55 protein-coding genes and 2 pseudogenes are annotated in these 55,638 nt (G+C 63.2%); 12 read left to right on the top strand and 45 right to left on the bottom strand.

Features of this window, described 5'->3' with window-relative positions; translation table 11 throughout:
• Positions 1–35: 35 nt before the first annotated feature.
• From ACDELDRAFT_RS03190 to ACDELDRAFT_RS03175, 4 genes and pseudogenes are all read left to right on the top strand, one after another.
• Positions 36–877 (top strand): annotated as a pseudogene (locus tag ACDELDRAFT_RS03190) (MFS transporter).
• Positions 874–2,307, top strand: a complete 1,434-nt coding sequence (locus ACDELDRAFT_RS03185) for an MmgE/PrpD family protein (protein ID WP_005793358.1) — start codon at positions 874–876, stop codon at positions 2,305–2,307. Before ACDELDRAFT_RS03190 ends, ACDELDRAFT_RS03185 begins: the two are co-directional and overlap by 4 nt.
• Before the next feature lie 2 nt (positions 2,308–2,309).
• The gene (locus ACDELDRAFT_RS03180; RefSeq protein ID WP_005793356.1) at positions 2,310–2,864 is read left to right on the top strand and encodes a nuclear transport factor 2 family protein; all 555 of its coding nucleotides are present in this window, start codon (positions 2,310–2,312) and stop codon (positions 2,862–2,864) included.
• Positions 2,865–2,875: 11 nt separating this feature from the next.
• On the top strand, positions 2,876–3,385 hold the full coding sequence (locus tag ACDELDRAFT_RS03175; protein WP_005793354.1) for a nuclear transport factor 2 family protein: 510 nt from the start codon (positions 2,876–2,878) through the stop codon (positions 3,383–3,385).
• 307 nt (positions 3,386–3,692) lie between these two features.
• On the opposite strand, the gene ACDELDRAFT_RS03170 is transcribed toward ACDELDRAFT_RS03175, so the two are convergent.
• Together ACDELDRAFT_RS03170 and ACDELDRAFT_RS03165 are read right to left on the bottom strand one after the other, a co-directional pair.
• The gene (locus ACDELDRAFT_RS03170; protein WP_005793353.1) at positions 3,693–4,667 is read right to left on the bottom strand and encodes a Bug family tripartite tricarboxylate transporter substrate binding protein; all 975 of its coding nucleotides are present in this window, start codon (positions 4,665–4,667) and stop codon (positions 3,693–3,695) included.
• Positions 4,668–4,851: 184 nt separating this feature from the next.
• On the bottom strand, positions 4,852–5,811 hold the full coding sequence (locus tag ACDELDRAFT_RS03165; protein ID WP_005793352.1) for a Bug family tripartite tricarboxylate transporter substrate binding protein: 960 nt from the start codon (positions 5,809–5,811) through the stop codon (positions 4,852–4,854).
• A 584-nt stretch (positions 5,812–6,395) separates the two neighbouring features.
• Here ACDELDRAFT_RS03165 and ACDELDRAFT_RS03160 point away from each other — a divergent pair.
• Positions 6,396–7,466, top strand: coding sequence for a porin (locus ACDELDRAFT_RS03160; protein ID WP_005793350.1), 1,071 nt, complete (start codon positions 6,396–6,398; stop codon positions 7,464–7,466).
• 425 nt (positions 7,467–7,891) lie between these two features.
• Here the strand turns inward: ACDELDRAFT_RS03160 and ACDELDRAFT_RS03155 are convergent, their stop codons facing one another.
• On the bottom strand, positions 7,892–8,674 hold the full coding sequence (locus ACDELDRAFT_RS03155; RefSeq protein ID WP_005793348.1) for an SDR family NAD(P)-dependent oxidoreductase: 783 nt from the start codon (positions 8,672–8,674) through the stop codon (positions 7,892–7,894).
• Positions 8,675–8,888: 214 nt separating this feature from the next.
• Here ACDELDRAFT_RS03155 and ACDELDRAFT_RS03150 point away from each other — a divergent pair, with 214 nt between their 5' ends.
• Together ACDELDRAFT_RS03150 and ACDELDRAFT_RS03145 are read left to right on the top strand one after the other, a co-directional pair.
• Positions 8,889–9,719 (top strand): Bug family tripartite tricarboxylate transporter substrate binding protein, encoded by an 831-nt coding sequence (locus ACDELDRAFT_RS03150; RefSeq protein WP_232504705.1) that lies wholly within the window; start codon positions 8,889–8,891, stop codon positions 9,717–9,719.
• A gap of 69 nt (positions 9,720–9,788) precedes the next feature.
• Positions 9,789–10,766, top strand: coding sequence for a tripartite tricarboxylate transporter substrate-binding protein (locus tag ACDELDRAFT_RS03145; RefSeq protein WP_005793346.1), 978 nt, complete (start codon positions 9,789–9,791; stop codon positions 10,764–10,766).
• A gap of 154 nt (positions 10,767–10,920) precedes the next feature.
• Here the strand turns inward: ACDELDRAFT_RS03145 and ACDELDRAFT_RS03140 are convergent, their stop codons facing one another.
• From ACDELDRAFT_RS03140 to ACDELDRAFT_RS03130, 3 genes are all read right to left on the bottom strand, one after another.
• The gene (locus tag ACDELDRAFT_RS03140; RefSeq protein WP_005793344.1) at positions 10,921–11,685 is read right to left on the bottom strand and encodes a GntR family transcriptional regulator; all 765 of its coding nucleotides are present in this window, start codon (positions 11,683–11,685) and stop codon (positions 10,921–10,923) included.
• A 99-nt stretch (positions 11,686–11,784) separates the two neighbouring features.
• On the bottom strand, positions 11,785–12,318 hold the full coding sequence (locus tag ACDELDRAFT_RS03135) for a nuclear transport factor 2 family protein (protein WP_040327899.1): 534 nt from the start codon (positions 12,316–12,318) through the stop codon (positions 11,785–11,787).
• A 126-nt stretch (positions 12,319–12,444) separates the two neighbouring features.
• Complete coding sequence (locus tag ACDELDRAFT_RS03130; RefSeq protein WP_005793340.1) at positions 12,445–13,392, bottom strand: Bug family tripartite tricarboxylate transporter substrate binding protein; 948 nt, start codon at positions 13,390–13,392, stop codon at positions 12,445–12,447.
• A 142-nt stretch (positions 13,393–13,534) separates the two neighbouring features.
• Here ACDELDRAFT_RS03130 and ACDELDRAFT_RS03125 point away from each other — a divergent pair, with 142 nt between their 5' ends.
• Positions 13,535–14,941, top strand: coding sequence for an MmgE/PrpD family protein (locus tag ACDELDRAFT_RS03125; protein WP_100084393.1), 1,407 nt, complete (start codon positions 13,535–13,537; stop codon positions 14,939–14,941).
• 68 nt (positions 14,942–15,009) lie between these two features.
• Here the strand turns inward: ACDELDRAFT_RS03125 and ACDELDRAFT_RS03120 are convergent, their stop codons facing one another.
• The 17 genes from ACDELDRAFT_RS03120 to ACDELDRAFT_RS03040 form a co-directional block, all read right to left on the bottom strand.
• Complete coding sequence (locus ACDELDRAFT_RS03120) at positions 15,010–15,774, bottom strand: SDR family NAD(P)-dependent oxidoreductase (RefSeq protein ID WP_005793336.1); 765 nt, start codon at positions 15,772–15,774, stop codon at positions 15,010–15,012.
• A gap of 8 nt (positions 15,775–15,782) precedes the next feature.
• Complete coding sequence (locus ACDELDRAFT_RS03115; protein ID WP_005793334.1) at positions 15,783–16,424, bottom strand: Bug family tripartite tricarboxylate transporter substrate binding protein; 642 nt, start codon at positions 16,422–16,424, stop codon at positions 15,783–15,785.
• Positions 16,425–16,486: 62 nt separating this feature from the next.
• The gene (locus ACDELDRAFT_RS25965; RefSeq protein ID WP_005793332.1) at positions 16,487–16,867 is read right to left on the bottom strand and encodes a Bug family tripartite tricarboxylate transporter substrate binding protein; all 381 of its coding nucleotides are present in this window, start codon (positions 16,865–16,867) and stop codon (positions 16,487–16,489) included.
• A 45-nt stretch (positions 16,868–16,912) separates the two neighbouring features.
• Positions 16,913–18,073: a CaiB/BaiF CoA transferase family protein gene (locus ACDELDRAFT_RS03105; RefSeq protein WP_005793330.1), complete on the bottom strand. Its 1,161-nt coding sequence runs from the start codon at positions 18,071–18,073 to the stop codon at positions 16,913–16,915.
• Positions 18,074–18,087: 14 nt separating this feature from the next.
• Positions 18,088–18,846 carry an SDR family oxidoreductase gene (locus ACDELDRAFT_RS03100; RefSeq protein ID WP_005793328.1) on the bottom strand — a complete coding sequence of 253 codons (759 nt, stop codon included), beginning with the start codon at positions 18,844–18,846 and terminating at the stop codon, positions 18,088–18,090.
• A gap of 4 nt (positions 18,847–18,850) precedes the next feature.
• Positions 18,851–20,041 carry a CaiB/BaiF CoA transferase family protein gene (locus ACDELDRAFT_RS03095; protein WP_005793327.1) on the bottom strand — a complete coding sequence of 397 codons (1,191 nt, stop codon included), beginning with the start codon at positions 20,039–20,041 and terminating at the stop codon, positions 18,851–18,853.
• Positions 20,042–20,117: 76 nt separating this feature from the next.
• Positions 20,118–21,431 (bottom strand): MFS transporter, encoded by a 1,314-nt coding sequence (locus ACDELDRAFT_RS03090; protein ID WP_100084391.1) that lies wholly within the window; start codon positions 21,429–21,431, stop codon positions 20,118–20,120.
• Positions 21,432–21,506: 75 nt separating this feature from the next.
• Positions 21,507–23,159, bottom strand: a complete 1,653-nt coding sequence (locus ACDELDRAFT_RS03085; RefSeq protein WP_005793325.1) for an acyl-CoA dehydrogenase family protein — start codon at positions 23,157–23,159, stop codon at positions 21,507–21,509.
• A gap of 19 nt (positions 23,160–23,178) precedes the next feature.
• Positions 23,179–24,396 carry a CoA transferase gene (locus ACDELDRAFT_RS03080; protein ID WP_005793324.1) on the bottom strand — a complete coding sequence of 406 codons (1,218 nt, stop codon included), beginning with the start codon at positions 24,394–24,396 and terminating at the stop codon, positions 23,179–23,181.
• 54 nt (positions 24,397–24,450) lie between these two features.
• Positions 24,451–25,236 (bottom strand): enoyl-CoA hydratase/isomerase family protein, encoded by a 786-nt coding sequence (locus tag ACDELDRAFT_RS03075; protein ID WP_005793322.1) that lies wholly within the window; start codon positions 25,234–25,236, stop codon positions 24,451–24,453.
• A gap of 12 nt (positions 25,237–25,248) precedes the next feature.
• Entirely contained in the window at positions 25,249–26,460 is a 1,212-nt protein-coding gene (locus ACDELDRAFT_RS03070) for an acetyl-CoA C-acetyltransferase (protein WP_005793321.1), read from the bottom strand.
• 11 nt (positions 26,461–26,471) lie between these two features.
• Positions 26,472–27,635, bottom strand: coding sequence for an acyl-CoA dehydrogenase family protein (locus ACDELDRAFT_RS03065; RefSeq protein ID WP_005793320.1), 1,164 nt, complete (start codon positions 27,633–27,635; stop codon positions 26,472–26,474).
• A 41-nt stretch (positions 27,636–27,676) separates the two neighbouring features.
• Positions 27,677–29,551, bottom strand: a complete 1,875-nt coding sequence (locus ACDELDRAFT_RS03060) for an AMP-binding protein (RefSeq protein WP_198403207.1) — start codon at positions 29,549–29,551, stop codon at positions 27,677–27,679.
• A gap of 92 nt (positions 29,552–29,643) precedes the next feature.
• On the bottom strand, positions 29,644–30,207 hold the full coding sequence (locus tag ACDELDRAFT_RS03055) for a MaoC family dehydratase (RefSeq protein ID WP_332375630.1): 564 nt from the start codon (positions 30,205–30,207) through the stop codon (positions 29,644–29,646).
• Positions 30,197–31,084 carry an HpcH/HpaI aldolase/citrate lyase family protein gene (locus ACDELDRAFT_RS03050; RefSeq protein WP_269763810.1) on the bottom strand — a complete coding sequence of 296 codons (888 nt, stop codon included), beginning with the start codon at positions 31,082–31,084 and terminating at the stop codon, positions 30,197–30,199. The genes ACDELDRAFT_RS03055 and ACDELDRAFT_RS03050 overlap by 11 nt, the downstream gene beginning before the upstream one ends.
• Positions 31,085–31,188: 104 nt before the next feature.
• Positions 31,189–31,878 carry a GntR family transcriptional regulator gene (locus ACDELDRAFT_RS03045; RefSeq protein WP_005793315.1) on the bottom strand — a complete coding sequence of 230 codons (690 nt, stop codon included), beginning with the start codon at positions 31,876–31,878 and terminating at the stop codon, positions 31,189–31,191.
• A 5-nt stretch (positions 31,879–31,883) separates the two neighbouring features.
• Positions 31,884–32,750 (bottom strand): SDR family oxidoreductase, encoded by an 867-nt coding sequence (locus tag ACDELDRAFT_RS03040; RefSeq protein WP_198403205.1) that lies wholly within the window; start codon positions 32,748–32,750, stop codon positions 31,884–31,886.
• Between the two features lie 272 nt (positions 32,751–33,022).
• Between ACDELDRAFT_RS03040 and ACDELDRAFT_RS03035 the strand changes: the two genes are divergently transcribed.
• Both ACDELDRAFT_RS03035 and ACDELDRAFT_RS03030 read left to right on the top strand, forming a co-directional pair.
• Entirely contained in the window at positions 33,023–33,772 is a 750-nt protein-coding gene (locus tag ACDELDRAFT_RS03035; RefSeq protein ID WP_005793312.1) for an electron transfer flavoprotein subunit beta/FixA family protein, read from the top strand.
• 26 nt (positions 33,773–33,798) lie between these two features.
• Positions 33,799–34,731: an electron transfer flavoprotein subunit alpha/FixB family protein gene (locus ACDELDRAFT_RS03030; protein ID WP_005793310.1), complete on the top strand. Its 933-nt coding sequence runs from the start codon at positions 33,799–33,801 to the stop codon at positions 34,729–34,731.
• Between the two features lie 135 nt (positions 34,732–34,866).
• Here ACDELDRAFT_RS03030 and ACDELDRAFT_RS03025 read toward each other — a convergent pair whose 3' ends face one another.
• Positions 34,867–35,475 carry a DUF2889 domain-containing protein gene (locus tag ACDELDRAFT_RS03025; RefSeq protein ID WP_005793309.1) on the bottom strand — a complete coding sequence of 203 codons (609 nt, stop codon included), beginning with the start codon at positions 35,473–35,475 and terminating at the stop codon, positions 34,867–34,869.
• 70 nt (positions 35,476–35,545) lie between these two features.
• Between ACDELDRAFT_RS03025 and ACDELDRAFT_RS03020 the strand changes: the two genes are divergently transcribed.
• Positions 35,546–36,337 carry an enoyl-CoA hydratase-related protein gene (locus ACDELDRAFT_RS03020; RefSeq protein WP_005793307.1) on the top strand — a complete coding sequence of 264 codons (792 nt, stop codon included), beginning with the start codon at positions 35,546–35,548 and terminating at the stop codon, positions 36,335–36,337.
• A 201-nt stretch (positions 36,338–36,538) separates the two neighbouring features.
• Here ACDELDRAFT_RS03020 and ACDELDRAFT_RS23870 read toward each other — a convergent pair.
• The 21 genes and pseudogenes from ACDELDRAFT_RS23870 to ACDELDRAFT_RS02915 all read right to left on the bottom strand — a co-directional run.
• Positions 36,539–36,957: pseudogene (locus ACDELDRAFT_RS23870) on the bottom strand (transposase); the annotation flags it as partial.
• Between the two features lie 136 nt (positions 36,958–37,093).
• Positions 37,094–37,510, bottom strand: coding sequence for an SMP-30/gluconolactonase/LRE family protein (locus tag ACDELDRAFT_RS03010; RefSeq protein WP_005793304.1), 417 nt, complete (start codon positions 37,508–37,510; stop codon positions 37,094–37,096).
• Positions 37,511–37,579: 69 nt separating this feature from the next.
• Positions 37,580–38,308, bottom strand: coding sequence for a dihydrofolate reductase family protein (locus ACDELDRAFT_RS03005; protein WP_005793303.1), 729 nt, complete (start codon positions 38,306–38,308; stop codon positions 37,580–37,582).
• A gap of 86 nt (positions 38,309–38,394) precedes the next feature.
• Positions 38,395–39,237, bottom strand: a complete 843-nt coding sequence (locus ACDELDRAFT_RS03000; RefSeq protein WP_005793301.1) for an SDR family NAD(P)-dependent oxidoreductase — start codon at positions 39,235–39,237, stop codon at positions 38,395–38,397.
• 78 nt (positions 39,238–39,315) lie between these two features.
• Entirely contained in the window at positions 39,316–40,077 is a 762-nt protein-coding gene (locus tag ACDELDRAFT_RS02995; RefSeq protein ID WP_005793298.1) for an SDR family NAD(P)-dependent oxidoreductase, read from the bottom strand.
• Between the two features lie 50 nt (positions 40,078–40,127).
• Positions 40,128–40,982 (bottom strand): oxidoreductase, encoded by an 855-nt coding sequence (locus tag ACDELDRAFT_RS02990; protein WP_005793296.1) that lies wholly within the window; start codon positions 40,980–40,982, stop codon positions 40,128–40,130.
• A gap of 34 nt (positions 40,983–41,016) precedes the next feature.
• Positions 41,017–41,808: an SDR family NAD(P)-dependent oxidoreductase gene (locus ACDELDRAFT_RS02985; RefSeq protein ID WP_198403204.1), complete on the bottom strand. Its 792-nt coding sequence runs from the start codon at positions 41,806–41,808 to the stop codon at positions 41,017–41,019.
• A gap of 13 nt (positions 41,809–41,821) precedes the next feature.
• The gene (locus ACDELDRAFT_RS02980) at positions 41,822–42,316 is read right to left on the bottom strand and encodes a cyclophilin-like fold protein (RefSeq protein ID WP_005793292.1); all 495 of its coding nucleotides are present in this window, start codon (positions 42,314–42,316) and stop codon (positions 41,822–41,824) included.
• A complete protein-coding gene (locus ACDELDRAFT_RS02975; RefSeq protein ID WP_232504704.1) occupies positions 42,300–43,484 on the bottom strand; it encodes a multidrug effflux MFS transporter in 1,185 nt (394 codons plus the stop codon). Before ACDELDRAFT_RS02975 ends, ACDELDRAFT_RS02980 begins: the two co-directional genes overlap by 17 nt.
• Before the next feature lie 156 nt (positions 43,485–43,640).
• Entirely contained in the window at positions 43,641–45,227 is a 1,587-nt protein-coding gene (locus tag ACDELDRAFT_RS02970; protein WP_081470070.1) for a carboxylesterase/lipase family protein, read from the bottom strand.
• 138 nt (positions 45,228–45,365) lie between these two features.
• Entirely contained in the window at positions 45,366–46,259 is an 894-nt protein-coding gene (locus ACDELDRAFT_RS02965; protein WP_005793287.1) for an aldo/keto reductase, read from the bottom strand.
• Between the two features lie 19 nt (positions 46,260–46,278).
• Positions 46,279–47,016, bottom strand: coding sequence for an SDR family oxidoreductase (locus tag ACDELDRAFT_RS02960; protein WP_005793285.1), 738 nt, complete (start codon positions 47,014–47,016; stop codon positions 46,279–46,281).
• A gap of 28 nt (positions 47,017–47,044) precedes the next feature.
• Complete coding sequence (locus ACDELDRAFT_RS02955) at positions 47,045–48,028, bottom strand: aldo/keto reductase (RefSeq protein ID WP_005793282.1); 984 nt, start codon at positions 48,026–48,028, stop codon at positions 47,045–47,047.
• Between the two features lie 14 nt (positions 48,029–48,042).
• On the bottom strand, positions 48,043–48,438 hold the full coding sequence (locus tag ACDELDRAFT_RS02950; RefSeq protein ID WP_005793280.1) for a (R)-mandelonitrile lyase: 396 nt from the start codon (positions 48,436–48,438) through the stop codon (positions 48,043–48,045).
• Between the two features lie 67 nt (positions 48,439–48,505).
• Complete coding sequence (locus tag ACDELDRAFT_RS02945; RefSeq protein WP_005793278.1) at positions 48,506–49,303, bottom strand: carboxymuconolactone decarboxylase family protein; 798 nt, start codon at positions 49,301–49,303, stop codon at positions 48,506–48,508.
• Positions 49,281–49,748 (bottom strand): (R)-mandelonitrile lyase, encoded by a 468-nt coding sequence (locus ACDELDRAFT_RS02940; RefSeq protein ID WP_005793276.1) that lies wholly within the window; start codon positions 49,746–49,748, stop codon positions 49,281–49,283. The genes ACDELDRAFT_RS02945 and ACDELDRAFT_RS02940 overlap by 23 nt, the downstream gene beginning before the upstream one ends.
• Before the next feature lie 28 nt (positions 49,749–49,776).
• Positions 49,777–50,514 (bottom strand): RibD family protein, encoded by a 738-nt coding sequence (locus ACDELDRAFT_RS02935; protein WP_005793274.1) that lies wholly within the window; start codon positions 50,512–50,514, stop codon positions 49,777–49,779.
• Positions 50,515–50,796: 282 nt separating this feature from the next.
• Positions 50,797–52,146, bottom strand: coding sequence for a replication-associated recombination protein A (locus ACDELDRAFT_RS02930; protein ID WP_005793272.1), 1,350 nt, complete (start codon positions 52,144–52,146; stop codon positions 50,797–50,799).
• Between the two features lie 22 nt (positions 52,147–52,168).
• Positions 52,169–53,098, bottom strand: a complete 930-nt coding sequence (locus tag ACDELDRAFT_RS02925) for a LysR family transcriptional regulator (RefSeq protein ID WP_005793270.1) — start codon at positions 53,096–53,098, stop codon at positions 52,169–52,171.
• 3 nt (positions 53,099–53,101) lie between these two features.
• Positions 53,102–54,013, bottom strand: a complete 912-nt coding sequence (locus ACDELDRAFT_RS02920) for a LysR family transcriptional regulator (RefSeq protein ID WP_005793268.1) — start codon at positions 54,011–54,013, stop codon at positions 53,102–53,104.
• A gap of 502 nt (positions 54,014–54,515) precedes the next feature.
• Complete coding sequence (locus ACDELDRAFT_RS02915) at positions 54,516–54,824, bottom strand: DUF4148 domain-containing protein (protein ID WP_005793267.1); 309 nt, start codon at positions 54,822–54,824, stop codon at positions 54,516–54,518.
• 321 nt (positions 54,825–55,145) lie between these two features.
• Between ACDELDRAFT_RS02915 and ACDELDRAFT_RS02905 the strand changes: the two genes are divergently transcribed.
• The coding region (locus tag ACDELDRAFT_RS02905) for a Crp/Fnr family transcriptional regulator (protein ID WP_005793265.1) at positions 55,146–55,638 on the top strand (493 nt) is incomplete at its 3' end.

The raw sequence follows: 55,638 nt of genomic DNA, 5'->3' as shown, positions 1-55,638 counted from the left end.
TTCTGGCGCGCTACTCGAGCTTTACCGTCTGCGGCATGGTGTTGGGGCCCCTGCTGGGTGGCCTGATGGCCGAGTTCCTCAGCTGGCGCGGCGCCTTCATGGTGCTCGCCCCCTCCTTGCGGCGATCTGCCTGGCACTGCTGCTGCGCCCGCGGACGGCGACGGGGCACGCCACCGGACCCGAGGCCACTGCGGTCCGCGGTCCTGCCGGTAGCCCACCGCCCGATGCCCCGCCGCAGACACGGCGCCCCGCTTACCGGCAGCAACTGAAGGCGCTGCTGTCCGATCGCTGGTCGCTCGCGGTCATGGCCGCCAGCTTCCTGGAGGCGGTGCTGGCCATCGGCAGCCTGGCCTTCGTGCCCACGGTGCTGCATGCGCAACTCGGGCTTTCCCTTCTCGCGGGCGGAGCGATCACCGCGCTGTTCGGCGCCGGCGGCTTCGCGTTCAGCCGCAGCGCGGTGCGCATGCTGCGGTGCCTGCGGGCACCGAACATGCCCCGCGTCGCGGGCCTGATCCTGGCCCTGGCCTATGCGTTGCTGGCACTGATGCCGCACTGGAGCTTCGCGGTCCTGGGCTGCCTGCTGGCAGGTTTCGGCTTCTTCACCCTGCACAACACGCTGCAGGTGCAGGCCACCCAGTTGAGTGCGGACGCCACCGGACTGGCGGTGTCGCTGTTTTCCGCCTGCAACTTCACCGGCCAGAGCCTGGGCGTGGCCCTGGGCGCCACCCTCCTGGCCTGGGTGGGGCATGGCTGGATTTTCAGTTTCGCCAGCCTGGGGCTGCTGCTGCTTGGGCTCGGACTCGCCCGCGGCTTGCACGCGCGGCTGGCCACCCCTTCCCACCCAAACGTGTCGCATGAAAGGAATCCCGCGCCATGACATCTTTGATTGAACAACTGGCGGCCTTCGCCACCCAGACCTCCTACAGCAGCCTGCCACCCCAGGTAGTGGCGGAATGCAAGCGCGACATCCTTGACGCCATCGGCTGCGCCTTGGCGGCCAAGGATCAGCCCAAGGCCAAGCAGGGCATCGCTTGCGGCGCGAGCATCGGCGGTACCGACGGCCCGGCCTCGGTGATCGGCACCGGCCGGCGCTCCTCCATCTTCGGCGCGGCCTTCGCCAACGGCGAGATGATCAACACCCTCGACGCGGACTCGGTGATGCCCCCCGGCCATGTCAGCCCCTATGTGCTGCCAGGCGCCCTCGCGGTCGCCGAATCGCGGGGCCGCAGCGGCCAGGATCTGATCGCCGCGGTGGCGGTGTCGCACGAGATGTCTGTGCGCTTCGGCCTGATCATGGACCAGACCCGTGACCACCAGGATGGCAAGGCGACCACGGCCCCGGTGCTGGGCTACAGCGCCGCCATCTTCGGCGCCACCGCCTCGGCGGCCAAGCTCCATGGCCAGCAGGCTTCCGAGATCGCCAACTCGCTGGGCATCGCGGCGGCCATCAGCCCGGTCAACGCGCACGGCGCCTGGCTGCGCCACTCGCCGCCTTCGACTATCAAGTACCTGATGGCCGGCGCACTGGCCCAATCGGCGCTGACCGCGGCGGAGATGGGCGGCCTGGGCCACCGCGGCGACCTGCAACTGCTCAACGACGTGGAGTTCGGCTACCCGCGGTTCATCGGCACCCGCCGCTGGCAGTCCGAGGGCCTGGTCCAGGGCCTGGGCAGCGACTGGATGTTCCCGAGCCGGCTGCTGTTCAAGCCCTATCCGCACTGCCGCGTGATGCATGCGCCGCTGGACATCCTGATCGACCTGGTGCAGCGGCATGACATCAAGGTGGACGAGATCGAGTCGATCACCTCGTGGGGCGAAGCCTGGGCCTATGTGCTGCCCAGCTTTACCTTCCGCGACATCCACATGGTGCAGGACGCGCAGTTCAACTTCGCCCATGGCCTGGCGGTGGCGGCCCACCGCATCGCCCCCGGCCCGCGCTGGCAGGACCCGCAGGTGGTGTTCGATCCCTCGGTGATGGCGCTGCGCGAGAAGGTGCGCCTGGAGATCCACCCGGACGCGGTCGGCGCGATGGCGCACAACGCCTCGAGCCGCCCCTCGCGGGTGACGATCCGCGCCCGCGGCCAGGAATTCGTCGGCGAGCGGCAGTTCCCCAAGGGCACGCCCTCGCCCGACCCCGCCACCTACATGAGCGACGCGGAGTTGGCGGACAAGTTCCGCCGCTTCACCGAAGGTCTGGTCACGCCCGCCACCGCGGATCGGGCGATCGACACGCTGCTGAACCTTGAAAAGGTGCCCGACTTCGCCGCCGTGATGCGGTCCCTGGTGTGGGCGAATCCGGAGAAGTGACAATGAACTTCGACACCGCGACGCAGCAGCGCCTGCTCCGGATGCTGGATGAACGCGACATCCATGAGGTGCTGACGCGCTACTGCCGCGGCGTGGACCGGTGCGACACCGATCTGATCGCCAGTTGCTACCACGAGGACGCGGTAGATGACCACGGCACCTGGAACGCTTACGGGCGGGACGCGGCGGCCACGATCGTGGAGCGGGTGCGGCCCGGTCCGGACACTGCCATGCATTTTCTGGGCAATGTCCGCATCGAGGTCGAGAGCGATGCGGCATTCGCCGAGTCCTACATCCTGGCTTACCGTTCCTTCCAGCGCGCGGGCCGCGCCTACACCCGGGTGCGGGCGCTGCGTTTCGTCGACCGCTTCACCCGCCGCCAGGGCCAGTGGCGCATCGCCGAGCGCGTGGTGGCCGATGACTGGAACCGGGTCGACGAGGTGGTGGAGGCGATGCGCGAGGCCGACCAATTCCGCCATGGCTCCAAGGACCGGGACGACCCGGTCTACGCCATCCGGCGTGGGCGGCTGGCGCGAGAACCCGGGCGCGGCGCCTGAGCGGGACACGGATGGCAGACCCTTCCAGAACCCTGCAGGCACTGGCGGATCGGGCGGCGATCCACGACGTCGCCATGCGCTACTTCCATGCGGCCGATACCGGCAACAAGGCGCTGGTGCGCAGCTGTTTCACCGAAGACGTGAGGGCGCATTACCACGGGCGCGCCGCCGTCCAGGGCGCGGACGCGCTGGTGGCGCAGATCGCGCTGTTCAACCACTTCGAATCGGGCGCCTGCAAGATCGCCAGCCATTTCGTGGGCAACCTCCACTTCGAGCAGCTCGATGCCGACACCGCGCGCACCGAGACCCATGCGATCGCCTTCCTGGTGAACCCTTCGGCAAGCGGGGATCAGGTGGCGGCGCGCAGCCTGCGTTACCTGGACCGGTGGGTGTGCCGGCAGGGCGAGTGGAAGATCGACACCCGGCTGCACACGCTGGACTGGAGCGCCCAGGTTTCCGCCAACTTCGCTACCACGCTGGCCCAGCGGGTGAACGCCCTACCGGCGGGGTTCGCGGGGTAGTGACCATCCCGCCGCTCTCTTGACGTCGGCGCGGCAAGTGGTCAGTCAGGCCCTCAGTGGGAAGGTTTGCCTGCGGTATTGCCGCCATCCACCGACAGAACGGCCCCCGTGATGAAGCTCGCGTCACATTAAATGCGCCCTCAGGGCAGCACATATTTCGGGTTGCTGCTCAATCTGCGCTTTGGGATGACTTCACCCACCCGCTGAATGCCGCACCTCCAGAGCCTTCACGGGCCGCCATCCTCGGCTCGGCAATCAAGGCGAACCGGCTCAAGTAATCGCGATGCTGCACGCCTCGAATTGGCTATCACTCGGCAACGAAATTTTTTTCCGCTGCTAGCTTCCGGAAGGTTGCGAAGGACTCCTTGATTCGCGGTGCAATCTGCTCCGGCGCGAGCGTTACGGGCTCGCCTCCATCTGAGGCCATCATCTCGCGCAGTTTGTCACTGCGCGCGATCTCGTTGATTTCACGATTAAGGCGATTGACGACCGGAGACGGCGTGCCGGTTGGGGCAAACACGCCAAGCCAAAGGTCCAAGGAAAATCCTGGAGCCACCGAAGCCATGGTTGGCACCCCCGAAAAGGCAGTGTTTGGCGCCAGCGAAGTAATGCCAATCAGCCGGGCTCGGCCAGTTTTGACGCCCGGTGCCACGGTCGTATGGGTGGCGATGACCATATCAATCACGCCTCCAGCCATATCCATGACCGCTAAAGACGCGCCGCGATAGGGTACATGCTTGATCCGGATCTTGGCCGCATCGTCGAATTGCTCCTGGGCAATGTGGGCGATAGAACCTATGCCCGTCGTGCCATGGGTCAGGGTGTCCGGCGTCGCTCGGGCTGCCGCCACGAGCTCCGCCGGAGTACGGATGCCACTTTTCGTCGATACGGCCACCACCAGGGGGTTCTGTTCCAGTATTGCTACCGGCACAAGGTCTTTCACCACATCCAGGGGGGGCTCCTTCATGGAGGCGCCTGTCGAAACCAGCGACGTTGAGTTGACCAGCAGCATGGAGCCATCCTTGGGTCCTTTGGCCACAGCCGCCGAGCCCAGCATAGTGGATGCTCCAGGCTTGTTCTCGACAATGACGCTGCTGCCCGTACGCTCACCCAATTGCACGGCAACTGCGCGGGCATAAGCATCCGTACTAGAGCCGGGTGTTGCGGGAACAATGATGCGAATCATCGCCGGCAACGACGTCTGCTGCGCCATGGCTACAGGCAGCGTCAGGATCAATACCGATGCCCCAACGAGGACTTCAAGCAATCTGCGTGTCTTCATTACAGTTCATCTCCTTCGGTAGTTATTACTTGGCGCGCCAGCACATCCTCTATGGCCGGGCGACAGGATGGCGTCGAAGCGAGCCATGCTGGGCAGGGCTGCATCAATGGGAGGAAGAAATGAATGTGCGTGATAGTGGGTGAAGGTGGCTTGGTACGCCGGTTTGCTGATCACCCCAAGCAGTTCATTGAGGCTCTATTCCGGCCTTCTTGGTCACGTCGCGCCACAGTTCGATCTCATCCATCTGCAGCTTGGTCATGGCCTCTCCGCACACCTGCATGGCACTCAAGCCACGCTTTTCCAGATTCGACTTCGCGATGGGACTCTTCATTGCCTTCGCCATGATGTCGCGCAGTTGATGAACAACATCGGGAGCCGTCTTGGCCGAGACATAGACACCGAACCATGGGTGAATCTTGTAGGCCGGCACGCCAATCTCCGTGGCGGAAGGCGTATTGGGCAAGGCGCGAATCCGATCCGATCCCGCAACAGCCAAAGGACGCAACCTGCCGTTCTGGTAGAAGGGAGAGGCCGATATATCGTCAATGAAGAACAAATCAACCTGGCCGCTCGCCACGTCGGCCAGGCCATTGGATGAGGCCTTGTAGGGGACGCTGGTGAACTTCACGCCGGCCGCCTGCTGAAACAGTTCACCAGCCAAGCGGGTGGAAGCCGAGGAATAGGCAAAGGTCAGCTTGCCCGGCTGTGCCTTTGCCGCAGCAATGAGTTCCGCCGCCGTCTTGATCGGGTTGACGCCAGTGATGTTGATCACATTGCTCGTGCTTCCAACGGTGCAGATCGGCGCAAAGTCCTTGATTGGATCGAACTGCATGGACTTCTTCATGACCGGATCGAGCACGGGAATAGAGCTGCTGGTGAACATGATGGTGTGGCCATCCGCCCTGGCATTGAGCACCGCCATGGCACCGATAGCACCCTCCGCGCCCGCACGGTTATCAACGATTACCGGTTGGCTGATCACGCTGCCAAGCGCCTGAGCGAAGTCTCGGGCATGCAGGTCAACCGCCGTTGCAGCGCCGAATGGGACGATCATTGTTACGGGTCTATCCGGAAATGCCCGAGCCGCGCCCACGCCGGATAGGAAAAGGGCAGCGATCGCCCAGACGCGCAACCTGCTGGTCATAGGTATGTCTCCAAATTTCGCGGGGCTCTCTCGCCAGCACTCCGCAAGGAAGGGTGAGGCCTCTGGCAAGACCATCTTGTGGTTCTCGTAAATTATGCATCATGCATAATTTGCAGTCGAAATAAAAGTTGCCTATCGCTACCAGGGAAAACACCGAGATCGCTGCGTGTTGCCGCCTAACTCTCCTGTGTACCGCCACTACAGATACAACCTCCAAAGCAGCGTCAACCCGCGCACAGGTTGATGACCTCATCCCGGTTTGACGGCAGCACCGCCATACAGCAACCAAAACAAGGGATAACCCTAGTATTTGATAAATAATGCATTGTACATAATGCATGTTGCGCCAATCATCGATGGAAGCGTAAGGAAACACGGGTCGGCACCCCTACGTCGTCCATGTGAGCTGCCAAGAGGTCGTGCTTCAAGCAACCGAGATCAAGGGCAACAGATGCCATCCGCAATTCACGGAGGTACAGGCATGCCTTGTTTACCGACCAGCCCATCGAGAAAAAGTGCAACACGAAGAAATCTGCACCTGGCATGCAGAAGACATTTACACATCACTGAGGAGACCTAGTTTCATGAGGAAAATCGCTACTTTGGCCATTGCCACCATGGCGGGCTGCGCCGTTTACCCCGCAATGGCGCAGAGCAACGTCACGCTCTACGGCATCATTGATACGGGCGTCGCCCGCATCGATAACGTGAACGGCTCCAATGTGAACCTGCTGCGCAGCGGGAACTTGTTGACCTCGCGTTTCGGATTTCGGGGCACAGAAGACCTTGGCGGCGGATTGAAGGCCATTTTCAACTTGGAAGCAGGCCTCAGTTCCGATACAGGAGCGACCAACACTCCATTCTTCAACCGCCAGTCCTGGGTAGGTTTGGGTTCAGACAATTTGGGCGAGCTGAAGATGGGCCGCATGCTGCCCACCATCAACGACGTGTTCGTCGCCTCCCTGAATGCATCATGGCTCGGCAATTCGACATCGGCCCTGGATGGTGCAGGCGTTGGCGCCGGCTCTTCTGCGGCCCGCTTCAACAATATGATCGGCGGCACGCGCGTGGACAACGCCATCAAATACCAGACGCCCAGCATGTCCGGCTTCAAGATCCATGCTATGACGGCTTTCGGCGAAGTCGCCGGTGCCTCCTCGGCCGGTCGCATCCTGTCGCTGGGCGGCAGCTATGCCAGCAAGAACATAGAGGCGGGCTTGGTGTACCACGAACGCAATTGCGCCGAGGCAGGGGGCTGCGCAGCAGGCAAGGACAAGGATAAAATCCTCGGCGTGGGCGGTGCCTATCTCGTCAACGGCGCTCGCTATGGCGCCTTCTATACGCGGCAAAAGAATGCACTCAATGTGCGCGGCAATGATGCCGATGTGCTTTCTTTGCTGGCTCGCGTCCCACTGAACGGCACATCATGGGTGCTTGGCGGCGGATTCCAATACCTGAACGATAAGACCGCCTTGAATCAGGATGTGCGCCAATTCAACTTGGCAGCCAATTACTTACTTAGCAAACGCACTCAACTGTATGCGCTCTATTCACATCAAACCGTCAAGAATGGTGGAAAGGCCGGCATGTATAGCACGACATCGAGTACCGACAAGCAAAATCAGTTCGGTGTTGGCATAACTCATACCTTCTAGTGCAGTGTTTGATGCTTGATGCTTGATGCTTGATGCTTGATGCTTGATGCTTGATGCTTGATGGAACAAAGATAACAGATAGATTTTTGGTCTGGGCAAGGCGCAAACCGCAGCGATAGCCTTAGCTATCGCGAGGCTGAGCCCGAACGCGAACAGCCCTGCGGGCTGTTCGTGCCTGGCCAAGGGACGAGCCTCTGGCTCGGCGCGGCCAGCAAGGCTTGCAACGCCGCCCAGGCCGAAAAGACGCGATTTTATTTTTCAGATAGCGTCAAACACTGCACTAGCCTGAATCGCTAACCTATTTACTCCAAGGATTAGGGCATGTGAAAACATGCCCATTTTTTTTATTCCACTCGCCAGGCTTGGATAACCAAATCTCAGGCCTGCCGATATCCTGCAGACACTGGCCGGACTGAAGCCCCGACTCAAAGGGGAGACAGAGAAGACCCCGATGACATCGCGAGCTGGCCTCCATCGACATTCATGATGAGCCCGCTCACGGCAGAAGCGCCGGAAGATGCCAGAAACACAATGGCCTCGGCCTGCTCTGCGGGCTGGGCCGCATATCCGAGAGGAATACGGCGCTCGCGCTCCACGAACATCTGAGGATTGCCCACCTGATCCTTCTTCGATAGATCGGTCCACGTCATCCCAGGGCAAAGCGCGTTCACCCGGATACCGTATCGCCCCCAGTCGATGGCGAGCGCCTTGGTCAGCCCCACCACGCCATGCTTGGATGCGACGTAGGCCGCTGCGTTGGGAATCGCAACCAGACCAGCCAGCGAAGCCACGTTGACGATGGCTCCGCCGCGGTGCGGGATCATGGCCATGGTGGCGACGGCCTGCGACCAATGGAAGACAGCATCCAGGTTCACGGCCATGCCGCGCCGCCAGGCAGCCGACGATAATTCCTCCGTTTTTGTGCGCACCATGATGCCGGCGTTATTCACCAGCACATCGATACGCCCATGCGCGGCCTTGACTCCTGCCACCGCGTTGCGCACAGCCGATTCATCTCCCGCATCGGCTGCCAGGCCCTCTGCCGATCCGCCATCCTGGCGCAGTTGCTCGACCGCGATATCGACAGCGCCTTGCTCGAGGTCGTTCACGACCACATGAGCCCCTTCACGTGCAAACAACTGAGCCGCAGCCAGCCCGATCCCTCGCGCCGCGCCCGTGACGATCACCACTTGTCCTTCAAATTTCATCTGGACCACCTTTCTTTAAAATATATAATGCATCATACATAAATAATTTCAGGAGACAAGACAGATGTCTATGCCGTTTCGGATGCGCCTGCACTTGAGCTTGGCTGCACTTCTCGCTGCAAGCCCTCTTGCGGCCAATGCTTCAGATCCCACTTCCACCAACAGGCCACTGCGTCTGCTGGTCGGCTATGCGCCCGCCAGTGGTGCGGATGTGGTGGCCCGATTGCTGGCCAATCAGTTGCAGCACAGCTTCAAGGGAGGCGTCATCGTGGAAAACAAGCCCGGCGCCGGAGGCGTGCTTGCAGCGCAGGAGGTCATGCGCTCGCCCCCGGACGGTCACACATTGATGCTCGCGGCAATGCCTCAGATGGCCATCCTGCCAGCCATCAACAAGGTTCCCTACAGTGTCGAGAAGGACTTTGTTCCAGTATCACAAGTTGTGGGCACCGACCTCGTGCTGGTGACCAATCCACAGCGTGTTCCATCAGGCTCCATGCAGGAGTTCGCAGCCTGGGCCAAGAAGCAATCGCGCCTGTTTTTTGGCACACCCGGGCCAGGCACCGTGGGGCACTTTGGCGCCTATTTGCTCGCCGATGCAGTTGGCACTCAGGTGGAGCCTGTGCATTTCCGCTCCACGGGGGATCAAGTCGCCGCACTGCTTTCTGGCGACATCCAGGCACAGTTCTTCTCTTATGCAGCCGCTGCTTCGCTGGTGAAGGCAGGGAAGGTCAAGGCGCTGATAACCACGAGTCCGACCCGCTCCGCCATGTTCCCGGACACCCCCACCTCAACGGAAGTGGGCTATCCCGGCCTGCTTTTCACCTCGTGGTACGGAGTTTTCGCGCCAGCCGGTACGCCGCCGCAGGTGATCGACAAACTGAACGCCGAAATCGTCAAGGCCACACAGGATCCCGACACACGGTCCAAGCTGGAAGGCGCCGGACTGCGGGTGACCGGCACCAGCCGCGCAGCATTCACGCAACTGCTCAACGAAGACATTAAGCGTTGGGGTGAGGTGGTCCGGTCCACCGGCTTCAAGCAGTAGCGCTATTTGCAACCTTCCTCCCTCCCCAGTCTTTCACTAGCCCTAGTATTTTTCGGAGACAGCCAGCCCATGTTCAAACTTCTTTCCACCGTTGTCGCAACCATAGGAGCGCTCGCCACTGCCTCGCTGGCCCATGCCCAGGTCCATGGCCAATCCCCTATGCCGCCCATGATCCGCATCGTGGTTCCCTTCTCCCCAGGGGCTGGCACTGACATCCTGGCACGTCGCCTGGCCAACGCTCTTGGGCCCCGTCTGAACACGACCGTGATCGTCGAGAACCGACCCGGCGCGTCCGGAATGATCGGAACGAGCACCGTGGTCAAAGGCCCCAAGGATGGCTCTCAGCTTGTTTTCGGATCGGTCAGCCTCGTCAGCGCCGCCGCGCTCATGGGCAATGCATCCTTCAACCTGCTCACCGACCTGACGCCCGTGGCGGTCACAGGCGAAGGGCCGCTGCTTGTCGCTGTGCCAGTCAGTTCCAGCATCACGTCTCCGCAAGACCTGGTGGCTGCGGCACGAGCCAAGCCCGACGCACTTTCGCACGGCACGGGTGGTATCGGCACCATCGCCCATGTGGCAGCGGAAATGCTGAATAACCAAGCCAAGATACAGATCAGGCATATCCCATACAAGGGCGCGGCACCAGCAGTCACAGACACGATCGGGGGCGTGCTGGACGTGATATTTGCGGCAAGGACTTCCATCGCCGGCCAGCTCCGCGCAGGTCAACTGCGTGCAATCGCGGTTGCCTCGGCTACTCCCAGTGCCGCCTTCCCAAACCTTCCAACCATGGCCTCGGCTGTGCCCGGTTACTCGGCGACGCTCTACAACGTACTGCTCGCCCCTGCAGGCACTCCTGCTGCGTTGATCAAACGCATCAACAAGGAAGTCAATGAGATTTCTGCCTCCAAAGAGATGCAAGAACTCCTGGAAGCTGATGGCTTTACCGCCGTCAATGAAACGCCCGAGCAGTCCGCCAAGCGAATCCGGGACAGCTATACCGTCTTCAAGCGCGTAGGTGCAGAACAAAACATCGTTCTGCAGTGAGCTCTCTATCGCACCAGTCGCTGCCAAATCACGTCGGCACTGGTGCTTGCCATGGAGATCCGGCGATACCGGGGCCTGGTCAACAAAAGCTGGGTTGCCCAGGCCATCCCACAGATAACCGTGAAACGCCCGGTAGCGGGCGGCCTTCGGTGCATCAGGCTCGTACCTTGCGTCGCTTCACGGCCGGCCGCTCCTCAACCTGCGGCTCTTGCTGAATTTCTGACAAATCCGCCGCAGCTTCCCACGCACCGGCGCGCTCGAGGGAATCGATCAGTTTCTCCGCACCACTCATGATGTGGCGGAACATCAGTGAACGGACCGCATCGCCATCCTTCATCCGCATGGCATCCAGAATGATCGGATGATATTTCAGCGTATCCGCAACCTGTCCTTCAATCTCGGCGTAAAACCTGATGGGCAGTTGCTTGGTCAGATTACCCATCAAGAGCGCCAAGCGAGGCGATTTCGCCATCAGGTTGATGAAGCGGTGAAACTCGTAGCCGAGTTGAATATGGTCTGGATCACCTAATTTGAATGCATTCTCGTGCTGGGCATCCAGTTCTTGGAGCTTTTCCAGATCCTCCTCGGACATCCTCAAGGTCGCCCGGGCGGCCAGTTCCGCGCCCACAATGGCCTGGGCCCAGAAAATATCACGCAGATCCTCTTTATTGAAGCTGTTGACCACGAACCCTCGGCGTGGCAACAATCGCACAAATGACTCACTCTGCAGTAGCAACAAGCCTTCCCTGACAGGCGTTGTACTGATATCCAGTTCCGTGGAGATAGCGTCAATGCGCAGAAAGTCACCAGGTTTCAGTTGGCCGGAGATGATTTTCTCACGCAGATACGACGCGACTGTGCCGGACAACTGCTGCTGTTGCGCTCCGTCTGTTGGACGGGAGTGACTTTCGAATGTCATGAGAGGCTCTCGGATATGATATTATCGATTATATCGCATGTCTCCTCAGCTTGTTTGCGGACCGCGCGCTCCCTCTGAGCGCCCGCGGCGTGAGGGTTCTCAGTCGCGGCCGAAGATTTCGGCGCGCGCAATGCTCAGCGGATCCTGGGCGTCGCGCCGGCCCCAGTTGGACGCATCCGATCCGGGCAACACGTTGACGACAGCCTGCAGCCGCAGGTCAACGACCGTGCGACGGTAGGCCACCCGCCATTCGCTATCTCGGCGCTCGAAGCGATCTACGTAGCGGCCCCACGAGAGCACGTACAGTCCGGAGCCCTGCCCGCCCTGCCTCACCTCGCCGCCCTTAGGTGGTCGGGCCGCAACATAGTAGGTCTCGGCCAACGCGAGGTCAGGGTTAGCGAACTCGATGAGCGAATTGCCGAGGAAATGCTGCATCGGCGCCTCGTCGGTGAAGCGTTCCTGCAGCCATTGAATGAAGCCGTCGACGCCGCCTTTGTAGGGTCCGTGGTCGTCGTACCCATCCGCATGGAACACGGTTCGGAGCAACGCGAACTGCCCTCTGTCGATGGCGCGCGCGTAGCGACCCATCACGTCTCGGATCGCGATCCGGTCACGAGTTCCATCATCATTCATTTCGTAGCCTTGCTCTTCACCCCTTCACGCTGCAAGCTTCATTGACAATGTTTAATACATTGTGCGTTATTTGACCTTCAAAGAAACCACTTTCATGGCCAATGGCCGCAAGTAGCCCGCGCATCGTCACTGCGGCTCGATGCCGGCCTTGCTGAGCACCTTGCGCGTCAGCTTCACGTCCTCCGCCAAGTGCTTGGCCTGCGCGTCGCCGCACAACGGGAGCACTTGCAAATCGCGCTTATCCATGTTCCCTGCCGTCGCGGGCGAACTGACTGCGCGTCCAAAGGCTTCGCGCATCTGTGCCAGGATCGCCGGCGGCGTCTTGGCGGACGCGTAGAAACCGAACCACGGATGGATGTTGTAGCCCGGCACACCCGCCTCGCTTGCGGCAGGGACGTCGGCAATGGCCTTATAGCGCTGAGCTCCCGCAACCGTGAGAGGCCGGATCTTGCCGCCCTGGTAATAGGACATGGCAGAGACGTGATCGATGAAGATCAGGTCGACTTGGCCACCTGCCACTTCGGTCAGCGCCGTCACACTGGATCGGTAGGGCACGGCCGTCAGCTTGACGCCAGCGGCCTGCTGGAACAACTCGCCGGCCAACCGCTGAGCGGCGCTGGCATACCCAAAGGTGATCTTGCCCGGCTGCGCCTTGGCCGCGGAAACGACGTCGGCGGTCGTCTTGAACTGGCTTGATCCGGTAACGTTCATCACGTTGCTGGTGCTCGCAAAGGCGCAGATCGGTACGAAGTCCTTCAGGGCGTCATAAGGCTGGCTCTTCTTCATCAGGGGATCCAGCACCGTGAGTGAATTGCTGGTGAACATGACCGTGTGTCCGTCCGCCGCGGCATTGAGCACTGCCATGGCGCCGATCTGCCCTTCGGCACCCACCTTGTTGTCGACTACGACGGGTTGTTTGACGATGCCGGAGAGGACCTGGGCGAATTCGCGCGCGTTCACGTCAGTGGTGGTTCCTGGACTGAACGGCACCTGAATGGTGATCACTCGGTCGGGGAATGCATGGCTGACACTCGCGACAGCGAGCAGCACGCAGGCGGATGCCTTCTTGAACATGGGTGCCTCCAGTGGAATGGGTGACGGCATGCGCTGGTTGCACATGTCGCTTGATAATAAATGCATTATGTATTATCGTTTATCAAAGTCAATTCACTGTCACCCGGATGTCCCTCTCCGCATGTCCATGCGCAATGCCGCAATGAAGTCCGAACCCTCCACAAAAGACAACGCGGAACTGGAAGCCGCCGTCGCCCGCTTCCTAGTCGCCTTCGCGTTCGAGGACATTGATGGGAGCTCCCTTCCAGCCGTCAAGACACTGCTGAAGGATCAGCTCGCCCTCCAGATCGGCTCGGCGAACCTGCCCTGGTCGCGAGAGGTGCGCCGCTTCCTGCGCAAGCCGCGGCCCGGTGCCTCTACCATGGTCGGCGAAGCCGCCACGGTCGACGCGGCAGATGCCGGCTACATCAACGCAACCTACGGCCACGGCTTCGAATATGACGATGTCGCGGGCAACGGCCATCCAGGCTGCTGTGTGGTCCCCACCGCGCTCGCGGTGGGTGAGGAACTCGGCGCGACGCTGGGCCAGGTGGTGGAAGCAATGGTTGCCGGCTACGAGGTCTACGTCCGCGTCGGCCGCCTGGTCTCTCCCGATCTGGTGAACCAGGGCTGGCATCCGCATGCCGTGCTCGCGAACTTCGGCGCCGCAGCAGTGGCCGCTAAGCTGCACCAACTCGATGCTGAGCGTGTGCAGCATGCCCTCGCGATCGCCCTGAGCCACGCCTCGGGCACCACGGAATACACCTCCAGCGGTGGCTCCATCAAGCGGGTGCACGCAGGCATCGCGGTGCGCAACGGCATCGAGTCCGTGGAACTCGCCCGTGCCGGCATCACCGGCCCCTTGCGCTATCTCGGCGGCGATAAGGGATTCTTTCGCACCTTCATTCGTCGCGCAGGCGAGTCCGACGCTGCCGACGTCTTCAGGCAGGTACAACCGCTGCGCGTCCGCGATACATGGTTCAAGGCCTACTGCTGCTGCGGCGCCCACCATGCCTACATCGATGCGATGACGAGCATGCAAGGACGCGCCGCCGACATCGTTGGCGTGGACGCCAACATCCAGGCCATGACAGCGAACCTGGCCGGCAACACCCATGCACACCAGCATGGGCCGCGCAATATCGAGGAGCTGCAGTTCGGGTTGCCCTTGCAGATGGCGCTGGCGGCCCTGGGCAAAGGCAACGGCTTCGCCACGCACCGCGCCTTCCTGGAGGGCTGTCTACCGCTGTCCGAGGACTCCGACGTGGTGCAGTTCGCGCGCCGCATCCGGCTGCAGCGCTCGCCGGATCTGGACGAGCGCTATCCGCGCAACTTCGTCGCCGATGTGGTCATCCACTACCAGGACGGCACGCGCGAGCACATCTTCCGCGACCGCGCCAAGGGCATGCCGACTGCCCCTTTCACACCCGAGGAGCACCAGGCCAAGCTCGAGGAGCTGACCCATGAGGTAATCGGGCAGCAGCAGGCGCGCAGGCTGTTCGAGCTGATCGACCGACTGGACCCCGCCACGCCCATCGGCGAGCTCACCGCACTGCTTCGACGCCGTTGATCAGGCAGGCCGCTTGCAATCGCAATCCGATCGCGCAAATTGCCCGTACGCAATGGGGGTGGCCAGCCTCAATGCGACGGTTTGCCCGCGGTGTTTCCCCCGTCCACCGGAAGGATCGCCCCCGTGACGAAGCTGGCCTCGTTCGACAGCAGGAAGGCCACCACCGCTGCCACCTCTTCCGGTTCACCGACGCGCCGCAAAGGATACGCCGCCTCGATGCGCTCGACGTTCTCCGGATCTGCCAGCGTGTTAGTGATCATCGGCGTGCGAATGAGTCCCGGGCATACGGCGTTCACCCGAATGCCCGCCGGGCCGAGTTCAAGCGCCATGGCCTGCGTGATGCCGGAGACGCCCATCTTCGCCGCCACGTAGGCCAGCCGGTTGGGCACCGCCCTGATTCCCGCAGTCGAGGAGATGTTCACGATGGCCCCAGGAGCGTTTGCCTTCATCAAAGCGCGGGCGAATGCTTGGCAGATATTGAAAGTGCCATCCAGATTGATCGAAATCACGCGGTGCCACTCTTCCGGCGTCCAGTCCATCAGCGTGCCGATTCCGCGCACCCCGGCGCAATTCACCAGTCCCCACAGGTGAGGAGCCCGTTCGGCCACGCTGGACACCACAGCTGCGACTTGCGCGTGGTTGGCAATATCGACTTCGACAACCTGAACCCGAGAGGGATCGGCAAGACGTTGAACGGCCTTCTCGAGATCGTCGATGCGGATGTCCATGGCCACCACGGTGGCACCTTCGTCGTAGAGCCGCTGCAGGCACGCCGCCCCCATGCCGCTGCCCGCGCCCGTGACAAGCACGGTCTTTCCATCAAATTTGTACACGTGAACTCCTATTGCTTCTCGATCCCGGCTTCCTTGACGACCTGACCCATGCGCCGGATGTCCTGGTGCATGTGCTTTCCGAGCTCATCGCCACACACAGAGAACCCCTGCAAACCGATCTTTTCCAGCAGGGCAGACATGGCGGGCGTCTTCATCGATTGCTTCAAAGCGCCGGCCAACTCGGCGACGGTGGCAGCCGGCGTCTTAGCCGATACATAAACGGCGAACCAGGGCTCGATCGCATAGCCTGGAACACCGACCTCGCTGGCGGAAGGCACTTGGGGCAGGCTCTTGAGGCGCTGCGTGCCTGCGACGACCATCGGCTTGACCTTGCCGGTGTCGTAGAAGGATTTCGCCGAGGTCTGATCGATGAAGAACAGGTCGACCTGCCCACTGGCCACATCGGTCAGTCCGGCCACGGTGGCCCGATAGGGAACACCTGTCAGTTTGATGCCCGCAGACTGCTGGAACAGCTCGCCCGCCAGTCGGGTGGTGGCGCTCGAATAGCCGAAGGTGAACTTGCCGGGCTGCTTCTTCGCGTCGGCAAGGAATTCCGCGACCGTCTTGTGTGGGAGCGACGTGGAGAAGTTGAGGATGTTGTCAATCTTAGCAACACCACACACCGGCGTGAAGTCCCAGAGGAAGCCCAACCCCCTCCCGTTCTACACTGGCAGCCATCAACAACTGATCGACTCGCTTCGCCTCGCCGATCTCACGCCGCTCCAGGCTCAAACCTCATTTGGAAAAGACTGTCCTTGACCGGGTCATACGGCATCGTCTTCTTCACGAACGGGTCGAGCACCGAGATCGAGAAGCTAGAGAACATGATCGTGTGTCCGTCGGGCTCCGAGTTCAGGACGGCCTGGGCGCCGATACTGCCTTCGGCGCCGGTGCGGTTGTCAACCACCACGGGCTGCTTCATCACCACCGCCAACGACTGGCTGAGTTCGCGGGCCAGCAAATCCGTGACCGTACCAGCACTGAAGGGCACGATGACCTTGATCGGCTTGGTCGGGTAGGCGTTAGCGGCTGTGGCAATTACGACGAGCAGTCCCGCGAGCAGCTTATTCAAATGAAAGAGTGTCATCGCCATCCATTTCCATGAAATGATGCCATCCAAAATATCTCGCGCCGAAGCTCAAATTGCGCCGGACCCCTGCAGCAGCGCGACATCTTCGGGGCCGAAGCCCCAGTCTTTCAGCACTTCCATCGTGTGCTCCCCTGCTTGAGGCGGTGGCCCCTGCACCGCCGGCCGGCTGCGACTGAAGCGCGGGGCCGGCGCCGGCTGCACCACCCCGGAGCATTCGACGAAGTTGCCGCGGGCCACCTGGTGGGGGTGGTGCGGCGCCTCGGCCAATGACAGGACCGGGGAGAAGCATGTCTCGGTGCCCTCGAAGACTGCACACCACTCGTCGCGCGTACGGCTGCGGAAAACGCGTGCGAAGGCCTCCTTCATCTTCGGCCATCCATCGCGGTCATGCTGTCCGCCGAAATCTTCCTCGCGCAGACCGAGCAGCCGCAAGGTGTTGCGAAAGAAGCTGGCCTCGGTACAGCCAACCGCCACGTAACGGCCATCCTTGGTCTCGTACACGTCGTACCAGGGAGCGCCGGAATCGAGCCGGTTCGAGCCACGTTCATCCTTCCAGTAGCCCGCGGCGAACAGGCCGTAGACCATGGCCATCAGCGAGGTGGAACCGTCCACCATCGCGGCATCCACCACCTGGCCACGCCCGGAAGATTTCGCCTCGTGCAAGGCGCACATGATGCCGAAGGCCAGGTACATGGCGCCGCCGCCGAAGTCGCCGATCAGATTCAGCGGGATTTCCGGCGGCCCGCCCTTTCGCCCGATGGCATGCAGCACGCCGCTGAGTGCGATGTAGTTGATGTCGTGGCCGGCCTCGCGCGCCAGCGGCCCGGTCTGGCCCCAGCCCGTCATGCGGCCGTAGATCAGCCTGGGATTGAGTTCCAGGCAGACCTCGGGGCCCAGCCCGAGCCGCTCCATCACACCGGGGCGGAAGCCTTCGATCAGCACATCGGCGCCGCGCAACATGCGCTTGACGGCGTCCACCGCCTCGGGCTTCTTCAGGTCCAGGGCGAGCGAACGCCGGCCCCGGAACATCACGTCAAAGCGCCGGTCCACCGGCAGGCCGCTCTCCGACGCGTGCTTGCGGTCGATGCGGACCACCTCCGCACCCATGTCCGCCAGCAGCATGGCGCAGAAGGGGCCGGGTCCGACACCACCCACCTCCACCACCTTCAGCCCGGCCAGCGGGCCCTTTGCCGTATTCCTGTTTGTCATTCTGTCTTCCTTTGTTAACACAGTGCCAGGGTCTGGCCCCCGTCGAGCTGGATCGTTTCCCCGGTGATGAAACCGGCATACTCCGAAACCAGGAACGCCACCGTTGCCGCTAGTTCCTCCGGCTTCCCGGCGCGCTTCAGGGGAACGGCCTGGATGCGCTGCTCCAGGTTGTGGAAGGTAGAGAACGTGGGCGTGATGACCGTCGCGGGCGCGACCGCGTTCACCGTGACGCCCTGGGCGGCGACTTCCATCGCCAGGTGCTTCAAGGCGGCCTGCACGCCGGCGCGGTAGATGGTCGAGATCGCGTGGCGCGGCATCGGCTGCTTGACGGATGCGGAAGTGATCGCGACGACGCGCCCGCAGCCGCCCGCAGCGACAAGCGGCGTCAGCTTGCGCAGCACAAGCAGAGCGCCGTGCAGTTGCTGCTGGTAGCCCTGCTCCCAGCGGGCGTCATCGTTCTCCTGCAGGAAATCGCGCATCGGGCTCGGCGGGCGCGGCGTGTTCAGCACCAGGATCTGCGCACCGCCCTTTTCGGCGGCCTGGACTGCGAGGCGATCGATGTCCTCGGCGCGGGTGATATCACCCGCGCACGCATCGGCGCGCACGCCATGCGCGCGCTGCAGCCGCGCGCAAGCGTCGGTCAGTCTCGCCGCATCCCGGGCGAACAGCAGTAGCTCTGCGCCTTCTGCGGCGAGGCGCTCGCAGACGGCATAGCCGAGGCCCTGGCTGCCGCCGATGACGATGGCACGCCGGCCGGCGATTCCGAGATCCATGGCGCTAGGCCCGCGCAGGGGCGATCAGGATGTCGCCGGAGGCAGCCATTCCCTCCAGGTCACTCTCGGAACAAACCTCGCGCAACACCTCGCGTGTGTGCTCGCCCACATGCGCCGGTTGGTCGCTGCGCGGTGGCCGCATGCCGTCGAATCGCCACGGCGGCCGCACCATCGGCAGCTCGCCCACGCTCGGGCCTGTCAACTCCAGCCAGCGCGTCTGCTCATGCGCAACCACCTCGTGCATCGTGAGCACCGGTGCGAAAGGAACGTCCGCCTCCGTCAGCAGCTTCTCCCACTCGCCGCGGGGACGCTTGGCGAATGCCGCCTCCATGATGCGCACCATCTCCTCGTAATGTTCGGGCACGCGCCGGTCGTCGTAAGTGCGAAAGCGCGCATCGTCGATCAGGTCTTCGCGGCCGATGACGCGGGCCAGCGCCGCCCAGAACTTCTGCGACACCGAAAGATGCATCGTGATGCCGCCGCCGTCCGCCGTTTCGAGACAGAAGTTCTGCGCCTGCGGGTGGCGCGAATTGCGCACCGGATCCTCGCCGGTCTCGAAGGCCTGGGTCACGGCATCGATCGTGAGCGTAGACATGGCCTCGAGCAGCGAGGTCTCCATCAGCGCACCGGTACGGTCCGGACTGCGTTCGCGGCCCAGCAGCGCCGCCAGGATGCCCATGGCGCTGCTGATGCCGGTGATCAGGTCGGCGATGCAGGTGCCGGTGAGGCGCAGGTGATGGGCATCGTTCATGATCGAGTAGATGCCGCCGATGCTCTGGCCGATGGTGTCATAGGCGGGACGGTTCACCCACGGCCCGCCGCTGCCGAAGCCCGAGATCGAGGCGTACACGAGTCCGGGGTTGAGTGCGCGGCAGACGTCTTCGCCCAGGCCGAGCGCGGCCATCTTGCCCGGCCGCATGTTCTGGATCAGCACATCAAAGCGCGGAACCAGGGACTTCACCAGGTCCACGCCGGTCTTGGACTTGAGGTCGATGGCAACGCTCTTCTTGCCGCTGTTGTACTGGATGAAGTAGGCGCTGCGGTTGTCCTCGCCGCGGCGGAACGGCTCGCCTTCGGGCGGCTCGACCTTCACAACTTCGGCGCCAAGCGACGCAAGAATCACTCCGGCATAGGGCGCCGAAATGTAGGCGCCGATTTCGAGGACCCGGATGCCGGCAAGGGGCTGGGCTTTCATGAACTGTTGTCTCCTGATGGCAAGGCTTAGGTTTAACGAAATCCAAATAATGCATTGTGCATTATTAATACATGTACTAGCTAAGTCTGGTATATGCCGTTTCACGCAGCTTGACGGCGGTGGCGGTCGACACCAGCGCGGCCGCGATCACATAAAGCGTGGGCGATAGCGGCGAGCCGGTCACGCCGATGAGCCACGTGGACAGGAAGGGCGCGAAGCCTCCAAGGATCGCCGTCGCAAGCCCGAAACTGATGGAGACGCCCGTTGTGCGTTGAGAGGTCGGGAACAGTTCGGACATGGCTGCCGGCCCCACACCTGCGAACATGCCAACCAGCACTCCGGCGGCAATAGACACGAGAAACACCTGTGCCAGTGACGGTGCACTCAGCAGCAGCATGAACGCCGGATAAGGCGTCACGATGCAGAGCACCGACGCGATCAACATCAGTGGCCGGCGGCCGATCAGATCGGAAAGCAAGCCCCAGGCCGGGATGCTGACCATCATCGCCGCGAGCCCTGCCGTGCTGGCCCACAATGCATGCGCCGCCGAGACATGGGCGTGCTTGGGCAGGAAGCTCGGCAGGTAGATGAGAAACACGTAGTACGACACCACCCAGGCCCCGGTCAGGCTGATCGTCTTCGCGCCGAGCAGCCAGGGCGATGCGGCGGCCGTCCGCGCATCGGACTGCAGGGCAGCTCCCTCGTAGACCGGCGATTCCTCGACCTTGCGGCGAAGGAATATGCCGAGCGGCGCAATCACCAGGCCGCCGACGAGAAACGGAACACGCCAGCCCCATGCCTCGAGATCCGCCGGCGACAGCGTGTTGGAGAGCAAGGCGGCACTGCCCGAGCCCAGCAGCGTACCGAAGACGACACTGCACTGCTGCAAGCTGCTGTAGAGCGCGCGCCGCCGCGGCGGAGCCCATTCGAACAGGAAGGCGACCGCGTTGCCCAATTCGCCGCCCGCGGAAAAGCCCTGCAGCACGCGGCCGACCACCAGCAGGATGGGCGCGACGATACCGATGGTCGCGTAACTCGGCGTGAGGCCGACGATCAGCGTACCGACACCCATCAGCGGCATCGCAATCATCAGCGCCAGTTTGCGGCCGTGCCGGTCGCCCAGCCGACCGAACACAATGGCACCCAGCGGCCGCGCGACGAAACCCACGCCGAACACGGCAAACGAGCTCAGCAGTGTCACGGTCTCATTTCCGGGCGGGAAGAAGTGCCGTCCAATCAGGGCAGCCAGAAATGCGTAGGCGGCGAAATCGAACCACTCGAGCGCATTGCCGAGTACCGTCGCCACCACCGCGCGCACGCGCGGTGTTGATGCGGCGTTCGACAGAGCCTGCTGTGTGGTGCCCTGTGAAGGAAGGTGGGTCGAGGTCAAGATGGGGCGCTCGCTGGTTGAGAAAGTCAAGTCGAGAGGAAGCAATGCGAGGGCTTTGCCACTAGTGCCGCGACACTAGCGCGAACCCGCCAGCAAGCCACGCCCGATCACTTGCGCCTGGATCTCGGCCGCACCCTCGAAGATGTTCAGGATGCGCGCGTCGCACAGCACGCGGCTGATCTCGAACTCCAGCGCGTAGCCGTTGCCGCCATGGATCTGCAAGCCGTTGTCGGCGTTGCTCCAGGCCACGCGGGCGGCCAGCAGCTTGGCCATGCCGGCTTCGACATCGCAGCGGATGCCCCGGTCTTTCTCCTCGGCCGCAAAGTGCGATAGCTCGCGCACCAGCACGGTCTCGGCGATCATCAGGGCCAGCTTGTCGGCCACCCGCGGAAACTCGATGATCGGCGCGCCGAACTGCTTGCGGTCGTTCGCATAGCGCCACGCGAGGTCGAAGGCGCGCCAGGCCACGCCCACCGCGCGCGCGGCCGTCTGGATTCGTGCCCCTTCGAAGGTCTGCATCAGCTGCCGGAAGCCCTGCCCGCGCACACCGCCGAGCAGGCCCTCGGCCCCGACCTCGAAGCCGTCGAAGGCGAGGTCGTATTCCTTCATGCCCCGGTAGCCCAGCACCGGAATCTCGCCGCCGCTCATCCCGCTCGCGGGAAACGGCTGTGCCTTGGTGCCGCGCGGCTTAGGCGCGAGGAACATGCTCAGCCCGTTGTGGTCGGTGGAGCCGGGCTCGGTACGCGTGAGCAGCGTCATCAGGTCGCTGCGGGAGGCATGCGTGATCCAGGTCTTGTTGCCGTCGATGCGCCAGCCGCCGCCCGTCACCTGCGTGGCGCGCGTGCGCAGCGCGCCGAGGTCGGAACCCGTGTCGGGTTCGGTGAACACGGCTGTCGGGAGCACCTCGCCGGAGGCGATCTTCGGCAGCCACTCGCTCTTCTGCGCCGCGGTGCCGCCGCAGCCGATGAGTTCGGCGGCGATCTCCGAGCGCGTACCCAGCGAGCCGGCCGCGATCCAGGCGCGGCTGAGCTCCTCGGTCACGATGCACATGGCGCGCTTGCCCAGCCCCATGCCGCCGTAGTCGCCCGAGATGCTCACGCCGAACACCCCCAACTCGCTGAGCTGCCCGACCACGTCGTCGGGAATCAGTTCGTCCGCCAGGTGCCAGGCATGGGCCTTCGGCGTGATCTCCTTGTCGGCGAAGCGCCGGAACTGGTCGCGGATCACGTCGAGGTCTTCGTCGAAGGCCGTCTCCGTCACGCCGCCGCCGGACCGGAAATGATCGACCAATGCGCGCCGAGTCTCCGGTGCCGCGGCCCGCGATATCAGCCAGCGTGCACTGGCCTGGCCGGCGAGCGCCTCGGCGGCACGCTCCAGCCCCAGCTCCACCGGGCGGAATATCTCGCTCTGCGACATCGGGATGCCATGGGTGAGTTGGGCCAGGTACTCGCCGACGCCGATCGTCAGCACCAGTTCCTCGCCGGCATTCAACTGGCCGCGCGCGGCGAGGCGCTCGCTCCAGCTTGCGGCGCAGGCGATGGCCTCGACGGTGGTTGCGATCCAGGCCAGGCCGTGCAACGCGCGCTGGTGCTGCTGCAGCAGTGCCGCTTCGGCGCGGCCGCTCGGTGCGCAGCGCTGCGAGACGACCCGCTTGGCCTCGCCGAGGAACTCCCGGGCGGCGCCGGCGGCGCCTTGCAGGTGCTTGGTCAGATTGGGGGCTTCACTCATGGTGTTTGCTTTCTTTGGATCAGGCCGTCGCGACGATTCCCGCGTCATGAAGCTGGCCGATGCGCGCGGAGGACAGGGAAAGGACTTCGGCCAGCACTTGGTCGGTGTGCTCGCCAAGGCGAGGCGCACGTACCGCGCCGTGGCGCTCGGCGCCGTGGAAGGTGGCGGCCGCGCCGGGCGCGGGGTAGCGCAGTCCGCTCGGATGCTCGAGCATGGAGAATAGGGACGCATCGAGCGACAGACGGGGGTCGTGCTCGAGTGCGGTACCCAGGGTCTGGTACGTACTCCAGAGCACCCCCTGCGTCTCGAACCGGCTGCGCAGCGCATCCAGGGACAGCGCGCCGATGGCCCGCTCGAACAGCGGAAACAGGGCATCGCGATGAACGAAGCGCTGCCCTTCATCGGCAACAAACGAGACAGCCAGGGAGGATTCGAGGGCCGCGATAGGCTCCTGCAGCCCCAGCGCCGTCACCAGTCCGGTCCACTGCCGGCCGGTGATGGCGACCACCATGACCCTTTGCCCATCGGCGGTCGTGAAGTCTCGGCCAAAGGCGCCAAACAGCGCGTTGCCGTAGCGCGGTCTGTCGCCTTGCGTCAGGACCTCGGCAATCTGGCCCATGTTCCCCAGCGATGCCAGAGCCACATCGGACAGCGCCACCGTCACTTCCTGCCCCTGTCCCGTGCGGCAGCGATGCCGCTCCGCCGCCAGCATGGCAAATGCAGCGTAGGCCCCCGTGAGCAGATCCCAGGCCGGCAGAACATGGTTGACGGGCGTGTCGCCGTTTTCCTGGGAGCCCGTCATGCAGGGCACACCCAGCGCCGCATTCACCGTGTAGTCCACGGCGGGCGCACCATCGCCCCAGCCCAATACCCGGACCGTCACCAGGTCGGAACGCCGCGCACTCAAGGCTTCATGGCTCATGAAGCCTTTCTGCGGGTAGTTGGTGACCAGCAGACCGGCATCGGGCCCCGGCGCGGTGATCAAGGCCGTCGCCAGCTCACGTCCTTCGGGACGCGACAGGTCGATGGCGACCGAGCGCTTGCCCTTGTTCAGGCCTTCCCAGTACAGGCTCTGGCCGCCTGGAGCCACCGGCCAGCGTGCGAAATCCATCCCGCCGCCGATGGGATCGATGCGAATCACTTCGGCGCCAAGCTGCTGCAAATACAGCGCACATGATGGTGCGGCGATGAAGGACGCACACTCGACAACGCGCAGTCCATTCAGGATCGGGTACATCTTGGTTGCCTCTTGCTTAATAGGTTCGGTTGCACGGCGCCGTCGCTGTCGGCGTCAGACGAACTTGGGCGGGCGGCGCTCGCGGTGCGACTGCACGCCCTCCTTCACCTCCGCCCCCCCGAAGCCGAGGAATTCCAGCGCCAGCGACGCGTCGAAGAGCGGCATCTGCTGGCGGTACCAGCTGTTGAGCGAGTACTTGGTCAGGCCGATCGCCTCCTGCGCTCCATTGGCGATGTCGCGCGCCGTCTCGCGCGCGGTCTCTAGCAGCTTGTCGTCGTCGACGCACAGTGACACAAGACCGATGCGCTCGGCCTCCTCGCCCGACATGTGCTTGCAAGTCATCAGGTAGTACTTGGCCTTGGCCATGCCGCACAGCAGCGGCCACACCATCGAGGCATGGTCGCCCGCAGCGACACCCAGGCGTGTGTGCCCGTCGACGATCTTGGCGGTGCGCGCCGCAATCGAAATGTCGGCCAGCATCGCCACGATCAGGCCGGCGCCCACGGCCGGACCATGGATGGCGGAGATCAGCGGCTTCTTGCAGTTGATCATGTTCATGACCAAGTCGCGCGTCTCGAAGTACACGCGCATTCGCACAGCGTGGCTTTCGATCTGCTCATCGATCAGGTCGAAGCTGCCGCCGGCGGAGAAAGCGCGCCCCTCGCCGCGCACCAGCACCACGCGCGTCTCGGGGTCGTTCTCAATCACGGCCCACACCTTGGGCAGTTGGGCGTGCACCCGTGCGTCCACCGCGTTCAGGTTCGGGCCGTCGAAGATCATCTCGAGCACACCGTCTTCGTGACGCTCGAAACGCATGGGAAATTGCTTGTAACGTTCCATGATTTGCAGCTCCTACTTGATACGCTCGAACACCGCCGCCAGCCCCTGGCCGCCGCCGATGCACATGGTCTCCAGGGCGTAGCGGCCAGCACGGCGATCGAGTTCGCGCAGCATGGTCGCCAGGATGCGCACGCCGGTCGCACCCACGGGATGCCCCAGCGAGATGCCGGAGCCGTTGACGTTCAAGCGTTCATAGTCGCCGGGCTGGAACTTCAGCCCGTAGGTGCAGGCCAGCACCTGTGCGGCAAAGGCCTCGTTCAGTTCGAACAGGTCCAGATCCTTGATCGACAGACCGGTGCGCTGCAGTACTCGCTCGACGGCAGGCACCGGGCCGATGCCCATGCGCTCCGGCTCGACGCCGGCCACGGCCCAGTTGACCAGGCGTGCCAGCGGCCTGAGCCCCAGGGCCGCAGCCTTCTCCGGCGTGGTCACGATGCAGGCAGCGGCGCCATCGTTCTGGCCACTGGCATTGCCAGCGGTCACGGTGGATTCCGGGTCTTGCTTGAGGCGCACGGGCGAAAGGCCCGCCAGCATTTCCATGGTGGTATCGGCCCGGGGATGCTCGTCAGCGCTGACGTTCTGCACACCCTTGCGGCCCTTGACCGGCACCGCGACGATCTCGTCCGCGAACCGCCCGCTCTGCTGCGCGCCCGCGGCATTCTGCTGCGACCTCAAGGCCAGCTCGTCCTGCGCCTGGCGCGACACTTTGTATTCGCGCCGCAGGTTTTCCGCCGTCTCCAGCATCCCACCCGGAACCGGGTGATGCTTGCCACCGGAGGTGATGCGGCCGCGCGCGATACGGTCCCAGAAGGGCTGCGAATCGCCCTTGATGCCAAAGCGCGATCCCAGCACATAGTGCTCGGACTGGCTCATGCTCTCGGCACCACCGGCGATGACCAGTTCGGCCGCACCGGTCTGTACGCGCATTGCCGCATCGATGACGGCCTGCAGGCCGGAGCCGCAGCGGCGATCGATCTGCAGCCCCGGGATATGCACGCCCAGCCCCGCATCCAGCGCGGCAATGCGGCCGATCGCCGGCGCCTCGCCGTTCGGGTAGCACTGGCCGAAGATCACGTCGTCGATGTCGCTACCTTGAATGCCGGTGCGCTTGACCAGTTCGCGCAATACCACCTCTGCCAATCCGGCAGCGGGAATATCTTTGAACACCCCGCCATAACGCCCGACCGGGGTGCGCAGGGGTTCACAAATGACTGCTTGCCTCATAGCTACTCCGCTTAGTAGGACTTGGGTAGGCCAAGAACCTTGTCCGAGATAAAGTTGAGCACCATCTGCTGGCTGATCGGTGCGATCTTCAAATGTCGCGCCTCCATCCAGAAGCGCGAGACGTGGTACTCGGTCGCCATGCTGTACCCGCCATGGAACTGCATCGCCCGGTCGGCGGCTTCGAAGCCTGCCTCGGACCCGAGGAATTTCGCGGCATTCGCCTCCGGTCCGCAGGGTTTGCCCTCATCGAACAACCGTGCTGCCTTCTGCGCCATCAGCTCGGCGGCTTCGAGGCGAATCCAGCTATCAGCGAGCGGATGAGCGACCGCCTGGTTCTTGCCGATCGGGCGATCGAAGACGACACGGTCCTTGGCGTACTGCACGGTCAGGTCTAGCGCCCCGCGACCGAGACCGATGGCCGTGAAGGCGACCGCAATCCGCTCCGGATTGAGGCCGTCGAGCAGGCATCGGAAGCCCTTGCCTTCCTCACCGATGATCTCGTTTTCGAACACTTCGAAGTTCTCGAAGACCATTTCGTTGCTGTCGACGGCATTGCGCATGATCTTGTCGATGCGATTGATCTCGACACCCTTCTTGCCCTTGAGTTGGGTCAGGAACAGCGTCATGCCGTCGTAGGGACGCTCCGGGTTGCGCGGACTGGTGCGTGTCAGCAGCAGGATGCGGTCCGCGTTCAGCGCGTTCGAAATCCACACCTTGCGGCCATTCACCAAATAGCGCTTGCCATCCTTCTTCGCGAAGGTCTTGAGACGCGAGGTGTCCACGCCGTTATCAGGCTCGCTAACCCCGAAACACATCATCTCCTCGCCGCTCGCCAGTTTCGGCAGGAATTCCTTCTTGATCTCTTCAGAGCCGTGGTGGACGACGGGCCCCGGAGGAAAGACGTAGTACTGGAAGACCGAGTTGCCATTGAAGCCGCAGCGTTGGCCGAGTTCATCTAGGACGACGCCAACTTCGGAGAGGCCGAGGCCCATGCCGCCATACTGCTCGGGCATGAACATGCCCAACCAGCCGCCTTTGGCGAGCGCATTCTTGAAGTCCCAGGGGTACTCCTTGTCGGCGCCTTTCTGGCGCCAGTAGTTGAGGTCGAACTCCTGTGCAATTTTGCGGATCGACTCACGGATCATGGTCAGATCGTTGGTATCAGCGGTAGTCATGGTTCAGGTCCAGTCAATGGCTAGGGTCTAGCGTTCGGCACTCAGGCCTGCTGCGGAATCTTTTCGAGAGGGGTCAGCGGATCGTGGGCCGACAAATCACCCAGCTTTTCGCCGAGGTAGCGGGCACGGATCGCGCGGCGCATGATCTTTCCGTTCCTCGTCTTGGGCAGGCCCTCGACGACATGCACCTTGGAAGGCGCCATGGCCTTACCCAGCATCTGGGTGACACCGGCAATCAACGCATCCGGATCAACAGGCTCAGCGCCTGGCTTCGCAACAGCAAAAGCCACGATGTTCTGGCCTTTGATTTCGTCAGGCACGCCGATGACGGCGGCTTCGGCGATACCGGGCTGGGCCACGAGGGCGGATTCGATTTCGGAAGGTCCTACGCGGCGGCCACCGATCTTCAGCGTGTCGTCGGATCGGCCATGGATGCGCCAGAAGCCACTGGCATCCACGCTCGCAAGATCTCCATGCACCCAGATGTCGGGCCAGCGATCCCAGTAGGTTTCGAGGTAACGTGCATCATCGCGCCAGAAGCTGTGCGTCATGCCAACCCAGGTGTTGTGCATCACAAGCTCGCCAATCTCCGAGGTGGGGGCGCCTTCCGCATCGAGGACATCGACATCCATTCCCGGCAGCGGCCCGCAGAACGAGGCCGGAGCCTGCGGGGCAATGGTGTAGCACGACAGAATTCCGCCCCCCGTCTCGGTGCCACCCGTGTAATTCAGGATGGGCAAACGTGACTGCCCCACCGTCTCGAACAGCCAATGCCAGGTCGGATCGTCCCAGGCCTCGCCGGTGGAGGCGAATGCGCGCAGGCTGGAAAGATCGGCCGCCGGACGGGCATTGCCGGAGCGAGCGCGCAGACCTCGCGCCGCCGTCGGTGCGATCCCAAGCACCGTCACACGATTGCGCTCGACAATGTTCCACATGCGGTCGGCCTCGGGATGATCCGGCAGCCCCTCGACCATGGTGATGCCGCTGCCGCACTGCAATCCACCCACGATCATCAAGGGCCCAAGCATCCAGCCCATGTCGGCGATCCAGCCCAGCATGTCGCCCGGCTGCAGGTCGAAGGCATAGCCGAAATCGACGGACGACTTCAGCAGGTAGCCGATGTGCGAATGCACGATGCCCTTGGGCAGGCCGGTGGTGCCGGAGGTGTAGATCACGAACAAGGGATGATTCGGATCGAGCGCCTCTGGCGGCTCGGGCAAGACCCCCTGCGGCAAAGGGGTGGCGACATCGTGCCACCAGCGATCCCGGCCCGCGTCCATATCCACCGGTTCGCCACTGGCGCGGATGACGACCACATGCTGCACCGAAGGTGACGCCTTGGCGGCGCCCTCGGCAATGGCCTTCATGGGCACAGCCTTGCCACGGCGGGTGGTGCTGTCCACCGTCACCAGCACCTTGGCCTCGGCCGATTGCAGGCGCGTGGCAAGCGAGTCCGAGCCATAGCCCGAGAACGCGGGCACGACCACCGCGCCGATGTTGGCGCACGCCATGACACTCACGGCGGCCTCCGGCACCGGCGGCATGAACAGCGCCACGCGATCGCCCTTGGCAACGCCGAGCCTGCGCAGCCCCGCTGCAAAGGTGTCCGTCTGCCGCTTGAGCTCCGCGAACGTCAGGCTGCGCCGCTGGCCGCTGTCGCCCTCATAGACGACTGCTGTTCGCTGCGCCTGCTCGGGGTCGGCGGCATGGCGATCCACACAGCTTTCCACCACATTCAGCGTCGCGCCCTTGAACCACTGCGGAAAAGCGCGGCCACGCGAAGTGTCGCGCACGCATTCCACCTTGCCATGCAATGGAATTCCAAGGTCTTCGGCTGCCGCCGGCCAGAACCATTCGGGCCGATCGACAGACGCTTGGTGCAACTCCTCCAGCGTCGAGAATCCCCAACGCTTCATGGCCGCAGCAAGCCTGCTGCGCTCCATCTGCTCCGGTCCTGGCCGCCATACTGCGGCCAAGGGGCTGCCAAAGATTGCGCGACCCTTCATGCTCAGGCCTGCTGCTGTGCAGCAGCCTTCTTGGCGGCCGCTTCCGACTTGATCTTCGCCTGCAAGGCCTCATAGTCGGCCCGCTTGAGCATCAGGCCAGCACGCTTGCATTCGCAGACCACCTCGTCACGCTGGTTGTAGCCCGTGTGGCGCCACCAGACGATGCCGGAATCCGGACGCTTCTTGGACTCTCGGCGCTCCAGCACCTCAGTCACTACATGGATGGTGTCGCCATGGAACACAGGGTTGGGAAACTTGATTTCGTCAAAGCCCAGATTGCCCAGCGTGGTTCCGATGGTGGTGTCGATCACGATGACGCCATTCACCAGTGCCAGCAGGAACATGCTGTTCACCAGCCGCTGCCCGAAGATGCTGTTCTTGGAGTATTCCGCGTCGATGTGCAGCGGCGCGCAGTTGTAGGTGAGCGCGGAGAACAGGGTGTTGTCCATCTCCGTCACCGTACGGCGGATGGGGTGTTCGATGATCAATCCTGGTGTCAGGTCTTCGTAGCAGAGTCCGGCCATGGCCTTGTCCTTTCGTGGGAAATATGCAGTTTCAGGAAGCACTGGCTGTCAGCACCTTGTGCAGCTCAATCACTTGGCGCGCCGTCTTGACGTGGGCGTAGTCAATGTGCTGCCCCTCGTACACAACGGCCGCATTGCCTTCGGCCTCGGCCTTCTCGAAGGTGTCGATCATTCCCTGGTAGAAGACAACCTCCTGCGCCGAGGGAGAGAACACCTCGTTGGCGAGTTCAATGTGCGAAGGATGGATCAGCACCATCGTGGTGAAACCCATTTGGCGGTTCTGAATTGCAAAGGCTCGGGCACCTTCGGGGTCCTTCAGGTCTTGCCAGATCCCCACCCACGAGAACTGCCGGCCGGCGGCTCGGTTTGCCAGTTGCGCGCGGCTGCGCAGATACAAGGTTTCCTGGCCGCCCGGCGTGAACTGGAACCCAATCGAGCGGGATACGTCGGCGTCCTTTGCCGTACCGGCAAAGAGTGTGGCAACGCGCGGCGACACAGCCAGAATGGCTTCGCAGCTGGCGTAGGCTTGCGCAGTCTCCAGGGAGACAACCATCTCCACCGTGCCAGGCTTCACGCCGTTGCGGCGCTCGAAGTGGGAGATCAGAGCCTCGCAGGCGATGAAATCCTGGGGGCCGTAGTTTTTCGGCAGCAATACGCCATCCAGACCGGGGATGACGATCTTCTCCAGATCGTCACCCGTCATGCCGGTCTCCAGCGAATTCAATCGTACGTAGATTCCCACCTTGCGTTCGCCCTGGGCGAGCTTGCGGATGGAGTTCGCGACGACCTCGCGCGCCTGCGCCTTCATCGCATTGGGAACGGCATCTTCCAGATCGAGGATGACGCCATCGGCGCCTTTGGCGACCGCCTTTTCGGGCAACCCCTCCTTGTGACCAGGAACGAAGAGAACGGAGCGCATGGGTCTCATGGATGGATTCCTTCAAATGTGTCGATGTTGGAAGAATTATACATAATATATTATCGATTGTGCAAACAAAAACGCCTCTGCGACGTCCTGCAGCGTCAGGCCCAAAGACCTTGGCGCTCGAACGCGGTGATCAGGTGTTCCGCACCGCTGGCAATATGGCGAAACATGAGGGCATGCACGGCCTGCGCGTCCCCCACTCGAATCGCCTGCGTGATGAGCGGGTGGTAAGCGACGGCTCCTGCACCATGGCCTTCGATACTTGCGTAGAAGCGGTTGGGAAGTTGTTTAGTCAAACTGCCCATCACCGATGCCAGTCGCGGTGACCGCGCCGCCAGATTGATCGAGCGGTGAAACTCGTGCCCAAGCCGTGCCAGCATCACCTCATCCCGCTCGGCCAGGGCCTGCTCATGGCGAACATTGATGCCCTGCAATTGCACGAGCTCCGAATCCGACATGTACTTCACGGCACGCGCAGCCAGTTCGGCACCGATGGTGGCCTGAGTCCAGAAGATGTCCCTCAAGTCCTCCCGCGTAAAGCTGCCCACCATGAATCCATGGCGCGGCACCCTTTGCACGAGCGCCTCGCTCGCCAGGAGCAGCAGCCCTTCGCGCACCGGGGTTGCACTCACTCCCAGTTCCCCGGCAATTGCATTGGCGCGCAAATATTCCCCGGCCCGCAACTTGCCGGAGACGATGCGCTCACGCAGGTATGCAGCAACAGCGGCCGACAGCTGTTGCCGCTCCCCCTCCCCTGCCGGACGAGCCGTTGCGGCAATCTGCTGCATGCCGATCACAGCGTGGTGGCGTACCCACCATCCACCGGCACCACGGCAGCAGTGACATATGCTCCAGCCTTGGAGGCCAGATAGATGGCCGCGCCAGCCATGTCCGAGTCCGCCGTCAAGCGCTTGAGCGGAATAGGCGCCACCATGTTCTCGATACCCTTGCTCTCAAGCGTGCCCGCCAACATCTTGCTCGGGAACATGCCGGGGGCGATCACATTCGCCGTGATATGGCGCGAAGCAAGCTGCGCAGCGAGATGCTTGGTGAGTTGGTGCAGCGCCGCCTTGCTACTGGTATAGGCATAGGTCTCGTGCTGGGGAATGTGGAAGGCATCGATGGAGCCCACATTGATGATGCGCGCCGGATCCTCCGCACTTGCGCCCGCCTCAAGCAATGGCAGCAGTTCCTTGACAAGAAAGAAGGTGCCCTTGACATTGAGGTCGAAAACCTTGTCCCAACCAGACTCCGGATATTCCGCAATGGGAGCGGCCCAGATGGCTCCCGCATTGTTGATCATCACATTGATCGACTTGACCTGCTGACCCAGTTCTTCCGCGAAGCGCTTGCGATCTTCATCCTTGGCCACATTGCATGCCAGCGCCGAGCAATCGCCGTGTGCTTGCAGCTCTTGCGCCAACTGTTGGCAGCTCTCCAGATCGCGCGAGCAGATGATGACCTTGGCGCCAGCTTTCACAAACGCTTCGACAATTGCCCGCCCAATGCCGCGGCTGCCGCCGGTCACCAGAACGGTCTTGCCCGCTACGCCAAACAGATCCTTGATAACGTCCATCTTCACTTTCCTCCGGTTTGCATGGGGCCGCACTTGTCGCGGCAAAACGAGCCGCCCCCTCTCCGCCGAAGACGATGGGGACACAGTTGGGGCGACGAGCGCAAAACAAAACTTTATGTATTATGCATGATTCTCAGCAACACGCAACCCGTTGGAGACCCATGGTGCCCTCCTTCAGAATCTTTCGATTGCCGTCTTTCGGCGTATCAGGCAAGGGATCTCGTGCGGGCACGCGCTGGGTCTCACCACCCATCTTCAGGCCTGGCTGACCCCAAAGTTGATCTTGGCCCTTGAAGATCATTCTTAAATAATGCATAATATATCATTTAAACAATCAACTTAGAAAGCCAGCAGCAATGAAGGTCTTGGTCCCTGTCAAACGCGTGGTGGACTACAACGTGAAAGTCCGCGTGAAGTCGGACGGCAGCGGTGTGGACATCGCCAACGTGAAGATGAGCATGAACCCCTTTGACGAAATCGCCGTCGAAGAGGCTGTGCGCCTGAAGGAAAAGGGCGTGGTGACCGAGGTCATCGCGGTGAGCTGCGGCGTGGCCCAGTGCCAGGAAACGCTGCGCACGGCCATGGCCATCGGTGCCGACCGCGGCATCCTGGTCGAGACCACCGAAGAGCTGCAGCCCCTGGCCGTGGCCAAGCTGCTCAAGGCCCTGGTGGACAAGGAACAGCCCGGCCTCATCATCCTGGGCAAGCAGGCCATCGACGACGACGCCAACCAGACCGGCCAGATGCTCGCCGCCCTGGCCGACCTGCCCCAGGCCACCTTCGCCAGCAAGCTCGAAGTGGCCGGCGACAAGGTATCGGTCACGCGCGAAGTCGACGGCGGCCTGGAAACCCTGCAGCTGACCACCCCGGCCGTGGTCACCACCGACCTGCGCCTGAACGAGCCGCGCTACGTCACGCTGCCCAACATCATGAAGGCCAAGAAAAAGCCGCTGGACACCGTCAAGGCCGAGGACCTCGGCGTCGATGTGGCCCCGCGCCTCAAAACCCTCAAAGTCACCGAACCCCCGAAGCGCGGCGCCGGCATCAAGGTGCCCGACGTGGCCACCCTGGTGGACAAGCTCAAGAACGAAGCCAAGGTCATCTAAGGCGCCAGCACAGGAGAACAGACACCATGACCGTACTCGTCATTGCAGAACACGACAACGCCTCGATCAAGAGCGCCACGCTCAACACCGTCACCGCCGCCAAGGCCTGCGGCGGCGACGTGCACATCCTCGTCGCTGGCGAGAACGCCGGCGCAGCCGCCCAGGCCGCCGCAAAAATAGCCGGCATCGCCAAGGTCATCCACGCCGACGGCGCCAGCCTGAAAGACGGCCTGGCGGAAAACCTCGCCGCCCAGGTGCTGGCCATCGCCAGCCACTACAGCCACATCCTGTTCCCCGCCACCGCCAGCGGCAAGAACGTGGCCCCGCGCGTGGCCGCCAAGCTCGACGTGGCGCAGCTCAGCGACATCACCCGGGTGGACAGCGCCGACACCTTCGAGCGCCCCATCTACGCCGGCAACGCCATCGCCACCGTGCAGAGCGGCGACGCCGTGAAGGTCATCACCGTGCGCGGCACGGGCTTTGACGCCGCCAGTGCCACGGGTGGATCGGCGGCTGTGGAAATCACCACGGCAACAGCCGACTCGGGCAAGAGCGCCTTCGTGGGCCGCGAGGTCACCAAGAGCGACCGCCCCGAACTCACGGCCGCCAAGATCATCGTCTCTGGAGGCCGGGCCCTGGGCAGCGCCGAGAAGTTCAACGAAGTCATGGCCCCGCTGGCCGACAAGCTGGGCGCGGCCATTGGCGCCAGCCGCGCGGCGGTGGACGCGGGCTACGCCCCCAACGACCTGCAGGTGGGCCAGACGGGCAAGATCGTGGCGCCCCAGCTGTACATCGCGGCGGGCATCTCGGGGGCGATCCAGCACCTGGCGGGCATGAAGGACTCCAAGGTGATCGTGGCCATCAACAAGGACCCGGAGGCGCCGATCTTTGCGGTGGCCGACTATGGGCTGGAGGCCGATTTGTTCACGGCTGTGCCGGAATTGGTGAGCAAGCTGTAGGATACAGCGCGAGTCGAACCACACGACAAGGGGCATCCGCTGGATGCCCCTTTTTTTTAGTTGTCTGTCGCTGCAGACTATTCGACCAACCTCTAGAGACCATACCAATCCGCCTTGGCATGGGACATAAACGCCCTATCCGCCAGAAATTTCCCCGCCCCCTTCCAGGCCTCGTGGCATGTAGAACTGAGGCCAACGATGCAAGACCACTGCACCGTCCTTTGCGTAAGCATAGCAACTGTCGATCTGCAATGGCCGCCCCTTTTCATCCAACCTCTCCGGACTGCTGACTCGCAGGAAGCCTAGCGACTGATGTGCAGCTGTAGCCAAGGGGATAAGGATCTCCATCAGGTGGGTGCAACTGCGCGCACCACGCAAGCGATCTCGAACCTCACGGCTCCAGCCCCCCGCCATGCGTAATCCCTTGATGGACTGCAAGGCACGACCTCCTTCCGGGCAGGCTGCATATGGCGCGCTGTCCGTAAAGGTCTGCACGTCATGTACCACCATGTCTTCATCAAAAACCAAGCGTACGCCCATGTCATGGATGAGTTCGCCGGCAGGCACTGTCCTTCCAGGCTGAGGGTGGACAAACTCGTGCGTTTTGGAGTCCGTGACACGCCCTTCCACCTCGAAGAGACCATCGCTGCGCTGGAATCCACGCATGTCGATGCGACGGAAATGCAGCTCCCTACGCGTGAAGGGAGGTGCGGGCATCACGGTGTCGGCTATGGGATTGCTCATGCTCAAAAGTTGATATACATTATGTATTGTGCATTATATTAGCATGTACCACACATAGGAGTCCAATCCAATGGCCAGCCAACGCCAATTCGAAACCATCCTCTACAGGGAAGAAGGTCCCGTCGGGATTCTGACGATCAATCGCCCGCACGATGGCAACATGTTCACCCCCACCACGTGTCTGGAGATACGCGACTGCATCGAGGACATCCGACGTGAAACGCGGACCCGCGTGCTGGTCATCACCGGTGCAGGCGACAAGTTCTTCTGCATCGGCGGGCGCAAGGAAGGCCTCGCAGACACGCGCTTGTACCCGGGTGCACCGCCCACGTTGGAAATGTATGACGCCATCGAGCGGCTGCAAAAGCCCGTCATCGCCTCGGTCAACGGCTTCGCGGTGGGCGGCGGCCATGTGCTGCATGTGGTGTGTGATCTGACCATTGCCAAGGAAAGCGCAACCTTCCGCCAGGTCGGTCCCATGGTGGGGAGCTTTGATGCAGGCTATGGCACGTGGTATTTGGAAGATCTGGTCGGCAAGAAGAAAGCCAAGGAAATCTGGTTCCGCAACGAAAAGCTCACCGCCCAAGAGGCCCTACGGCTGGGTTTGATCAACAAGGTCGTGCCCGACGCTGAGCTGGAAAAGGCGACCATGGAAATGGCATTGGAAATCGCACAACGCGGAGCCTTTGCCCTGGCCGGTGTGAAAGCTGCGTTTGCCGCACGCCACCAAGGTGTGGGAGGTTTGGCACGGTTGTCCCATGACCTCCTGCTGCCGCAATACTATGCATCGGAAGAAGCTCATGAACTGGCCGATGCATTCGCCAATCGACGCCAACCTGATACCTCCAAGTTTGGGCACTGAAACAACTGCAGCAACCTGTTGCATGACGGCTTGGAGCGGATATCCATGCGGCGCTCCCGGTCGACACAAAGCAGCGCGCAACAAGCATGTCGCGCCAATGCCGCGTTGGCGCTGTGCTTGCGAATCACCGAGCCGAGTTCGTCGTGTTGTTCGGGGCTCAACACCGTTCTTTACATGTCTCGCTACATGAGTCATCCCTGATTTATTCACCTTGGCGCCGCGTGCCGCGTCGATGGTGAGCGCCAGCAACGTCTCCACCCCTTCTTACCCGATGCGTCGTCTCCATCGCGTGAGGCTGCTGGAATCGATCGGTGGCTCGGTTTGCAGGTAAGTCTCGCCACAAAAGTACTGCCAGTACGGGTTCTCCACCCAGGTGTTCACCACCGCTTCGTCCGAAGCCTCGAAGGTGTGCTGCAGGTACAGCAGGCCCGCCACCAGCTGCGGGCGCAGCGTCGGCCGTCCCCGCCCCGAGGTGAACGAAATGCTCAAGTTGCGCTCGATCTCGCCCCAGTCGATCAAGGAGGTCAAGCAGATGAGAGGATGACGCGCATGTTCAGTTGCTCATCCAAGCGTGGACGGAACAAGTCGGCGGTTTGCGGCTGGGAAGGTTGGGGGCCCATCGGAATGCGTGGAGAAATTTGCAAGGAAACCAATATCTGGCGTTCATATTCCTGCAAATATAGCGCCTACAAAACAGGAAATCCCCTATGCGAATCAATGGGTTGGGAGTTTTCAGGGCGGGCTAATTAATTGAACTCATGCGGCGTGCGAATACAGCGCGAGGGCCTTGGCGTAGCCCCTGGCGCGGAAAATATGGGCGCCCAGCCCCCGGTCTCCATCGCTGGCCACGATGTACACCTCATCGGTGCCTGGCCGTATGGCCAAGCTGGTGCAAATGAGGTTATGACCCTCGCCACGCCGGGGTAGCAATATTTGCCCAATAGGGATTCCGCCCGGACTGAAAATCATCACCCTTCCCTGACCAAAGAGGGCGACATACACGTTGCCTGCCGAATCCGTGCGGATCGAATCCGGAGCCGGCCCCACAAAGGAATAGGCAATGGCCGTGCCGAACGGTGCGACGGTGACCGCATCGGCCAGCGTGATGCGGTGCAGCAGATTGCGGCTGAATTCGGTGACCCAGAGTTGGCGGCCATCGGGGCTGAGCGCCACGCCGTTTGCCCAGCGCCAGGCAAGCGGCGGGAATGCCCGCCAGGCCGGCCGCCAGAAGGCGTCTGCGCGTTAGGACTGGCATGGCGCGTTCTTCACCGTGTAGCGCAACCAGATGCTGTCGCCCTGTCCTTTTTCCACACTCTTCAGTGCAAACTCGACAGGTGCCCTCTCTGGAAGAAAGTCGGATTTTTCAAACAGCGTCGAGGTCTTGTTCTCCCCATCGGCCAGCGGCGCGAGGATGAGGCTGAGTTCATCGACTAGGCCCGCTTGCAGGAACGACCAATTGATGAAGCCCCCGCCCGACAGCATCAATGTCTCGATCTTGAACAGTGCCTTCAGCTTCTCGGCAGCCAGTTGGCAGTCGAGCTGATCCTTGCCGGCGATGATGTAAGAAATTTTCATCTTGCGAAGGAAGTCGCGGTAGGCGTTGCTGGCCTTGTCCGTCAAGACTTCAATGACGTGCGCAGCGGGCCGGTCCTCGTAGTGCAAGGTATTACTCTCCCAACCGATCTTCCCCGAAGCGTCCACCGACACGTAGTGCATCTGCGCGTCGCTCACGGCAACGTAGTCGCCTTCGGGCACGGCGGGCGCATTCTCGTCGAGCATGGGCTTTTTGTAGAACGTGAAGTTCTCATCCGTCGTGACGCGGCCACAGAGCCAGGCCTGGGGCCGATACAGGCTGTTGGTGCGCTCGTACTCCTGCGCGGGCAGCTTGATGGCCTTCGTCCTCATATACGGGCCGGTAATTTTTCCGTCCAGGGACGTCATCATGTGGCAAACGATATAGGGTCTGTTCATTGCGGAACCTCTTGTTGATTACTTTTCGTCCAATGGATGGCGTCGGCATGCCTTCTGCCGGGCGTCGGTATGCTGGCCGGACGCGTTCATGCCAAACCCCTGACGAACTCCTGCGCGGCGGCGAAGATCTCTTCGTCGCTGGTGCTCAGCGTGTAGGACGAGATGCCGCCATCGACCGGGATCACCGTGCCGGATACATAGGCCGCCAGGTCGCTGGCGAGGAACAGCGCCGCGTTGGCCACGTCATCGGCCGAGCCGTACCGTCCCATCGCCTGCTTGCCGCCCAGCCGCCTGACCAGGTACTGCACCAGTTCGTCGGCCTTCTCCGGGGGCACGCCGAACGCCTTGGCGACCAGCGGGGTCATGATGACGCCCGGCGCCACGCCATTCGTGCGGATGCCGAAAGGCGCCAGTTCCTTCGCACCGTGGCGGATCGTGCCGACCACGGCATGCTTGGCGGTCGCGTAGGACACCGAGGACCAGCCGCCTTGCAGGCCGGCGACGCTGACGGTGCTGATGATCGAGCCGCCCGTGCCCTGTTCCTTGAACCGGCGCGCCGCGCACTTGTGGCCGAGCACCACCGAGCGCACATCCAGCACGAAGGTCTTGTCGAATCCGGTCGTCCCGATCTCGGTAATGGCCGAGCTGTCGCCGGTGGAGCCGGCGTTGTTGAACATCACGTCGAGCTGGCCGAAACGGGCGACGGCCGCGTCCACGGCGGCCTGGATGGAGGCTTCGTCGGTGACGTCCGTGCGCTGAAACACCGCCGCTTCGCCCAGCGATGCCGCGGCCGCTCCACCGGCTTCCTGCGCGACGTCGGCGATGACCACGCGCGCGCCCTCGGCGACGAAGCGCTGAGCGGCAGCCAGACCGATGCCACTTGCGCCACCAGTAACGATGGCGACTTTTTCTGCTAACAGCTTGTTCATTTGGGTATCCCTTGATGTTGATCGATAGGCGCGGTCGGGGTTGGCCTTCTCGACCTGCGCCCGCTCACATGCGTGGGTTTATTGAACCGTGATGCCGCCATCCACGACCAGCGAATGGCCGACCACGAAGCTCGACGCATCGCTGGACAGCCATAGCACCGCCTGGGCGATCTCGTCGGCACGTCCCAGCCTCTTGATCGGCACCTGCTCGATCAGCGCGTTCAAGACAGCCGAATCGGTGCTGATCATTGAAGACACCATCGGTGTGTCGATCACGCCCGGACACACGGCATTGATGCGGATGCCCTTGGAGGCATATTCCAGCGCCGCGCTCTTGGTGATGCCGACGATGCCGTGCTTGGTAGAGCAGTAGGATGTTCTTCCCGCAACGCCGACGATGGCGCCCATCGAGGAGCAGTTCACGATCGTGCCGCCGTCACCTTGCTTGAGCATCTGCTGGATCTGGTATTTCAGGCACAGCCAGATGCCCTTGAGGTTAATGTCGTGCGCACGGATGAAGTCCTCGGTGCTGGCCTCGGCGATCTCCGCATAAGGTGGCATCCAGCCGGCGTTGTTGTAGGCGGCGTCGAGGCGCCCGAATTCCTTGACGGTGTTCTCCACCAACGCCTTGACTTGCGCTTCATCGGCCACGTCGCATTGAAGGGCCAGCGTCTTGCCCCTTGTGGACAGACGGTCCGCCTGTTCCTTGACTTTGTCGTAGTGGCTCCCGGACAGCACGACAGACGCGCCGGCGTCCAGAAAGGCTTCCGCCGAAGCCAGGCCCATGCCTGACCCAGCGCCGGTGATGAGGGCAACCTTGCCCGATAGATCGATCTTCATGGATAAACTCCGTGTGTTTTCAATGGTTTTGATGAATAGCGCGGGCCTGCTCACTTGATGTCGGTGCTCAGGCTCAGCTTGCGCCAGCGCTCGAAGCCTTCGCCGCGGGCCGCGAGCATCCGCATGGCCATGCCGTAGGCGTCGGACCCAAGCAGCAACTGGCGGGGCGGCTCCTGCTCGGCGTAGGCGGCGAGCAGGGCCTGCGCCAGCAACGCGGGATCGCCGCCTTGCTGGCCGGAAGCAGCCTTCAGACCGTCCATCATCGGGTGGGCGCTCTGGTCGTAGTCGGCGATGCGCTCCTTGGTCTCGATGACGGAGCGACCTGCCCAGTCCGTGCGAAAGCCCCCCGGTTCGACGCAGGTGACCTTGATTCCCAGCGGCGCCACCTCACCGGCCAAGCTTTCCGACAGCGCCTCGACCGCGAACTTGCTGGCGTTGTAGTAACCGATGCCCGGGAACGCCTGCAGGCCGCCGATGGACGAGAAGTTGAAGATGTGGCCGCTGCGGCGTTCGCGCATACCCGGCAACACGCACTGCATCAGGCGGTTCAGGCCGAATACATTGGTCTCGAACTGCCGGCGGATTTCTTCGTCTTCGCCTTCCTCGATGGCTGAGAAGTAGCCATAGCCGGCGTTGTTGACCAGCGCATCGATGTGGCCGAAGTGCGCCTGCACCTCGGAGACGGCGCGGTCGATTGCGGCAGGCTGGGTGACGTCGAGCGTGACGGCCAGTGCTCGTTGCGGCGCGATGGCGACCAGGTCCGCCAGCTTGTCCGCATGGCGCGCGGACATGGCTACGCGCCAGCCGTTGGCGAGCACGGCCTTGGCAATCTCGCGCCCGAAGCCGCTGGAGCAGCCGGTGATGAACCAGACGGGCGTGTCTTGTGTGAATGGTGCTTGTGTCATGCAACGTTCTCCTGGGGTGTCGGTCGAATGGCGCTCAGACCGCGGTCCAGCCGCCATCGACCACCAACTGGGCGCCATAGACGAAAGAGGCTTCGTCCGAGGCCAAGAACAGCACCGCGTTGGCCAGTTCCTCGGGCTGCGCGTAGCGTCCGGCTGGCGAGCCGCTGATCGCTTCGAGTACGGCGGCATTACCCTGGCCCTTGGCGAACACCTTTTCGGTCATCGCCGTCATCACGGCACCGGGCAGCACCGCGTTGCAACGCACCGCCGGGCCGTAGTCGGCGGCGATCGATTTGGTCAGGCCGATCACGCCGTGCTTGGCCGCGGTATAGGCCAGGCCACCACCGTGGGCGACGACGCCCGCGATTGAGGAAAGATTGACGATGGTGGCGTTTCCGCTGGCTTGTAAGGCCGGCAGCAGCGCCTTGCACAGCAGATAAATGCCCTTGAGATCGACCGCGATGATGCGGTCCCACAGTGCCTCGTCGGTCTCCAGCAGGGTGAGATGGTTGTCGAAAATGCCGGCGTTGTTGACCAGCGTGGTGACCTTTCCGAAGTCGGCGAGGATGGCCTTGGCCGTCGCATCCACGGCAGTGGCATTGGAAATGTCGAGGGCATACGCCTTCGCGTGGCCTCCGACGGCGGCAATCTTCTCCACCGTCTCCTTCAATCCTGCCTCGGATACGTCCAGCGCCGCGATGGCGGCACCCTCGGCGGCCAGGCGTAGCGCGATGGCCTGGCCTATGCCGCTGGCGGCTCCCGTGACGACCGCCACCTTGTACTTCATTCGTTCTGACATCGCTGTTTCTCCTGCCTGTTCGTTCATGAGGCATCCTTGATTACTTGGCGAGTTCAATCGTCACTTCGGTCGAGCCCCGGCTGAAGATGTCGAGGTTGGTGTCGATCGAGCCCAACAAAGCCAGTCCGTCGCCTGGAATGACCGGGCCGCCGACGGTGTAGTAGATGGCGAAGCCCGGCGCGGGCGGCCAGTAGGCGATGTCGCCGGCCTGATAGGTCTTTCGCAGCGGATCGCTGACGGCGATGGTGGGCATCGGGCCGTACAATTCGCGCCCGAAGTGATCGCCCATGCGCACTTTCAAAGGCAGCTTGGCCGCAAAAGTCCGTGCGGTCGCGTTGTCGAGCAACGTTGCCTGCGCCTTGACGCCATCAGCCGTGGTCAGGACGATCTTCTGGCCATCGCGCGCTTGCTTGCGCTCGTTCGCTTGTGCTTCGGCAACGGCGGATGGGGACGACATCCCCAGCCCCATCATCGCGGCCAGGCACAGCGCCGCCCGGCATGTTCCTGTGCTTCCGCTGTCATATGGTTTGTTCATGTTGTGTTCCTATGCGAGGTGCCTGCACCAATGACTTGGCACACAGCAAACTACCGATTCCCGCTAACGCAATGACCCAGCCCATCGGGCGGGGGGTGCCGTCCGCAAAAAGCCCTACCAGCCCCGACCCCGCGATGCCGCTGCCGTACTGCAGTGCGCCGACCAGCGCCGAGACGGAGCCAGCCTGCAGGGAAAACTCGGCGAGTGCGCCGGCCACCGAGTTGGCGACGATCAGGCCGGTGCAGGAAATGAAGACGAACAACGGCAGCAGCAGACCCCATAACCCACCCCAGTCCGTCCAGGCGACGACGGCGCACGCAATGCCGGCCACCGCCGCGATGAGCGCACCTGCGACCAGCAAGCGATCCGCCCCAAAGCGCGTTACAAGGCGAGCATTGAGCACGTTGGTCGCCATGATCCCCAGGATGCCGGCGCCAAAGAGCAGGCCGTAATACTGGGCGGGAAGGTGGTGGTAGGTGATATACGCAAAGGGGGTGCCGGCGATGTACGCAAACATCCCGGCGTAAAAGAAGCCACCCGCGCCCGCATAGGCCAGAATCCGGCGCGCCGTGAGCAACTTTGCGTAGCAGGCAAAGGCGCCGCTCAATCGCCCGCCATGTCGGTGCAGCGGTGGCAGAGTTTCCGGGATCGTGTACAGCGCGGCCAGGCTGGCGACGCCCAGCGCGACCAGCAGCCAGAAAATCGCCCGCCACCCAGCCCAGGCCGCCACCTGCGCGCCGATGACCGGCCCCAGCAGCGGCGCGATCGCCATGACCACCATCAGGGTGGAGAGCATCCGCGCGGCGCGTGCGCCTTCGTAAAGGTCACTCACGATGGCTCGCGAGATGACCACGCAGGCTGATGCACCGAGCGCCTGGACGATGCGCCAGCCGATGATGGTTTCGGCACTGCCGGCCTGCGCGCAGCCGGCCGATCCGACGATGAACAGTATCAGCCCGGCGGCCGCCGGCAGGCGCCGGCCGAACTTGTCGCTGACCGGCCCCCAGAACAGCTGTCCGATACTGAAGCCGATCAGGTATCCGGTGATTGAGAACTCCAGCATGCCGTGGCTGGCATGCAACGCTGCGGCCATTGCGGGCATGGCTGGCAGGTAGAAGTCCGTCGAGATGGAAGCGAAGCCCATCAATGCGCTGAGCACTGCGAGCACTCGCCATGCTCTGCCCGCAGCCGCGCTACTGGCGGCCAGGCTACATGTCTGATGATCGTCTTGTGTCTGAGGCATGGGTTTGGCTTTTTCCTGTCGATGTGTTGCGGATCGGGGGGGATGATCCCGGGCGTGGTTGCGCTCGCTAGGCTTGCGCTTTCAGTAGAAACTTGACTGATCCCAGAAGTCGCAGTGGTGGTCTTTGCCGAATCCGTTTGTCACGTGCGTCTGCGGTAGCGACAGGTTCAGAAAGTTGTCCCGCGTAGGTTCGTATCTCCACAGCGCCTCGCGCTCGCCAGCTTTGGCCGCCGTGGTCCACACATTCACCATCTTCTCGGCCAGGCGGAGTTGTTGCGAATTGAGCTGAACAGGCCGTCCGGCTCCGCCGTGGAAGGATGGGAACAGGTAAGCCAATTCAAGCGTATGGGCTGCCCCCATCGCAAAGCTGACGGGCTTTAAGTAAGACGGCGCAGTGCGGTCGGAAAATTCGAAGGCAAACGTCGGCACGTGGACACTGGTCCAGCGGTTGATTGCCCGCGCCGGACAGGCGAATAGCATGTCAGTGATGGCAGCCGCAGCAGCATCGCTGCGCGTGGCAAACCTATCTGCCGGATATTCCTGCATGACAGCATTTACCCGGCTGCCAAAGTACAGTCGCATGGTGGCCGCATATGTCGAATCGTCCATGGGTTGGCCGGATAGATCCTCGGCCAGACCCACGAAGAAGCCACCCTCATCGCGGGTAGTCCCATTGATGAAGGTCGCGTGGTTGAATTGACCCGAACGAAAGGCATCGCCCGGATGCATGGGCATGACCTTGCCGTCCAGCACCAACTGGTTGAGAAGATAGGGCCCCTGGGAGGCGAGGACGGTTTCGGCCGGGAGCTGGCGCAAACAGGCAGCGATTGCCACATCTCCCTGCTGGTCGCAGCCCGTCGTTTGCGCGAAGGCTCGGCCTTGCCGCTCAGCCCATTCAAGCGGCTTGGGCGCGCCAAATGCTGGAAAGCGCAGCGCCACTGCAGCGCCGCTCATCGCCACGGCGTGCTGGAACTTTCCTGCCGAGCCGGGCGAAACCATATGCGCGAGCACACTGCCGCCGCCGGATGATTCCCCGGAAATGGTCACGTTGTCCGGGTCGCCACCGAACGCGGCGATGTTGCGTTGAACCCAGTCGAGCGCCAACTGCTGGTCCATGAAGCCGTAGTTGGATGTCGCACCGTCTTCGGCCCGCAGCGCAGGATGGGCGAAGAATCCCAGCAGGCCCAGGCGGTAGTTCAAAGTCACGACCACTGCCTTGCCCTGGATTGCCAGCCAGCTGGGGTCATAGTCGCGCGCGGCGCCGACCCATAGGCTCCCACCGTGGATCCAGACGAACACCGGCAGCTTCTGACCGCCTTGGGCAGCTTGCCTGCTCACGAAAACATTGAGGTTCAGGCAGTCTTCGGAACCACCGGCCTGGCCGAACACGCCGAGTTCGGCGTTTTGCGGACAGAAGTTGCCATAGACCGAGGCATCGCGTGGCGTCGTCCATGCCTTAGGCGGCTGCGGCGGCCGCCAGCGCAACTCGCCCACGGGCGCCGTTGCATAGGGAATGCCGCGCCATGCCAGGATGTCGTCTCGCTCGGTGCCGCGCACCGGACCACTATCCGTTTGTACAGTGGCGGTTAGCGGCGCAGTGGCTTGGGCATGACTCACGCCCAGTGCCAAGCATCCAGCGACCATGCATGCAGCAATAAATCTTTTCATTCAAATCTTGTCTTGAGGCAAATTGATGCCCCCGGATCTGGATGATCCGCAGGCGCACTCAAATTGCGATTGATGGTGTGCTGAGCCTTCCCAGGCGTCTTGGGAAGGCTCACAGGCTCACAGGGAGATGCGAGCTTCTTAGCTGTACTCGGAGAAGCTGTCGGTGTCGATCTGCGTCGGATCGGGACCGCCACGCGCTCCCGTGTCGAGTGCATCGATCTTCGCCATCTGTGTGTCGTTCAGGACGAAGTCGAAGATGTCGATGTTCTCGGCGATGCGCACCGCGCTAACCGACTTGGGGATCGCGACAACCTGGTTCTGCAGATGCCACCGCAGAACGATCTGCGCTGGCGTCTTCCCATGCGCCTTGGCAATTCCGGTGATCACGGAATCCACCAAGGGATCGCCGTTGCCAGTGCTGGAAGCACCTGGCCAGTAACGCTTCACACCGCCGATGGGCGACCAGGCTTCGGTCACGATGCCGAGCGATGTGCTCTTGTTTCGAAGCGCCTTTTGGGAAAAGTATGGGTGCAACTCGACCTGGTTGACTGCGGGAATGACATCCGTGCTTGCGATCAGGGCATCAAGGTGCTGCTCCGTGTGATTGCACACGCCGATGGCCCTGACTCTGCTTGTGGCGAGCAGTTTCTCCGCAGCCTTGTACGATTGAACCGTTGCGTCGAAGTTTTTGGTGGGCCAGTGCAACAGGTAGAGGTCTACATAGTCGAGACCCAGCTTCGCCAAGCTGCCGTCGAAGCCTCGCAGCGCCGCGTCGTAGCCATAGTCAGTCAACCACAATTTGGTTGTGACGAAGAGCTGTTCTCGGGGTATGCCGCTGTTACGGATGCCTTCGCCAACTTGACGCTCATTTTTGTATGCACTGGCTGTGTCGATCAGTCGATAGCCATCAGCGATGGCTGTCGTAACGGCTTTCACCGTATCTTCAGCAGATGATTGAAAGACTCCCAAACCCAAGGTCGGCATTTCGACGCCATTGTTGAGCTTGATGGTGGGTGATCTCTTGCTTGTCATGGCGAGTTCCTCTCCTGTCTCAAAGCTCTTGCACCGTCGGGCGGAACAGGATCTCGTTGATGTCGATGTTCTCCGGCTGGCTCATGGCGAACAGCACGCAGCGCGCGAAGCTGTCGGCGGGAATGGCGTTGTTCTTGTAGTAGTCGGCAATGGCGGTGTTGACACCGGGCGCACCGACCGAAGCCGGCAGCTCGGTATCCACCGCGCCGGGCGAGAGCACCGTGGTGCGGATGTTGTAGGGCTTGACCTCCTTGCGCAGCGCCTCGGAGATCACGCGCACCGAATATTTGCTGGCCGAGTAGATCGCTCCGCCAACGCTGATGGTGTGGCCGGCCACCGACGAGACGTTGATGAACTGACCGCTCTTCTGCGCCTTGAAGTACGGCAGCGCCGCGGCGATGCCCCACAGCACGCCCTTGATGTTCACGTCGATGCACTGGTCCCACTCATCGAAGCGCAGCATTTCCAGCGGCGCGAGCGGCATCAGGCCGGCGTTGTTGATCATCACGTCGATGCGGCCGTGCAGCTTCACGGCGTGATCCACAAGCGCCTTGACCTGTTCGCGGTCGGTCACGTCCACCTTGAACGCGGCTTCCTTGGGCAGACCCAGCTCGGTGGCCAGCGCCTCCAGGCGATCCAGGCGACGCGCGCCGAGCACGACCTTGGCGCCGGCCTTGACCAGGTGGCGGGCGGTTTCGGCACCCAGGCCGCTGGATGCGCCGGTGATGACGACGACTTTGTCTGAGATGTTTTGCATGTGAAATTTCCTTGATGTATGTGCGGAGTCAGCGGCTGATCCGGGCGGCCGCGGCCCCCGAGTAGCGCTCGCCGACAATCTGAATGTCCTGCAACCGCGCCTCGATGGCGGCCAGGTCCTCGGCGCTGAGCACGACCGTGGCGCCTCCCAGGTTCTCTTCCAGGCGTTCGAGCTTGGTGGTGCCGGGGATGGGCACGATCCACGGCTTGCGTGCCAGCAGCCAGGCCAGCGCGATCTGCGCTCGCGTGCAACCTGTCGTGTCGGCGATGCGTCCCAGCTCGTCCACCAGCTGCTGATTGGCGCGGCGGTTCTCCTCCGAGAAGCGCGGCACCTGGCTGCGGAAATCCTTCTCGCCGAACTGCGTGCTGTCGTCGATGCGCCCGGTGAGGAAGCCCTTGCCCAGCGGGCTGAAGGGCACGAAGCCGATGCCCAGCTCTTCGAGCGTCGGCAGGATCTCGGCCTCCGGCTCGCGCCACCACAGCGAATATTCGCTCTGCAGGGCCGTCACCGGCTGCACCGCATGGGCGCGGCGGATCACGGCGGCGCTGGCCTCGGACAAACCGAAGTGCTTCACCTTGCCAGCAGCGATCAGTTCCTTGACCGCACCGGCCACGTCCTCGATCGGCACGTTCGGGTCCACGCGGTGCTGGTAGAACAGGTCGATCCGGTCGGTACGCAGGCGCGTGAGCGCCTCTTCGCAGACCTGCCGAATGCGCTCCGGCCGGGAGTCCATGCCCTTGATACTGTCGCCGTCCTGGAAGCCGAACTTGGTGGCGATGACCACCTCGTCGCGCACCGGAGCCAGCGCCTCGCCCACCAGCGATTCGTTGACGAACGGGCCATAGGCTTCGGCCGTATCGAAGAAGGTAACGCCGCGCTCGTGCGCCGCGCGGATGATCCTGATGCCTTCTTCCTTGGACACGCCGGGGCCGTAGCCGTAGCTCAGTCCCATGCAGCCGTAGCCGAGGGCCGAGACCTCCAGGCCGCTCTTGCCGAGTATGCGTTTCTCCATGATATGTTCTCCTGTCACTTCGTGGAGCGGTAGTCCTCGTCGGACACGTGCTCCATCCAGTCCACGGCCTTGCCGTCCTTCATCTCGGCGATGGCGATGTGCGTCATCGCGCAGTCGGGCGACGCGCCGTGCCAATGCTTCTCCCCGGGCTCGATCCACACGGTGTCGCCGGGGCGGATTTCCTGCACCTTGCCGCCCTCACGGCCGACCAGGCCGAAGCCGGCGGTCACCAGCAGGGTCTGGCCCAGCGGGTGGGTGTGCCAGGCGGTGCGCGCGCCCGGTTCGAAGGTCACGGTGGCGGCGCTCAGGTTGCCGCTGCCGCAGAACGGGCAGTCGATGCGCACGCTGCCGGTGAAATACTCTGCCGGGCCTTTGGCGGAAGGCGTAGAGCCGATGTTGAATATCTTCATGGTTGCTCCTGTTGATTGCCTGAAGTTGCTGCGCGGTGGATCGGTGCGATGGCGGGGCCGCGCGCGTTCAACGCGCCCGGGCCGCCAGAACCTTCGCCAGCGCTTCGCTGGCGCGTCGGCCGCTGTCGGCGCCGACCCGCTCACTGAGCACCTGCACGGCCTGCTGCATCTGCTTGGCCGTCAGGCCCGTGTTCATGCTGTAGCCCACATGCCCTTGCAGTTGCCCTTCGGCACCCGGCAGGGCCGACAACATGGCAACGGTCGCCAGCTCGCGGCTTTGCCAGTCCAGGTTGTCGCGCTCGAAGATGGCACCGAACAGGTGGGCCTGCAGGTACTCGCCAATGGCCGGCGCGAACTCGAAGATCGGCCCGGCCACGGGCTGGCCGACCAGCTTGGTCTGGTTGGCCGTGCCGGCGGCGCGCAGCGCATCGCCCTGAGGGATGGCGTGGCTCGGTTCGCGCCCGGGCGCGTCCTGGATGCCGCGCTGCTTGCGGGCATCAAGCACCTTCATCAGTTCGGTGAGCGCGTTGAGGCTGCGCGGAAATCCCGCATAGGCGTAGAGCTGCACCAGCACTTCACGCGCATCGCTGATCGTCAGGCCCGCATCCAGGCCCTGGTTCAGCGCGGCGTTCAGTTTGGCGATGTCGCCAGCGGCGGCGAAGGCCGCGATGGGCAGGATCGCCTGCTGCTGTGCGCTGAGGGTGTCGGCCGCAGGGGCCGTGCTCTGTGTGGTCATGGTCCGGGACTCCTGTGCAGGGATGGTCTGCGCCGCGGCGCTGGTGGACGCACTGGAGGCGGCCATCGCCACGCCCAGGGCCAGCGCGGCTGCGCGCGCGCGGTGCTTAGCGGTCGTTGTATTGGTCATCGCTTACCAGCTCCTTCCAATCCACGGCCTTGCCATCGCGCATGTAGGAGATCGCGATGTGGCTCATGCGGCTGTCTTTGGCCGCGCCATGCCAGTGATTGACGCCGGGTTCGATCCAGACCACATCGCCCGCCTTGATCTCGCGCACGGGCTGACGTTCCTCCTGCACCCAGCCTCGGCCTTCGGTGATGATGAGCAACTGGCCCGCCGGGTGGGTATGCCAGGCCGTGCGCGCGCCCGGCATGAAATCGACCTGCCCGACGCTGCCGTAGCGGCCGCTGTTGCCGGCGGCCTTGATGTCCACCGCGGCCTGGCCGGAGAAGTTCTTGGCGTCGCCGATCACCGTGGGGGTCTTGCCCGCAGGGGTGATCGAGATGCCCTGCGCATGGGCCGCTGCCGCGCCGAACAACAGGGTTGCACTGGCGGCGATGAGGTATTTCTTCATGAGGGATTCCTTTCGGTTGCGTTGAGGATCAAGGGGTTTCGGACGACGGGCTCGCCGCTCGGTGGATCAGGTAGCGCAGCCACACAATGTCGTCCGGCAGCCGTTCGAGGTGCGTGAGTTCGAGCGTGGCACCGGCCGACGGGAGCAGCTCTGCCGGCCCCTGGCACTCGAACACGGTGTGGATGCCCGACAGCCCGTCGATGCCCGGATAGAGCATCAGGCTCACCTCGTCGATCAGGCCTGCCTTGAGGAAGGCACCGTTGACCACGCCGCCGCCTTCCAGCAGCACGCGGCGCATACCGAAAGTCGTGCCCAGCGTCTGCATCGCCAGCGCCAGGTCATGTCCGTCGCGGCCGGCAAACAGGTAGGAAATGCCCAGCTCGCGCAGGTGGGCCAGGTAGGCTTCGGGCACCTGCTCGGACAGCACGGAGATGACGTCATCGCCCTCGATCTGTCCGCTCTCGTAGCGAATGCGACCCTTGGGGTCCAGGACGACCAAGCTACGCCGGGTCGTGCGCTGGCCCAGGAAAGGTTCGTATCGGGTCGCCCGGGCCAGGCCTTCGTGGTCGAAGCGCTGCGGCGCATGATGGATCTGCACCGTGTTGCGGCCGAGCATCCACGCCTGGGCATCGAGCCGGTCACTGATGTCGTAGTAGCAGGCCGTGGCCTCGTCCACGGTCTTGCCGCTGTGCGGCAGGTTCCAGCGGTCGCCAACGATGCGCCCGTCGAGGGTGCTCATCATGTGGCAAATGATCTGGGGACGCATGCAGACTCCAATTCAAAGAGATCCCGAGGCAGGCAGGCCATAGACCGCTCATCGGCTCTTTGTGTCGGAGCTTTTCGCAGTCTTCAGTCTGGCCTTCGGGGGTCGTTGACAGCAATGGCGAGACAGCGCGTCTTTGCCAATTGCACTTTGCTCTTTGAAATGGTAGGGAGAATGGAAGCCTGGATAAAGGTGCCAATTCCGCATGCACTTTTGAATTGAACTCATGAGTGACGCCGGTGCCGGCGTCCCCAGTGGCTGCATGCGAGGTGGAGGCCGGCCTCGTCAGCCCCAGCGTTCCAGCGCCGCTTCGCGGGCGCTGCGCAGTTGGTCGAGCTTGTCCTTGATGCGGATTTCCAGGCCACGCTCGACCGGACGATAGTACACGCGCTCGCCCAGCGTGTCAGGAAAGCAGGTCTGGTCCAGCGCCACGCCACCCGGCACGTCGTGGTCGTACTGGTAGCCCCTGGCGTAGCCCAGTTGCTCCATCAGCCGGGTCGGCGCATTGCGCAGGTGCAGCGGGACGTCGGCCGTGCCATGCCCCCGCACTTCCTGTCTGGCCTGGGTGAAGGCCATGCTCGCCGCATTGGACTTGGCCGCGCAGGCCAGATAGATCGCCAGTTGCGCAAAGGCCATCTCGCCCTCCACGCCGCCGATGCGCTCGTAGATTTGCCAGGCCTCCAGCGCCATGCTTTGTGCACGGGGGTCGGCCAGGCCGATGTCGTCCAAGGCCATGCACGTCAGGCGCCGACCGAGATAGGCAGGATCGCAGCCCCCATCGAGCATGCGTGCCAGCCAGTACAGCGCCGCGTCCGGGTTGGAGCTGCGCACGCTCTTGTGCAAGGCTGAAATCTGGTCGTAGAACTGTTCGCCGCCCTTGTCGAAGCGGCGGGTACGGTCGGCCAGCACCTGCGCCAGAGTCTGCGGCGTGATCCGCCCATCCTCGTCGCTGGCCAGCTCGGCGGCGATCTCCAGCAGCGTCAGCGCCCTGCGCACATCGCCATCGGCGGCGCGCGCGATTTCCCTGAGCGACTCCCCGGAAACCTGCACACCATCGTTGCCGAGGCCGCGCTCAGGGTCGTCCAGCGCCAGGCGCAACGCCTGCACGATGTCCTCGACGGAGACGGCCTCCATCACATGTACCCGGCAGCGCGACAGCAGGGCCGAGTTCAGCTCGAACGACGGGTTCTCCGTCGTGGCTCCGACAAACACGATGCTGCCGCGTTCGATGTGCGGCAGGAACGCATCCTGCTGGCCCTTGTTGAAGCGGTGGACCTCATCCACGAACAGCACCGTGCGCCGGCCTTGTGCAAAGCGGTGTGCGGCCTCGGCCAGCACCTGGCGCACTTCGGGTAGGCCTGCCAGGACCGCCGAGACCGACCGGAACTCTGCGTCGGCATACCGGGCCAGCAGCAGCGCCAGCGTGGTCTTGCCGCAGCCGGGTGGTCCCCACAGCACCATCGAATGGACCCGGCCGGCTTCGACGGCGCGCCGCAACGCCGAACGGGGCGCCAGCAGGCGCCGTTGCCCGACCATCTCGTCGAGCGAACGTGGCCGCATGCGCTCGGCCAGCGGGCGCAGGTGGTCCGAGGCCGCACTCAGCAGATCGGTGGGTGGAGAAAGTGGCGTTCGCATCGAGTATCCATAAACAGACCCGTCAGCGCTTCTTCGTCCCTGGCGCTTTGCGGGGCTCCCGGTGCCTCAAGGCCTCGACGACGACCGACATCGCACTGGAGGGCTGCAAGCGGCTGGGGTAGTAAAAGTAATAACCGGGATACGGTTCGCACCAGTCGTCCAGCACGCGCACCAGGCGCCCTGCAGCGAGATGCTCCAGCACCATGTCTTCGGGCACGAACGCCAGGCCATAGTCGGCCAATGCCGCTCGGACCATGCGGGTGGTGCTGTTGAACACCCACTGCCCGTCCACCCGGAACTTGATCTCCTTGCCATGCCGGTCAAAGTCCCACGGCAGGAGGCCGCCGTGCGTGGGCAGGCGCAGGTTGATGCAATTGTGCTGGGCGAGGTCGTGTGGCGTGGCGGGCTTGGGATGCTGAGCAAAGTAGCTGGGCGCTCCGACGACCACCATTCGAAGGTCGGGGCTGATGCGCACGGCGATCATGTCCTTGGCCACCTGATCGCCCAGGCGCACGCCGGCATCGAAACGCTGGGAAACGATGTCCGACAGAGCGTAGTCCACGTTGATCTCGACGCGGATGTCAGGGTAGTCGTGCAGAACCTTGGACAGCTTGGGCCACAGCACGCTGTCGGCAGCATGCTCGGCAGCGGTGATGCGAATGGTGCCTGCGGGCTTGTCCCGCATCTCGGATACCGCGGCGACTTCGGCGTCGATCTCCTCGAAACGGGAAGCGACGTTGGCGTACAGTCGTTCACCCACTTCGGTCGCGGAAATCTTGCGGGTCGTGCGTGTCAGCAAACGCACACCCAAGCGGGTTTCCAGCCCTTTGATGGCATGGCTCAATGCCCCTGGTGAAACACCCAGCAGCGCGGCCGCCCGAGTGAAACTGCCTTCGCGCACCACGTGGACGAAGGCCAGCACATCGTTGAAGGTGTCGTTGCTGCGTGGCATCCCTCATTCCCTCTTGGAAGCGTTGGCAGGGTGACGCAGCGCGTCGATCAACACCGACATGGCGCGCGAGGGCTCACTACGATTGGGATAGCACAGGTGGTAGCCAGGAAATGACGGGCACCAGTCCGTCAGAACTTGCCGTAGTCGCCCTTGGGCGATGTAAGGCTGAGCCATGTCTTCCAGCACATAGCCCAGGCCGAAGCCCGAGAGCGCCGCATCGAGGATCTGCATCGGTTCGTTGAAAACCAGTTGCCCCTCTACGTGCGCATTGATCTGCTGCTTGCCCTTCTTCAACTCCCAAGCATAGAGGCCGCCTCGGCTCATCAAGCGTAGGTTGATGCACGCATGATGGATCAGGTCCTGCGGCGTCTTGGGCTCAGGATGATGGGCCAGATAGGCGGGCGAAGCGACGATCGCCACCGGCAGGTCGGCGCTGATGCACACCGCCGTGGTATCGCTCGTCAGCGTGTCGCCCAGGCGCACCCCCATGTCGTAACGCTCGGCCACGATTTCGGCAAGCCGGGATTCGACAATCATTTCGACCTTGATGTCCGGGTACTTGGACAGCATCTTGGCCAGCTTGGGCCAGAGCACCGTCCTGGCGGCATGTTCGGTGGTTGTGATTCGCACCGTGCCGGCCGGCTTGTCGCTCAGTTCTCCGATCGCCGTCAGCTCCGCCTCGATTTCCTGGAACCGGGGCGCCACGTTCTGCAGCAGGCGTTCGCCCGCCGCAGTGGGCGAGACGCTGCGCGTCGTGCGGGTGAGCAAACGCACTCCCAGCCTGGCCTCCAGCGCCCGGATCGTGTGGCTGAGCGCTGATTGCGATACCCCGAGCTGGGCCGCCGCGCGGGTAAAGCTCTGCTCGCGCGCCACAGCCATGAAGGCCAACAGGTCGTTGTAATTCGCTCCGGCCATTGATGAAGTATGCTCAAAAGTGTTCGCTGATTTTGCCAGACGGTTATATGAAGGTATGCCCCTGGCCTCATCCTCGGCTTTGCGACAGGGCTCGGGCCACCGCGCGGCAATCCAACACATGCTCCAAGCGGAAGCCACACTGGCCTCAGCGCACGGTGATTGTGCTGCGGCAGTGAGCCTATGCGAGCCGACATGCGCAGGCGACCATGTCCTTTGCCTGGATCGGCCTCGGACAACGATGAAAATGGCTGGCGCACGGCTCCACAGATCGGCAGGCCGCGCACGACGTTCAATGACTCGAACGAGCCCACAAGGATCCGACGCGAATGGGAAACAGGCCGTCCGTGGATGGGCGACGCGGATGGCAAAGCGGACAGCGTCCGCGTCTCTCACGAGGCTACGATTCGCTTTGGGAGCAGACTGGCAGCTTGCCGGTAGCAGTGCAAGAGACCGAATGCGAGCTCACTCAACCACCGGCCTAGTGGGCGGTGGGCGCGGATGCCTAGCCACCCAGGCGGCGGACTTCGGCCAGGTACTCGGGGCCGCTGCGCAAGCGACGGTATTCGGCCAGCCTGGCCTCATAGACCGGGTAGCTGGCGTAGCCGATTTCGTCGCTGGGGTATGCGAGCAGGCCGGCGCGGGCCCACAGGTTCAGGTCGGCCAGCACCTCGGCACGGCTCAGCCCGGGGCCCTGGACCACAGGTTCGGGGCCTGCCGAGGATTGCGGCGACTGCGTGGCGGCCGAAGCGGTACCGGCGAACGCAGCGGTGGCAATAGCGGCGAGGGTGATGAGCTTGCGGGTGTTCTTCATGGCAGTATTCCTTCCGGACTAAGGCCTTGCAGTGCGCAACCGCGTGCTGCAAGGCGTGAAGTGTCCGCCCCCGCGGCCGGCGCGTATGTGCGTAAACGCACAGTTTGGTGCAGATTGCGCGGCGGGCGCATGGCCTGGGCCGCGCCCAGCGCCACCAACCTCAGCGCGTGCCTGGCCGGGTGCTGCGCCACATCGATCCACGACACCAGGCCGCCGCTCCGGCGCAGGTTGCGCACGGAGGGCGGGCGGCTGAGCATAATGCGCTGCCCGGCGACGCCGGGCGCCCGCATGTCGTTACCGCAACCCGCCCTTTGCTTTCCCATGACCGCTCCCGCCGCCCGCTCAAGCTTGGCCCTGCGCCGCATTGCCTTGTTTGAGGGGCTGGAAGAGGCGTGCCTGGAGCGCCTGGCGCAAGAGTGCGACTGGCGCCAGACCGATCCGCACAGGCTGTTGTTCACGCGCGCATCCGAGGGCGGCGAGGTGTATTTCCTGGTCTCCGGCCGGGTGCGCCTCACCACCTATTCGGCCCATGGGCGCGAGGTTTCCTTCCGCGACTGCGAGCCGGGCGCGCATTTCGGCGAACTGTCCGCCATCGACGGCCTGCCGCATCCGGCCGACGCGGTGACGCTGGAGCCCTCCTTGCTGGCCAGCCTGTCACCCAAGGCCTTCGTGGCCCTGCTGCAGCGCGAGCCCGTGGTGGCCGTGCACATGATGCGCGATCTCGCGGCGATGGTGCGCGGCCTGACCGAGCGCGTGATCGATCTCAGCACGCTGGGCGTGCATACGCGCCTGCATGCCGAGCTGCTGGACCTGG

The sequence above is a fragment of the Acidovorax delafieldii 2AN genome, assembly GCF_000175235.1.
GTDB classification, from domain to species: domain Bacteria; phylum Pseudomonadota; class Gammaproteobacteria; order Burkholderiales; family Burkholderiaceae_C; genus Acidovorax; species Acidovorax delafieldii_B.
This window is presented reverse-complemented; position numbering and strand designations above follow the sequence as displayed.

Coding starts and splice junctions, on each gene's coding strand:
- ACDELDRAFT_RS03185 (WP_005793358.1), top strand. CDS start 874: ATGACATCTTTGATTGAACAACTGGCGGCCTTCGCCACCCAGACCTCC.
- ACDELDRAFT_RS03180 (WP_005793356.1), top strand. CDS start 2,310: ATGAACTTCGACACCGCGACGCAGCAGCGCCTGCTCCGGATGCTGGAT.
- ACDELDRAFT_RS03175 (WP_005793354.1), top strand. CDS start 2,876: ATGGCAGACCCTTCCAGAACCCTGCAGGCACTGGCGGATCGGGCGGCG.
- ACDELDRAFT_RS03170 (WP_005793353.1), bottom strand. CDS start 4,667: ATGAAGACACGCAGATTGCTTGAAGTCCTCGTTGGGGCATCGGTATTG.
- ACDELDRAFT_RS03165 (WP_005793352.1), bottom strand. CDS start 5,811: ATGACCAGCAGGTTGCGCGTCTGGGCGATCGCTGCCCTTTTCCTATCC.
- ACDELDRAFT_RS03160 (WP_005793350.1), top strand. CDS start 6,396: ATGAGGAAAATCGCTACTTTGGCCATTGCCACCATGGCGGGCTGCGCC.
- ACDELDRAFT_RS03155 (WP_005793348.1), bottom strand. CDS start 8,674: ATGAAATTTGAAGGACAAGTGGTGATCGTCACGGGCGCGGCGCGAGGG.
- ACDELDRAFT_RS03145 (WP_005793346.1), top strand. CDS start 9,789: ATGTTCAAACTTCTTTCCACCGTTGTCGCAACCATAGGAGCGCTCGCC.
- ACDELDRAFT_RS03140 (WP_005793344.1), bottom strand. CDS start 11,685: ATGACATTCGAAAGTCACTCCCGTCCAACAGACGGAGCGCAACAGCAG.
- ACDELDRAFT_RS03135 (WP_040327899.1), bottom strand. CDS start 12,318: ATGAATGATGATGGAACTCGTGACCGGATCGCGATCCGAGACGTGATG.
- ACDELDRAFT_RS03130 (WP_005793340.1), bottom strand. CDS start 13,392: ATGTTCAAGAAGGCATCCGCCTGCGTGCTGCTCGCTGTCGCGAGTGTC.
- ACDELDRAFT_RS03125 (WP_100084393.1), top strand. CDS start 13,535: ATGAAGTCCGAACCCTCCACAAAAGACAACGCGGAACTGGAAGCCGCC.
- ACDELDRAFT_RS25965 (WP_005793332.1), bottom strand. CDS start 16,867: ATGGCGATGACACTCTTTCATTTGAATAAGCTGCTCGCGGGACTGCTC.
- ACDELDRAFT_RS03105 (WP_005793330.1), bottom strand. CDS start 18,073: ATGACAAACAGGAATACGGCAAAGGGCCCGCTGGCCGGGCTGAAGGTG.
- ACDELDRAFT_RS03100 (WP_005793328.1), bottom strand. CDS start 18,846: ATGGATCTCGGAATCGCCGGCCGGCGTGCCATCGTCATCGGCGGCAGC.
- ACDELDRAFT_RS03095 (WP_005793327.1), bottom strand. CDS start 20,041: ATGAAAGCCCAGCCCCTTGCCGGCATCCGGGTCCTCGAAATCGGCGCC.
- ACDELDRAFT_RS03085 (WP_005793325.1), bottom strand. CDS start 23,159: ATGAGTGAAGCCCCCAATCTGACCAAGCACCTGCAAGGCGCCGCCGGC.
- ACDELDRAFT_RS03080 (WP_005793324.1), bottom strand. CDS start 24,396: ATGTACCCGATCCTGAATGGACTGCGCGTTGTCGAGTGTGCGTCCTTC.
- ACDELDRAFT_RS03075 (WP_005793322.1), bottom strand. CDS start 25,236: ATGGAACGTTACAAGCAATTTCCCATGCGTTTCGAGCGTCACGAAGAC.
- ACDELDRAFT_RS03070 (WP_005793321.1), bottom strand. CDS start 26,460: ATGAGGCAAGCAGTCATTTGTGAACCCCTGCGCACCCCGGTCGGGCGT.
- ACDELDRAFT_RS03065 (WP_005793320.1), bottom strand. CDS start 27,635: ATGACTACCGCTGATACCAACGATCTGACCATGATCCGTGAGTCGATC.
- ACDELDRAFT_RS03060 (WP_198403207.1), bottom strand. CDS start 29,551: ATGAAGCGTTGGGGATTCTCGACGCTGGAGGAGTTGCACCAAGCGTCT.
- ACDELDRAFT_RS03050 (WP_269763810.1), bottom strand. CDS start 31,084: ATGCGCTCCGTTCTCTTCGTTCCTGGTCACAAGGAGGGGTTGCCCGAA.
- ACDELDRAFT_RS03045 (WP_005793315.1), bottom strand. CDS start 31,878: ATGCAGCAGATTGCCGCAACGGCTCGTCCGGCAGGGGAGGGGGAGCGG.
- ACDELDRAFT_RS03035 (WP_005793312.1), top strand. CDS start 33,023: ATGAAGGTCTTGGTCCCTGTCAAACGCGTGGTGGACTACAACGTGAAA.
- ACDELDRAFT_RS03030 (WP_005793310.1), top strand. CDS start 33,799: ATGACCGTACTCGTCATTGCAGAACACGACAACGCCTCGATCAAGAGC.
- ACDELDRAFT_RS03025 (WP_005793309.1), bottom strand. CDS start 35,475: ATGAGCAATCCCATAGCCGACACCGTGATGCCCGCACCTCCCTTCACG.
- ACDELDRAFT_RS03020 (WP_005793307.1), top strand. CDS start 35,546: ATGGCCAGCCAACGCCAATTCGAAACCATCCTCTACAGGGAAGAAGGT.
- ACDELDRAFT_RS03005 (WP_005793303.1), bottom strand. CDS start 38,308: ATGAACAGACCCTATATCGTTTGCCACATGATGACGTCCCTGGACGGA.
- ACDELDRAFT_RS03000 (WP_005793301.1), bottom strand. CDS start 39,237: ATGAACAAGCTGTTAGCAGAAAAAGTCGCCATCGTTACTGGTGGCGCA.
- ACDELDRAFT_RS02995 (WP_005793298.1), bottom strand. CDS start 40,077: ATGAAGATCGATCTATCGGGCAAGGTTGCCCTCATCACCGGCGCTGGG.
- ACDELDRAFT_RS02990 (WP_005793296.1), bottom strand. CDS start 40,982: ATGACACAAGCACCATTCACACAAGACACGCCCGTCTGGTTCATCACC.
- ACDELDRAFT_RS02985 (WP_198403204.1), bottom strand. CDS start 41,808: ATGAACGAACAGGCAGGAGAAACAGCGATGTCAGAACGAATGAAGTAC.
- ACDELDRAFT_RS02980 (WP_005793292.1), bottom strand. CDS start 42,316: ATGAACAAACCATATGACAGCGGAAGCACAGGAACATGCCGGGCGGCG.
- ACDELDRAFT_RS02970 (WP_081470070.1), bottom strand. CDS start 45,227: ATGAAAAGATTTATTGCTGCATGCATGGTCGCTGGATGCTTGGCACTG.
- ACDELDRAFT_RS02965 (WP_005793287.1), bottom strand. CDS start 46,259: ATGACAAGCAAGAGATCACCCACCATCAAGCTCAACAATGGCGTCGAA.
- ACDELDRAFT_RS02960 (WP_005793285.1), bottom strand. CDS start 47,016: ATGCAAAACATCTCAGACAAAGTCGTCGTCATCACCGGCGCATCCAGC.
- ACDELDRAFT_RS02955 (WP_005793282.1), bottom strand. CDS start 48,028: ATGGAGAAACGCATACTCGGCAAGAGCGGCCTGGAGGTCTCGGCCCTC.
- ACDELDRAFT_RS02950 (WP_005793280.1), bottom strand. CDS start 48,438: ATGAAGATATTCAACATCGGCTCTACGCCTTCCGCCAAAGGCCCGGCA.
- ACDELDRAFT_RS02945 (WP_005793278.1), bottom strand. CDS start 49,303: ATGACCAATACAACGACCGCTAAGCACCGCGCGCGCGCAGCCGCGCTG.
- ACDELDRAFT_RS02940 (WP_005793276.1), bottom strand. CDS start 49,748: ATGAAGAAATACCTCATCGCCGCCAGTGCAACCCTGTTGTTCGGCGCG.
- ACDELDRAFT_RS02935 (WP_005793274.1), bottom strand. CDS start 50,514: ATGCGTCCCCAGATCATTTGCCACATGATGAGCACCCTCGACGGGCGC.
- ACDELDRAFT_RS02930 (WP_005793272.1), bottom strand. CDS start 52,146: ATGCGAACGCCACTTTCTCCACCCACCGATCTGCTGAGTGCGGCCTCG.
- ACDELDRAFT_RS02925 (WP_005793270.1), bottom strand. CDS start 53,098: ATGCCACGCAGCAACGACACCTTCAACGATGTGCTGGCCTTCGTCCAC.
- ACDELDRAFT_RS02920 (WP_005793268.1), bottom strand. CDS start 54,013: ATGGCCGGAGCGAATTACAACGACCTGTTGGCCTTCATGGCTGTGGCG.
- ACDELDRAFT_RS02915 (WP_005793267.1), bottom strand. CDS start 54,824: ATGAAGAACACCCGCAAGCTCATCACCCTCGCCGCTATTGCCACCGCT.